Source organism: Pseudoalteromonas piscicida (assembly GCF_002744175.1).
Taxonomy (GTDB): domain Bacteria; phylum Pseudomonadota; class Gammaproteobacteria; order Enterobacterales; family Alteromonadaceae; genus Pseudoalteromonas; species Pseudoalteromonas piscicida_B.
In genome coordinates, this window is the sequence record NZ_NKHF01000023.1 from 1 (window position 1) to 57671 (window position 57671).

Consider the following 57671-nt stretch of genomic DNA (forward strand, 5'->3'; position numbering starts at 1 on the left):
TTAATTCTCAGGGGAGTAGCTCTGTTCAACGATCGATCATGCTACACAGGCTAGGTGTCGCATAAATACTAAAATATGATTTGTAAAATCAGTGAGGGAGCATGGAGCAAATACTAATAATAATCGGTGTATCACTATTCGGTGTGTTGGGCACTATTCACTTGGTGTATACGTTTTCCACTGAAAAATTTAATCCTTATGATGCTTCCGCAGCCGAAGCTATGAAGCGTACATCGCCACAGCTTACGAAAGAAACAACAATTTGGCGAGCTTGGATAGGCTTTAATGCTAGCCACAGCCTGGGAGCTATGTTGTTTGCAGCTATTTATATTCCTTTGGCTATCAACAATTTTGAAGTTATCGAAAACTCTCTTTGGTTTTCATTGCTACCCGTAGTTGTAAGTGCATCATATTTAATATTGGCAAAAAAATACTGGTTTAAAATTCCGTTTGTTGGCTTTCTTGTTTCTTTAGTTTGTTTCTTGTTCTCGGCATGGTTAATCCACACATAACAAACCGCTCAAATACGCTCAGGCACCAAAAATGTGGCCTACACAGACCCGATCCCACCTGCCGTTTACCTAGGTGACATTATATTCCGCCCAACTTTAAACCCGCTTCTCGTCGGCATGCGGCCAATAAACTTTCTATCGAATCTTGGCTCTGAAGTGTTCTAGCTATAGCGACTGCGCCAATCATCATTGCGGTTACCGAAAAAATATCTTGTTCGTCACAGTCGCAATAACTACTCGCATAATTCATAATTGCTGCATTCATCCCGTAATAAACATCGGCATAAGCTGCTTTTGTTGCCTTATCCTGCATATTGATATCTGTAGCCAGGAACGCTAACGGACAAGACAAAGCACGGTCTCCCTTTACATGCTCCAAGCTTAAATATGCATTTAGCAACAAAGACAACCACTGTTTGTTGGATATCCCCTCCGGCTTGAGGTTGGCGAGTTTAGTACTGCTCGCTCTAAATTTTAATGCTTCACTGTAAAGCTCGGCTTTACTTTTGAAATGCGCATAAAAAGCACCTCGGGTAAGCCCGCAATTGTTCATCAAACCGTCAATCGTAACACCTTCAAAACCTTTCATTGCAAATAGCCTGAAGGAACTCTCAAGGATTCTTTCGCGGGTAGAATTTTTGTGTTCCTTTGTATAGGGCATTGGTATTAGTTTTTATGCGTTTATATATGTTCTTTATCATATATAAAAAATACCCTAGGATGAAACCTCATCTTTGGCAGAAACTAAATAACCTGAGGTTTAGATAAGAAATGAGCTAACTTTTTTTAAAGCCACATTAAATTGTTTCTTCATCTAGTCAGAGAGTTTTGGGGATAACTAACTTGAAAAACACCGGCTTTCGCGTCCTGCTACCGCACTGGTACCTACATCCTTGTAGGCAAGGCGAGTTTACGCACCAATAGCTGGCTATTGGGAGGGAATTCAACGCAGTTAGCGCTAAAACTGGCTGCTAGGAAGGCTTTAATTATCCGAAGCTCAGGTTAAATATGAATATTTAACTTCTCATACTACGTTAGGCATCAATCAGTTCGGAGGTAACATGGAAAAACATATTGGAAATTGTAGTTGCGGTGACATTGAGTTTAGCTTTGTTAACAAACCAATAAATTCACTTTTTTGCTATTGTAAAGCGTGCCAAGCCCTTACAGGCTCAGACAAATGGTTTGGTCTTTGGGTGCCTAAAGATAATTTCAAATTTACAAAGGGGGCACCATTAGCTTACACACGTGTTGGTAATTCTGGTAAAGACGTAAATTATCAATTTTGTGGTACTTGCAGCACTGTTTTATGTGCAGAAATAACTGTAGGTAATTTTTATTCGGTATCTGCAACATCATTAAAAGACAACAAGTACATCCCCAAAATGTCAATCTACGTATCTTCAGCTCCAGCATGGGCAATATTCCCGAACGATGTACCAAAATTTGACATTCTCCCGCCAGGAATGAGGATCTAACAGCCTCATAAGGCTAATAAGCTCATGCAACTGCAGCACTGGACGGCCAACAAGTTGACCACCGTTTATAGCAGCGTTAGTTCCATCAACGGAAAGATAGAGTTGTGAACACAGCCTAATACAGACACCAATGCAAAATACAGCTCCTAACATCAGTAACCTTTCTTCAACTCAATCATGGCGGTGTTCATATGACTTTCCAGTAAATTTACCTTCACCACATAGAAATGCGCACCTTAGGCAACAGAAGGTGCAGGGGTAGCATTTAATGTCGGTTAAACTGATTTGTCTTTTACGGGCAGTTTCCATAGTGTGGTTTCCTCACTCCTTTAAATGCAGAATAACAGTAATGGACAAACGTTATGAACACCGTTCGCAATGGGAAAGTTACATTTGTTTAATCTAAACAACCATAGGGCTGGCTTTCTTGTCCCTGTTATATATAATTTCTTCCTCAGTCGAAAGTTTAGCTTTTCACTGAAATATCATAAATTTAAAGGATTTAATCATGTATAAAAAATATTTGGGTTCAGCTCTATTTTGCGTTGCTGTAATTTCCTCTTCAGCATATGCTGCCGCCCCAGCTATGCCTAGTAGCGTCTTTGCTACTGTCAATAATGGTAATGATGTTCATCTTCAGTGGTCAAGTGTGCCTGGCGCGCTTCGATATATTCGCCAAGTTAGAATTGATTCAGAACATTGGAGTAATCCAGACTTAGCTTGGAAAAATGGAAAATTATATGAAACAACTTCTGCTAATTATTACAATATCAGAGCAGATGGTTACCAATATAGAGTAAAAGCGTGCAATAATGATGGGTGTTCAAATTATACCTATTCTAACAAGATAGTAATTAATGGTGCTCCACAGGCTCCAGAAAACGTGACAGCTACCGTGCAAAATAGTAATGACATCAACATTTCTTGGTCGGCTGTTTCTGGTGCGAGTAGTTATGTCCGTGAGGCGAAAGTCAACGGTGGTGATTGGATTAACCCCAAAGCGTATATAGATACTTCAGTTAGTTTCAATAATGTGTCTACAAACAGATATCAATACAGAGTTAGAGCATGCAATTCTGTAGGGTGTTCTCTTTGGACATACTCAAATTCGGTTACCGTTTACTAATACGAAAACGCGAGTTTAGATGTTGGCCTCATTCGAGAGTAGGCCAACATCTTGCTAAAATCACTTAGAGCCGACTATTATTTGAGCAACAAATTACTCAAACCTTCGCAAATCAATAACCCCCATCACTATTTACATTCATGTTGAAAAATTTAGCTTGAAAGTATCAAAACGCTTAAACCACTGAGGACAAAAATGTTCATCGGTAGGCTGATTTTTAGCGCTCAAGCGTTTCTATAATTTTGGCTATAATAGGATTTAGGTCTACACATACTAGACAAACAGCCAGAACGGTCTCGTCCAGCAGCACTTGAGATTTGAATCGCCCTCCCCAAAGTCGGCTTCCCTCTTTATTTTACTCGCGGGTGATGACTTCGTTAAGTACGTACATAAACCAGCTAATATCTGCAAGCCTTTCTCTGTAATTATCGACCAGCTTCTTGAATATCAATTACTCCGACTCACTGAGTGACTCACTTTCAGTAAACTTTTTACCATAACAGTTCTTTCTTAATGGGTGGCCAAATTAACTCGACAAGTACACCCCCAAAATGTCAATCTACGTATCTTCAGCTCCAGCATGGGCAATATTCCCGAACGATGTACCAAAATTTGACATTCTGCCGCCAGGAGTGAGGGTCTAACAGCCTCATAAGGCTATCAAGCTCATGCAACTGCAGCACTGGACGGCCACCGTTTATAGCAGCGTTAGTTCCATCAACGGAAAAATAGATCTGTTGAACACAGACACCCACAACAATTCGCATCTATATTATGATGGGTGTCTGCTATTCGCTTTTAACCTGCCTAATTGCTCAGGCTAGCGGCCTCTGTGCGTCTAAAAAATATAATTGCTTATTAAGGCAAATTTAGGTGTAATGAATAAATAATAAGCGCTGAGCAATGCAGGGAAAGCTTACACAACACTAGCCAAACTGATTACCCTAGCTAGGAAAGTGAGAGCCTCCAAAAAGCCTATTTTTTCTAAGTAAGCCATAGCATAAACGACACCAGCTCTGACACACCGAGCAGGTGACGGCTCAGTCCGACCAGCGATTATGCAACACAAACTGCGTGTCGCATAAATACTTAAGTGCTAGCTTCAAATAGGAATTACGAGCATATGTGGCAATTTTGTGGAGATATTGAATACACATGTGAAAAATGTGGCGACAGTGATCTTATACCGATAAGCGATTTCGATAATGAATGTATCGGTGGCTCTGAAAGGGGGATGGGCGAAGAAAACATAATCGAATTATCGTATGAGTTTGATTGCTGCGAGTGCAACAGCCCTATTTCTCTAAAATTCGAGGTATCCGAATATCCTCTAGAGTTTTTAAACTTTGTTCTTAATAAATCTACTGGAGCAGAGACATCAGGAGAACCCGACATTGAATATCTTCGAGAGATTTATAGTGCTGAAGATCTTCTGTTGTTTTATGAAAATATTCAGGAACTCATCGCAGCACTGAGATCAAGTCCAGAGCTAATGAGAGAAATAACCCCTAGGGAGTTTGAGGAAGTGGTTTCAGAAATATTCCGATCTAAAGGATTCGAAGTTGATCTAACTCAGAGAACTGCCGATGGTGGAAAGGACATTATTGCAATTCACACGGATTCACTTGGGATACGAAATAAGTATTTCATTGAGTGTAAGCGTTACGCAGAAAATAAAAAAGTTGGAGTTGCCTTAGTAAGAGCGCTGCACGGTGTTAAAAACACGAAAGATGGTCCAAACAAAACAGTTTTGGTGACCAGCTCAACTTTCACAAAGGGTGCCAAAAACTTTGTTGAACACGAAGCATCAAGCGAATGGGACGTAACGCTGGCAGATTATAATGTATTGGTGGGTTGGTTGGGTGACTACAAACAAAGCTAACAATCACAAACAGAAAGAAAAACCTAACAAGAAAATTCAGCAGACGAAACAAGCTTTTCAGCTGATTTAAGGCTTATATTCAAGGAGGTACTTTGAAACTCGAGTTTTTACATTACTGGGTTATCGAGCCTATAGAGACTTCATTAATCCCCCTAGACATTGAAGACTTTTCCGTTTTAAAGAGGAAAGATGTTATCGCTGGATCGAGTTTGCTAGGTGAAGAAGGCAAGGTATTCTTTGAATTCCTCCAAAGGAACCATGGTTTGTATGACAATAGTCTTTGGATATTTCTGAATACGCCATTTTCATCCCAAGAAGATAGCTTTAACTATAGTGAGTGTTTTAGGCTAGTTGGTGAGGCTCTTTTTCATTTCAAAATTTCTAGCCCCGGTCTTATCGTTCGCAATAGTACAACAGGGGATATAACAACAAAGCAACCACCTAATCTTCATCAAAGTAGTGAAAGTTGCCGTATTGAAAGTGTTAGCGAGCCAGACCTCAAGAGGTTAATTAGACTAACCGCTGCTCTTCAAGACCTTAAACATGAACAACAACAGTATTTTAAATCAATTTTTGATTACTTGAGAGACATTAGAAATTCTCCGTTATTTGTTGCAGAGTTAGCTCTATGGTCGTTTCTAGAGCATCATTGGACACCCGATAAAAATGGAAAATCGGATATTAAAAAAAGCTTAAAGTGTCTTCTTGAGTTTGTATGTGTAGACCGAAGTGAGAAAAATAATTTTAATAAGCTAGTTACTAGTGTTGGTTCAGAGTTAGGTAGCTCATACAATGAGCATCTATTACGTAACATATTAGCTCACGGGAAGCATTTTACTCTTAAAGAAAAATGGTCAAATGAAAATTGGGCTAACTTTCATAAGGTACACGAGCAACTACTCGAACTTGTCACAAGGGGAATTGAAAAGCAGGTGTTTGATACATGAATATAACAAATAAGGATAGACCGCGCGAAGCCGTGATCTTATCCGAGAAAAGCTAACACAGACACTCACCACAATTCGCATCTATATGATGATGGGTGTCTGCTATTCGCTTATTGGCTCTATCTGCTACCAGCTTCGTTTATTTTAAAAACAACAACTTAAAAAGTATGTTGATATTTAAAAATACTTTACCCATCGCGCAGGTGTTTTCCGTTTATAACCTGCAAACCATTTACATAATGGGTATAAAAGCACGCTTAAAAACATTGCGAATAACCATATCTGCCAAACATGATAAAAGCCAAAATATGCAGTTTGATTGCTACCATAATGCTGATTCGCACCAAATAGCCATTGTGCCAATATACTAAGAACAAGTAGCGCGTATAGGTGCGTAATGTAGAAAAACATTGGCGCTGACCCTAATACCCGAACTGGCTCCAATACTCTGAGCGCATTAGTCTCTAAAAACGCTAACACGAATGCACCAACTCCCAAGGTAAGTAAAATAAAGTCGAGAGATGGTGGATATTTGGTAAAGTTAAAAAAGTCCATTGTGGTGAGAAGTATTGTTGCCTGTTGAGACCAATCAAGCGTTTCTCCGTATAGATTTAATCCTCTTAGGATCACTAAACCCGCTAACAGAGCTGTCCCACTTTGCAATAAAATGGTTTTACGTACTTGCGATGACACTGAGCCTGAAAATAAAGGCCCTACCGCATAGCCGCACAAGATAACGCCAATCCAAGGTAAAACCGGATAAGACGCTTTTACGTTAACAACAGCATCTGTTACTAAATAACCTCGGTCATGCAGAATCGTCCAAACGGTATAGCCTATTTCATTCGGTGCAAACTCGATGGGCGACAATAAATTATGACCAGCCACAATACTTACACCCAATATTGCTATCACACTACGAGGTAAAGCGACCATCAGTGCCAATACCACCATACTGACACCAATTGCCCAAATAACTTGCAAGTACAGTGTTTGATACGCGCCAAACCAAGAAAAATTAACCAGTGTCATTTCAAGTAAAATTAAAAATAGACCACGCTTTAAAAGAAATGATTGGGCCGACCGCTTCGCACCGCTTGCGGGGTTTTCATACAACCAAGCTGATAAACCTGTCAAAAAGACAAAAATGGGCGCACAAAAATGGGCACTTAACCGGGTAAAATACAGATCTGGACTCGTGGTATAAATGTCCATGGGATCAAGAACTGGTACATGCAAGAAAAAACGCTCTCTCACATGGTCAACCAGCATAAATAACATCACGATGCCACGCAGTATATCGATAGAAGACAACCGTGTTTTACTGTTTTGAAGATTATTCATTACACTCTTTCTCGTGTTAAAAACGAAAAAACAGTCCAAGTAAAATGACTCAGACTGTTACTCTCTCGACAAGCAGATGACTTAGAATATGCTAAGACTTTACGCTCGAATTAGGGATCAAAACTGATACTTCACACTTGCGCTGTATGTTGTAGGTGATCCCGGCATGGTCCATAGTTTGTGATAGGAGTTTTCAAAATAGGTCTTATCAAACAGGTTGTTGATGTCCAGTTTCACACTTACCTTGTCATTTAATTCAACCGAGGCCGATAAATTAACTAGCGTATAGGATGGCAAAATGAAGTTTGCGTCTGTTGTTTCGCCTAGACGATCACCCACATAATTCACAGTTGCCCCAAGATAAGATTCTTTTCCTAAAAAAGTGGTGTAATGCTTCAGTGAAACATGACCAATATGATCTGCAATATTGATCAAACGTGAGCCCTTGGGAATAGGCACACCCCAGTCTGCATTAATCACATCATTTGCTGTTCTTGCGTCGGTATAAGTATAAGCAAGCGCGAGTACAGTATCGTCGGTTAACTCAGTCGTTAATTGAAATTCAATACCTTGGCTTTCAACTTCGCCCAAGGTAGCCGATAAGCCTGTATCAGGTTCAGCGGTAAGCATATTGGTTTTTTGCGCATCAAAAAGTGCGATGCTACCCGAGAAACGATCCGCAATACCTTGCCATTTAGCGCCGATTTCAAAGGATTTAGTTTCCTCTGGTTCAAACGCATTTCGATTAGAATCTAAACCTGGGTTTGGTCTAAATCCTTCTGCGTAACTTGTATACAGATTAACTTTATCATTCGCGTTATAAATAAAACCCAAGCGTGGCGTAAACTCAGTTTGCTCTTGGCTTTGCACTTCATCACTACGAAGGTTAAGAATGTCTTGCTCAAATTTATCAACACGGACACCCACTAATACTTTCGAGTTTTCGGTCAGTTCGAACAAGTTTTGAGCATAAATACCTAGGCCTTTTTGGCTTTCTTCGGTCAAAGTTTTTAATACAGGCTCTGGTTGTGTTTGCGTGTAGTCAGGGTTCTTTGGGCTAATGCTATAGGTGGTATCACCCGACCCCCATGCCGTACGCCATACTTTATAGTCTGTATCAATATCAAAGTTATAGTGATCAGCGCCCACTAGAAGGTTGTGCTTTACACTGCCAAATTCAATTTCACCACTAAGTTCGATACGCGCAGAAACATCCAAAGCTTGATAGTCACGAGCACGTCTTTGACGAGAAAGTAGGCTCGCGTCGGTGTATATCAGCTGTCGACCATCTGACAATTCGGTATCTGAAGATACACCTTCAAATGAAGAATCTCGATAAGCAAACCCGGTGAGTATGTGCCAATCATCGCTTATCTTATGATTTAACACTAACTGATGACCTAAGGCTTCAACTTGGTGCGCTCCATCACGAATATCACCGTAAAAAGCGTCCGTGTTAACGTCATCAAAGTCATTATGTAGAATATACACACCTCTATCCAACGGCTTTTTCTGATTGAGTACTTCCATTTCATAGCTCAGACTCGTGTCATCAGAAATATTCCACAGTATTGACGGCGATAAGTGCAAGCTGTCGATTGAAATATGATCCCTGTGTGTGTCTGAGTTTTCATATGCGCCATTTAGTCGATAGGCAGCTTCTTTGGTCACTGAGTTTGTGTAATCAAATTCAAACTGTTTTTTACTGTAATTACCAAACGTTGCTTGAATATAACCCTGCTCTTCGAACTGAGGCTTTTTGGTAATGATATTGATAGTACCACCGGGCTCCCCTTGCCCATACAATGCAGAGCCGGGGCCTTTCATGACTTCAATACTTTCGATATTGGCTGTACTTCTATTGCCGTTGTAACCTCGAGAATTAAAGCCATTGACAAGATAACCTGATGGATTATTTTCATCCCCCGAGAAACCACGAATAGCAAAGCTATCAAACATGCCTCCAGAGTTATTTTGCCTAACAACACTCGGTGTGAGTTCTAACGCTTCCATAAAGCGAGTAATACTTTCACTTTCAAGCAGTTCTGAACTAATGGTATCGACTGCTTGAGGCGTTTGAACTAAAGGTACATTACCGCGATAGGGCTGCCAAAATTGTTTAATCTCTATACGTTCGATTTCACCGCTTAGGCTATGATTTGAAGCTGATTCTTGCGCAGTAGTGCCATTAGCCACCAAAATGAGGGAGAGTAGTAATTTTTTGTTCACTGGTATCTCAATTTTCTGGAATTTAAATTTTGATACACTATAACATACCACCACGTATTATTGTGAATTGATAAATTGTCAATTGACGCTTTTTTTGTGTATTTGGCCGAAAGCTCACTCTTGTTTTAGGTTGTTTGCTACTGAAGCTGAGCTGTTTTTATCTGAATTAGCTCTGATCGATGTGATTAACAAGGGATATTAACGGTATAAGTGCCTAGCAGTTTTGCACATTCATACTCGTAGTGAATATTTGTTCTTCAGTTATGCATGGGCTTTATACGTTAATTTAGTCGGATAGATTAAGGCGATTGAACTCTAGAGCATTAACAAAAAAAGTTAACAGAAAAGGTAACAGTGACACCCACCGTTATTTGTTCACGTTAAAACTATTCACGTAATGGCTTAACCAGTACCAATACTTTAATCCACCTCTTGGTTAAAACATTTTAAAAAAGCGAATTAAGATAGCTATTCCGGGTTTTTATCGGTTAGCGCTCGAAGCAGTTTTGGCAACCACTCTGGCTTAAATTGCGCTGGATTTGCCTGCGTCATTGCGTTAAGACTCCACCACTGCCATTGTTGAATTGTTTCTTTTTCTTCTTCAGTCCAACGTGCCGCAAAGACCTCGTCGTTACTTGAGCATCGAATCAAATAATACTTTTCTTGCCATACCGCAGGAACGGAGCGAGCAACCGCATAAATAGCTTCACGCTCTTCCACTAAGGGGCCAATCTCTTGCTGCAACCCTGTTTCTTCATAGAGCTCTCTGGCAGCGGCATCTAAGTAAGTTTCATTGTCTTGTAACTCACCCCCTGGCGTTGCCCAGAATGCTTCATGGTGATGTTCATCGTGATACTGAAATAGCAATAACTCTTGCTTTTCATTGACGATAATTAGTCTTGCACATTGCCTTTCTTTCATTATGTCTTCCTAGTACCTAGCGAGTAAAAATAAAAAAGCCCTGTGAGCAGGGCTTTGCTACTAACACGGTAAACCTATTACGCCGCAGCTTGTCCTTTGTGGATCAATCTCTCGCAGAGGGCTTGCCACTCATTGGTTTGCTTTTTGCCTTCAATTCGGCGGCCAAATAGCGTTAATACTGTTTCACGATTGGCATCAAAAAACTCAATAGAGGTGACCACGGTATTGCCGTTATCCGTGGGTTTTCTGACCACGAACGCGCGGGTTAGATCGTCTGCTTTTATATGTAAGTTAAACTCAGGATCTAGCACGTTAAACCAAGGGCCAACTTGCTTGAGGCTTTCAACCTGCCCAGAGAAGATCTGTACCGCACCGGGGTTGCCAACGAATACCATAATCTCTTGCTTAAACGTTTTTGCTTGTTGAAAAATATCAGCAAGGTCAAAGCTCTGTAGCTCAAAGCTCCATGGTGAGCCAACAAGCTCAAGGGCCTGCAAGCGTTCAAGGTTGTGTGTCTCTAAAAGCTTTGGAAAATGATGCACATCTTCAAGCTCACTCCACTGACTCCTAAAGTTATCTAGTTGCTCAGCGCTCGGCGAGGTAATTACAGGCTCCACAAGTTCAAATGGCTTAACACTAAACGAGCGCTGTGATGTTAGTTGATAGCGCGCTTTAATATTCACCAGTTCGTTAAAGTCCGACTCAGTCGTGGTGTAAACCTTATGTACCGCACGGCCATTTTCATCAAAAAACTGCAAGCTCGTATGACTTTCGGTTTCAACTAAAAATACGCTTTGCCAACGATACAAAAATAGCCGTAAGTCGATACCACCGGGATTAATTGCTATACCACTTAGCTTGCCATTATTGTCTGAAACATAGAGCTTTTCGTATAACCCTTTAATTTCATTGACCACGCTGCCGTTACGCGTCAACGCCATCACTTTACCGAGCTTTTTCAGGCTCTTGAGGATATCGGCAAGCTGCGTTTCGTCTAAGCGCGTTACCGTGGCTGTGACCCCTTCTTCCAGTTGAGCATGCAATAATTCGGCTTCACTCACCCCCAGTTGCATTGCTACGTCAACGGGACGCAGCCGTGGCTCGCCTGCTAACAAGGTTTTATAGTCTTGAATTAATTGCTTCATGATCTCTCCTTAAAAACGCCAGCTGATCTGAGTTTTAATGTTGCGACCAAAACCGTAATCGCCTATTCCACCACCAGTACCAGCCATCAGTTTGTACTCTTTGTTAAAGACATTATCGACGGCAACTCTTAGATTAAAGGCAGCATTGATATCCCAACTCGCGTATAAGTCGGTCAGGGTGTAGCTTTTTTGTGTTTGCGTTGAGTATTGCCTTGTTGCGCGGTCCATCACCTGTACATCGCGGTCACCACGCCTTACTATTTGCGCACCAACCTGAACAGCTTGGTCAAATAACGAGGCGCCTAAATCCAATGCCATTTTATCTGCAGGTAAATACCATAGCGGCTTGTTGTCTTGATCTTTGCCGTCTACGTCACTGTAAGAAAAGTTGCTGTAAAAACGTGGCGTTGCAAAGTTCACTTCTAGCTCAATGCCATCTCTATCGTTACTAGCGCGATTCGCATAACGCGGTGCTGGTACGGGATTGGTCACATTACTTGTGACTGACGTGATTTCATCGTCTACCGAGATATCAAAGTAGATAAAACGCGCAGTTAATGTGTCATTGTCAGTGAGTATGTTGTTTGCCTGATAAGTCACGCCAACTTCGGTGTTATTACTATATTCAACATCTAACGCTAACCCTGGTTGTCTGCCACCGTATTGATCGTATAGCTCGTCAATGAGTGGTGCACGGAAACCTTCTTGGCGATTTGCAAACACGGCCCACTGTGGCGTCAGTTGATAGTTCACACTCAAGGCACCCGCCCAATCACTGTGTGTCACTTTACTATCTAATGATGCAAACGCCTGTTGAAATTTGGCCGTTGGCGCAGTGCTATAGCGTTCATAGCGAACCCCTGCAATCACAGTGAGTTGCTGCCAAGTAAATTCATCTTGGATATACACACCGGAGCGCTTTTGTGTACCACCCGGTTGGGATGTCATCTCAGCGGTGGTTGGAGTCGAGCCGTATTGCTCACAAGCATAGGTCTCATAGTTAAGTTGTAAGCAAGGTAATGCTGTCTTTTCACCAATGCGCTCTTTGTCGGTATATTGCACACCGTAGGTCAAAGTATGTGAGTCCAATACGCTGGTATTCATTACATCCAGTGTCGTAATGTTGTACTCATAGTTAGATTCAATACCTATGTAATCCTCAAGCATACCGACACCGTCAGATTCGGTCACTTGGCTGCTGGTATAACCGGCCTTAGCGCTGAGGTTCAGATAGGGATTATTCGCAGGGTTGAGTTCATAACTCAGATTAGTAACGGACTGCTCCACTTCTCGATACACAGTACCCCATGCGCCAGGATCAGTTGTATTGAACTCAGTTCGCTGGTTATCTGTGGTTTCGGTGTAGCTTGCCCCCACAATGGCATCATCACTTAAAAAATATTCCCCTTTTAACAGAACAGAGCTGTTTTCGATTGCCGAATTGTCTAAAGTTTCATCGTTAGAAAGCTCCCAATCATCACTGTCACGCTTTACAACGCCCGCAAGCAAGTCGAGCGAATCATTCGGCCTTGCAAAAGCGATCACCGAGGCATTCTTCTGAGCATTGTTGCTGTCATAACCGAGTTTAATTTTAGCACCTGCGACTTCATCACCCTGTAAAAAGTCAGCGGCGTCTTTTAGCTCAAACTGAACAACACCACCAAGTGCACCACCGCCATGCAGTACGGTGCTCGTGCCTCGTTTAATGCTTATTGAACGATATAACTCGGGGTCGGTAAACAAGCTACCCATGCGATATTTTTCAAAGGTTTGTAGCATGCCATCAATTGTTACCATCACGTCTTCTGCATCACTAAAGCCGCGAATATTGAACTTATGTCCTGTCGATCTTGGCCCACCATTGGCAGAAACATTAGGAATGGTATCTAAGGTATCAAAAACACTGCTATCTAATTTGCGTTCAATTTGTTCAGCAGAAATAACATTCACTGCTTGTGATGATTGCAATGCGGTTTTTGCGGTACGCGTTGCCGTTACAGTCACTGCATCCAAGTCGGTTTTTACTACTGTCGACTGAGAGCCATCGTTATTTGAAGAAGAGGCGGCTTGTACCCAGGTGGCAGAAGTGGCAAGCGCGATAAAAAGAGTTAATTTAGATAAACGCATAAGAATACTCCGAGTGTCGTTATTTATACACGCACTTCAGCTTTGCCCCTGATCTTCCCTAGTGTTCTAACATAGTGCCGGCCTTTAGTAGACAGGCTCCCCAAGATGAAATGCGATTGTCGCTGGGCAATATAACACACACCAATCTAAATGGTAATTATTTTTATTCGCCTTTAACAATTAAATTTGCTACTTGAATATTGAGTGTACTGAGCTGTGCAAAAAGTGACACCAGTGCCTCGCTGGGTACTTGTTTATCCACAGCAATGTAGATCACATCTGAATTGTCTAAATGATCAAGCGCTTGTATCAGTGTATTTTCTGCACTAAACGGCTGCTCGTCCAAGGCATAGGCTATTTGACCATGATTGAACATAACACTCACGATCTTAGGTGTTTGCTCCAGCACAACCTCACCGTTTTTTCCCGCTGTTGGTAGGTTCACCTCCAAGACGTTTAGCTTTACGGCCACACTGAGAAGCAAAAAAACAAGAACGATAAAAAGTACGTCCAGTAATGCGGTTAAATCAGCACCAAGGTGCTGAGGTTTTGGTGCTGGTAGCTCAAGCATGCTCCGCCTCCACTGGGGCAAATTGGGTATTCATATAAAGCACAAGCTCGCTTTGAAAACGCTCGACCATCGCTTGCAAAACCCCATAAATAAGTAAACATGGCATAGCTATCGCCAGCCCCGCCATGGTTGAATACATGGCTTCCCATAATCCATCAGCTAATAACGCAGGTGTCACTGCTTGCTGAGTTTCTGCAATGGTTCTAAACATTAATACTAATCCCCACACTGTGCCAAAAAGCCCCATTAGTGGGCTTAACGTGCCGATGATGCTTAAGATCACTAACCGCTTGCGCCATTCAAAAACATACCGCTGTAACCGTAATGCGCCGCTTTCTTTGCTACTAAAAAAGCGAGATTTACGTTTTATTTCAAGAACGGTGAACCAAGCGCGGCTAAGCACCCAAAGACGCTCGATGATCACCGCAAGCGCAATAATCGACAAACATAAAAATGGCCATTGCATTGGGCCAAGTTGTGAAAACCAAGACTGCATCGTAGTAATACTCTCTATGATAAGGAAAACTTAATAGGCACGGTAAACAAGGCCTTTACAGCATTACCGTTTTGGATAACTGGATGAAACTGCCATTGCTCAAGGTTTTTGCGCGCAGCAATGTCCAAAGCACGGTGACCGCTGCTTCTAAGCAAAGTTAAGCTAACGATTTCACCTTTTTTATTCAGTTCAATCTCAAAAATGGTGACTCCTTCAAGCCCTCTTCGCTTGGCACGCAGTGGGTAACTAAGCGCAGGTCTTGGTGCTTTAAATAAAGGTAAAGCACCTAATTTAATAGGAGAGTCATCGGTACTATTTGCTTCACTGAGATGCCTCGCTGAGGCCATTTGTGTTGACTCTTGCTGCGAAACATCTTCTCGTTTTGGGGTTGGTTCTGACGCCTCTGGTTGCTTTTTATTCTCTGTCACTATAGCTTTGTTGAGTTTTTTAGGTGGTGGCCGTTCAGTGCTCTGTTGCTTAGGTTTAGGCGCGGGTTTGGTTTCCTGCTCTTGCTTTTGCTTTTGCAGTTTTTCAATCAAGTGCGTGGTGCCATTAAAATCAGATGGCGTTTGCTCTGCTACCACTTTTGGAGCCGGCTCCTGCTGGTAGGGTTGTGCCGCAAACGAAATCATGAGTGGTTTGGTGACTTTACTCACTTCATTTGCAACAACGCCTGAGTGCCAAACCAGCGCAGAGCTTGCAGGAAATAACCACCACAAGCCATGCAGCAAAGCAGAGATGATCATACAGATTATTAATTTCATATTGATAAAGACAAATGATAACTGTTATTATTCGCAATAAATACTAACAAGTTTGGATTTGTAATGAAAGCTCAAATTACTGCACTACTCACCTCTAGTTTGCTACTACTCGCTTCGGCCATAAAGCCCGCTTATGCAAATCAAGAAGCCAAAAATATCGTCGTTTCTGGTGGTTCTATTACCGAGATTATTTATGCGCTTGGTGAGGAGAAACGTATTGCTGGGGTCGACAGTACTAGTGTATTTCCAGTTGCCGCAACACATAAGCCACAAATAGGTTATGTTAGAAAAATCAACGTTGAAGGGATCCTTTCCTTGAATCCAGACTTGTTACTCGGCGAGGCCGACACCGGCCCAGACAAGGTATTAATACAACTTCAGGAGACCGGACTTCCCACCTATATTTTCAGTGACAACGACAATCTCGCTGGCGTCGAAGAAAAGATAGCTAAAGTTGCCCAATTACTAGCTGTTAAAGAAAAAGGCCAAGCGCTAATCAACCATATTCAAGCTGACCGAAAAGCCTTAATTCATGTCCTCAAACAAGTAAACGACAAACCTAAGGTATTATTTGTCTTGAGCCTTCGTAGTGGCCAACCAATTGTTGCGGGGGCTGGAAACTCTGCAGATGAGGTTATCAATGCAGCTGGCGGTATTAACGTTGCGGCACAGCACTTTGACGGCTGGAAGCCCCTCGCCACCGAGGCGGCCATCGCCATGAATCCTGATGTCATCATTAGTATGGGTCGCCATGGCGAACAAAAAGCCATGGACTTAAGCCAAGTTCCTCACTTTAAGTTCTCAAATGCCGTTAAAAGCAATCGGGTTTTACTCATCGATGGGACGTATCTGCTTGGCATGGGCCCACGCACACCGCAAGCCGTAGTTGAGCTGGCTACCTTACTCCACCCAGACGCCACACTGCCAAAGGGTTACCGATTCAGAGCAGCGCAGTCTGCATCAGAAAGTGAGCCGCTGTGATGCTAGCACTCGAGCAATCTTTAATTCCCGCAGAAGTTGCCAGAAAATGGATGTTGTTGGGACTGATTATTGGCTGCATCCTCGTTAGTTTTATTGGCCTTAGTATCGGCGGAGTGAGCATTAGCTACAGTCGTCTGATGGATATTCTCTTTGCAGGCCAATCGAGTAACTTAGAACATGCGGTGATCTGGCAAATTAGATTACCAAGATTAGTGCTGGCAATTGTGGTTGGTGCTGGACTTGGTGCATGTGGAGCCGCAATGCAGGCGATCTTTAGAAACCCACTGGCAGATCCTGGGTTAATAGGAATTTCAAGTGGTGCCGCTCTTGGGGCAATTAGCACCATCGTATTAGGCTCTACATTACTGAGTGGATTTGCTGATTATTATGGAATTTATGCGGTGCCAATCGGCGCTTTTCTGGGCTGTCTTGGTGTATGCAGTTTAATCTACCGTTTATCCAGCCATGGCAACCGCTTCACGATTGTCAGTTTATTGTTAGGGGGTATCGCAGTCAACGCCATTGTCGGAGCGGTCATCGGAATACTGACGTTAGTCAGCTCAGATCAACAGTTACGAGACTTAACTTTTTGGAGTATGGGGTCACTGGCAGGCAATAGTTTCACGGTTATTATCCCTTCACTGGGTTTAATGCTGGCATGCTGCTTTGGTTTCAGCCGTCTAGCGCAACCGCTCAACCTCTATTTACTAGGCGAGCAACAAGCTAAACATCTCGGGGTCGATGTCGTAGGTTTAAAAAAGAAGATATTTGTTTATACCGCATTATGCACCGGTGCAGCCGTTGCGCTGACTGGTATTATTGGTTTCGTTGGTTTTATTGTTCCCCATATAGTGCGCTTATTAATCGGTCCAGATCACCGCTATTTGTTACCTGCTTCAATGTTAGGTGGGGCAATTTTACTGTGTTTGGCAGACTTACTCGCTCGCACACTTATTCTCCCATCAGAATTACCGATAGGTCTTATTACTAGTGCATTAGGTGGCCCTTTTTTCCTGATCATGCTGGTGAAAACGTACCGTATAAAGGAGCTTTAGCATGCTAGAAGCGAATAATATTAGTGTTCAAGTGGGCCGAAAGTTGCTACTTAACGAAATAAACTTTTCAATTAGCACTGGAGAATTTGCCGTTGTCCTTGGCCCCAACGGCGCTGGAAAGTCTACGCTTCTCAAAGCGCTGTGTGGAGATATTTCGCTAACACAGGGCGATGTCACCTATCATCAACAACGAGTGCAAGACTTAAACGCTCTAGACCTTTCCCATATCCGCGCTGTACTCACGCAGCAATATGATTGTGAATTCCCGTTTAGCGTGCAAGAGATAGTGGATATGTCGCACTATGTACATCAACATAATTGTACGCCAGACTCGCTTCGCGCATATTCGCAGCAAGCGATGCGGACTTTATCGGTCGATCATTTGGCGGCGCGCTGCTTTACTCAGCTATCAGGAGGAGAAAAACAAAGGGTTCAGTTTGCACGGGTACTTTGCCAGCTGCTACCTACCTTAGATGCTAACAAGCCCTGTTACCTTATGATTGATGAGCCTACTGCAAGCTTGGATTTATATCATCAGTATCAGGTCATGAAGCTAGCTCAGCAGATAGCCAAACAGGGGGCGGGCGTAGTTGCGGTAGTTCATGATCTTGCCCTTGCCGCAAGTTTTGCCGATAAAGTATATCTACTGCAACAGGGCGAATTGGTTGCCACCGGATCCCCAGAGGAAGTACTTAGTCATACGCAGCTACATCGTACTTACGGAATTGAAGCTGAGATCACGCTTTCAGACACGTTTTTACCCATGCTTGGAGTAGCAAAGGCATTTGGACTTTCGGCAGAAAAATAACCAGCGCGAAAACAGGCTGGCATACACCAGCCTGTTTAATAAACCGATTAACTCAGTTCATTGCTTTGAAGCCAAAACTAAGTAGTTTTCCTAAATTGATGCGCCTTTTACGGGGCGCAAACACAAAATAGCAAGACTAAACAAAGTAATAGCAAGCAGCGTCATCGCAGTCACACCAAGGCTATAAGCAAAGCCTGCGACGGCAGACCAGCTCGCTACGCCCATGTGCATCATGCTCATAGCCAGTGAGATGAGCACACCGCGATGTGCAGGCGAAAGCGCTGAAATATATGCCTGTAATGCCGGTGAACCAACGCCGCCAGCCAATGCCCAAAGAGTCATCAAAAAGTACAAAGGTATGAGAGAGACACCTTGATACCAATAAATGCCACTACTAGCAATTAGACAAACTACCAACGAAGCACGCATGACCTGTCGCCCACTTTCAAAGTGGGTTGCAAGCTTTGGCATCATCAGGTTTCCGACAACACTCACTAAGCCTAATAAGGCATACAGTACACCAATAAACCACACTGACAGCGCTTGTGTATCTCTTAAGTGCTGACCAATCAAATTGAACAAGCCAATACCACCACCTAACCCAATAAACATGGTAAGTAGCGCACCAACAACACCTGGTATTTGCCACAGTTTGACTGGTATTTTGGTGCCTTCAACCACTTTGTCATTTGGGATGGCGCGATGGTTTACAGTCAGTAATAACGCAACAACCCAAGTGGCGATCCCCAGTGCAACAAAAGCGGCTCGCCACGACATTAAATGCGTTAAAAACGCGCCAAACGCAGGGCTTGAGATCATGCCAAGAGTTAAACCAGCTTGCACCCAACCGATCCGTTTGAGCGCATCTCCACCAGAGGTCGCCGCGATGGCGAACGCAATAGGTAACATGCCAGCACTGGCAATACCTGTGATCACACGAGCAACTAAGCCCCATTCAAATGAAGTGACAAGCCCTGTCGCGATGGAAGCCCCACCAAAAACCACGATTGCAGGCAAGATGATAGCTCGGCGCCCCGCTTTATCTGAGAGCGCCCCAAATAAGGGAGCCACAATCGCTAGGGCTACGCTGTAAGTGGTAATAAACAGTGTAACTCGCTCAGGCTTTACACCTAATTCGAGTCCAATAGGCTCAAGAATAGGCCCAAGCATCAGCTCATCGGCCCCGACTAAAAACGCAATAAAGGCGAGTAATAAAGTCAATAACATCTCTTTACCCCTTTTCTGCGCAGCAAACGCTTACCTTGCTAATAATGAGCAAAGCAAAAGAAGTAAAGCCAATATTAAGTTGGTCTTTGTTTAGGTTACTGCCTGACATTATCAGGCCTTTTAAAATCAAGTTCATTAAATTACATCCATAAAAAACGGGAGTTCGGCTGTGATGCCGACCTCCCGTTTCAAAAAATTTGAAAACTTGTGCCCCTGTATTTCAGGCACAAAAAAGCCGGCGATGAAGTATCATCGCGGCTTCGTCTTTCCAATCATCAGATACACTAACGCTGCCCACCTTTATTCAGGTAGTCGCCAATGTCTCTGATGAAGGTTTAGAAAGTAAGCTCCGAGCAACACTTCATCGTGTTAATGCGCGGAGCTAAGCCTTCTGACAAAATTCTTATATAGGATGTAAAACATCGTGGAAAGATCCAAATTAAAATCGCGCGCCAATTTATACGATGTCGATTAAGTAGTCAATAATCCAAACCAAGATATATCAACACAACCACTTACTATCTCCTGTCCCTAAGCGCAAAGCGGTAAACACCTGCAATCAGCAAACAGATGGTTATGGGCAACCACAGCGCCTGAAAGTAAAACTTATTATAAAGCCAAGCGCCCAACACACCACCAGCCACAAACCCCGAGATGATCAACACAAACAGTTTTGCTTTTCTGGTATCCAAAGGCTCGCCTCTAAACAAAGCCCCAATCATTAGTCCCAAGTCGGTAACAATTCCAGTTACATGGGTTGTCCTCACGACAGCCCCACTATAGGTAGTAGCCAATGCGTTTTGTAGTCCACAAGCTGCGGAAGCAAAAAAGTGGCCGTAAAATGAGCCTTGTATCAGTAATACGAGAGATACAGTAAGCAAAATAGCTTCAAGTATCAGCGCGGTATCGTAATGCTTGCCAAGGGTTAATGTGGTGCCATGCAGCAAAAAGCCAGCAAGTGCAGAGCCAAGCAAGAACGCAATTAACACACCAAATAAGTGCAGGGTTTCTTTGAGGTTGCCACCTAAAAAGCTGGTTCCAAACATAGTCGCAGTGCCGGATAAATGAGAAACAGATTGGTGCTCGAAGCTAAGTAGGCCAATTGCATTCACAAACCCTGCGACGAGCGCCAATATAAAGGCGCCGACCTCAACCCATTTTGGTAACTTTGAGATCATCTCTTTGCCAAGGGATGATCTGGGTTTAGTTGCAGTAAGTCCCAGCGGTTGCCATAGAGATCTTCAAATACAGCAACCGTGCCATAATCTTGCTCTTGCGGCTCGCGGACAAACTGAATGCCAATAGACTTCATACGCTCATAATCACGCCAGAAGTCAGCGGTATTTAAAAATAAAAATACCCGCCCCCCAGCTTGATCACCAATAAACTTCTGCTGCTCTGGTGTAGAAGCTCTGGCAAGTAGTAACGCCGTACCATGTGAATTAGGCGGTGCCACCACCACCCAGCGTTTATCTTGCTCGGGTTGATAGGTATCCTCGATTAGATCAAAACCTAGTTTATTGACGTAGAAGTCGATGGCTTCATCGTAGTCTTTAACGACGAGCGCAATATTGACGATATTTTGTTTCATGATGACGACAATCCATAGCCTCTTGCAATGAGCGTAGCAAGTAGCGGTAAAACTAAAAGCAACAGCATTTCTACTCTTTTAATAACGATAATACGCTGGGGCACAGACAAATTAGCTGCGGTTGTATTACGGTGCTTCAGTAAAAACACAGTAGGTATGATAGACAATAAACCCACTAACAAAAACAGTCCAACTTTGGCATGGAAAATCGGATTTTTAGTATAAAATTCACTGGGTTTACCAACTACAAGCCACAACGTTAACCCCGCGCCAAGTGTTACAAGCGCACTGACACCATACAAGCCATCGATTACTGCTAATCGCTTAATCCCCTGATTACTCATTGATTTGGAGAGTAGCACGTTTTCAATCGCGAGCGTCGATGCCAAAAATAAAATACCGATAAAATGAATATACCTAACGACTATCTCTTCCATGCTGTGTCCCTATTGCTATTTTAGTTTTGATAAAATGTGCTGTTTTCTTCTAAAAAGTTCACCAAAGGCAAAAACAGAGGCTGCGGCAATTCATCCTGCGAAAACCACTGCCATTGTTTGCATTTATTTGGCTCTTTAACTTGTGCATCATGATTATCGCACGTTGGCATGACAAACAAAGTGACATAATGTTTCTGTTCATCGGCAAAATAATCATTAGTAAAACCAAGCTTTTCAACGTTTACAACATGAAGTCCTGTTTCTTCACGCACTTCTCTTATTGCGCATGCTTCAATCTCTTCTCCATACTCTAAATGGCCACCTGGGGTTGCCCAAGTATGTGCGCCATGAGCGCCAATGCGTTCGCCAAGTAGAATTTTATTTTGGTGCATTATGACCACGCCAACCCCGACGCGTACGACTTGCTCCATCACTTTTCCTTACCATTACTTATTGACTACTAGGTAATCATAACTTAAAGAATCAATGTAGTTCAGCTTACAAAGTTACAACTCCCGGCTAAAACAATTTAGTTACATAAAAACCACAAAACTCAAAAGTTTGACATCATTACAAAAACATGAAAATTTGGTTCGACCCAATTGGATAAGATGGGTAAATAAATTTTATAATAACATACTGATAACTAAGGAATAAGTAATGAAATTAAAAATAAAAAAGTCAAGTTTGAAATCGCTTTCATCTCAGTCGCTTCAGCTTAACCTTGCTCAAACACCAAATATCGCGGGAGGGAAGCAAGAGTACCAAGATCGTCCTCAAGCTGTCGGAACACGTGTAGATTGCGTATCTGTTGCGGTTCACCTTCCTTGTGTGATTATGTAAAGTACGATTTTTGTACTTTTTGTATAGAGACTGACAAGGCCACTTCCGTGGCCTATCTATAATCTTTTTTGAAATCTGCGGTGTAACCCGAGTAGCTTGCTTAGGGACGACTAAAGCTATGCTAAGCTCGCTAATATCTCAAGCGCATGTTTTCTATCGTTTAACTCGTATAAGTCATTGGTAAAAATAAACTCATCGACCGCTAACTCACGTTTAATCATGCTGAGTTTATGATTGACCGTTGCAGGGCCTCCAACCACAGATAGGCCTAAAAAGCTTTCGACTTGCATTTGTTCTTGGGCACTCCATAGACCCTCCATCGAGTCAACAGGTGGTTTTAGCCACAACGCCTGACCTCGCATCAATGCAAGGATACGCTGTTTTGACGTGGTAGCTAAATACTGCGCTTGCTCGTCGGTATCGGCTGCAACTACGGGTAAACCAAGCATCACATAAGGTTTATCTAATACCTCTGATGGTTGAAAATCGCGACGGTAGAGTGCGATCGCATCATGCACAAATCGTGGCGCAAAATGACCAGCAAATGCATAAGGTAAACCTCGCTTTGCGGCAAGCTGAGCACTATACAGACTCGAACCAAGCAACCAAATCGGTACCTTGGTATTTTCGCCCGGAATAGCACGCACCGAGGAGTTACCATCATAAGGACCGAGCAAGGCTTGTAATTCAGCAACTTCGTCGTCAAATTGCTCTGCCCGTTTCTCGTCGCGACGCAGTGCTCGGCTGGTAATAGGATCGCTGCCTGGCGCGCGCCCTAACCCCAAATCAATGCGCCCGGGATAGAGGCTTTCTAACGTGCCAAACTGCTCTGCGACAACTAACGGTGGATAGTTTGGCAGCATCACACCACCCGCCCCCACCCGAATATGTCGGGTGTGCCCGGCTATATGCCCTATCAATACAGAGGTTGCTGCACAGACAATTCCACGCATATTATGATGCTCAGCCATCCAAAAACGCTTAAAGCCAAGTTCATCCGCTTTTTGCGCATAAGCCACATTGTTTGCGAGGGTTTGTGAAACGGTATCTTGCTCTTTCATCGGGCTTAATTCGAGCAGAGAAAATGGCGTGTTAGCGAGTGAAGTCATAACAATCCTTAACGGTTTGAATTAAACCTTAGAATAAGGATTGCGGCGCCCATTTCAATCGGAGATCTCGCACCACATTGTTGCCGATTTTCGACTCTGGGCATGGTGGTGATAACAAGCCAGCTTAACCTGTGACTTTATAACTCTGTAATAAACCTGAACTTGGCATAATAAGGCTTTTAGATCCTGTTCACTTTAATCGGCCAACCATTTGTACATAACATAGCTATCTACCAAGCCGAGGATGCTTGTAAGCCTTGGGAATAGTGCCCACAATCGTAAAACCAAGCTTTTGCCATAGTTTAATCGCCAGTTCATTGGTCGAAACCACGCTATTAAATTGCATGGCTTTGAATCCTAATGTGAGTGCTTGCTGTTGAGAATGTTCACACATAAGCCGCGCAATTCCCTTACCACGTGCCAAACTCGACACCATGTAACCACAGTTACATATGTGGCTACTCGGACCCATCGCATTTTGTCGCAAATAATAGGTGCCAAGTACTTGCCCACTTTCAACATAGGCAAAAGCCTTAAGTGGCGTTTCACACCAAAGTAAAAATGCCTGCTCTATACTCATGTTTGCGTCAAATGCATACGTTTCTTGCGCTTGGATCACTTCTGAAAATGTTGGCCAAAACGACTCAAAATCATCCCGAGTTATTTCTCTTATCATATTGTGCCCTCAGATTTTCTCGTCTTGTTAAGTTCTGAAAACCAAACAAAGAGTAGCATTGAATTATACCTCATCGAAAAATATTGCAAAAATGCAGCGAAGTTTGGCTTTGCCTACTTTTATTATTATTTTTTGAATATTTAATCGACTCGCACCACCACAGTCTTACCTATGTAATCGTGAAGCGCTCGAGACTTGTGATTTGATAATACGCTGACAAGTTCCGCTAAGAACCAAAACAACAGTACCGCCTCAATGCCTGATAAAAGATACAACACGATAGTTGGAACAGTATCGTTTATAAATAATTCGATACTCAAAACCATAAAGAGTGCCCACAGCAACATATAAAGCACCAGACCAACGGACTCGCGACGAAGCGACTGCTTAATATTGATCTTTTGTTCTGTATCATGGTCAACCACCTTGATTCTGGTAACCACCTTACCAAACGTTTGCCCATAACGCCCGTGCATAAATAGGTTATAAAGCGACATTTGAATCCAAGCAAGCGTCGAGAGTAACAAGTTACCGCCGTGATAATTAAAACCAAAAATTAAACTCTCAATAGAAAAGACAGCAGAAAGAATGAGCGCATCAATAAATATTGCTCCAACTCTTCGCCAAAATGTCGCATATTTACACGGTTCGATATGCACTTCAGTGCTTGTCTCACTTTGTCTGTCGTAACTATTAAACTTGTTGTTAAGTAGCGTTACCACCGTTTCGTAACGCTCAGGGTACCTGTCCCTATCGATATGTTTTTTTGCTTCTAGTAGTTCTTCGTATGAATATTCTGAAAATGGGGGCACTTCAAACACTTTTTATTTTTCCTAAATAACCTGAGGTTTGGATAAGGAGTGAGCTAACTCATTGTTTTTAAAATTACACTAAATTATTTCCTTATCTAGCCAAAGCATTTTGGGGTAACACCGCTTCCGCGTCCTACTCTCGCTAAAGTATCTACATCCTGTAGGCAAGGCGAATTTACGCAACAATAATTGGAAGTGAATTCAACGCAGTTAGCGCAAAAGCTGGTTGCTAGACAGGCATTAAGTATCCGAATAAATAGTGTTAATGCCGCAAACAAAAATGCAGACTAAACAAAGCTTGTAAAACGTGCCTACAGCCTTTACCTAGCTGTGGCCAGTCGTTTAAATTCGAGTTATTTATACCAAATAACGGTACAAACTTAAAGTGTATAGGGTAAAAACTAGCAACTAAGCGCCATTTGCGCATTTACTATATTGTAGAAGGATGACACTGCGCAGTTAGGAAATAGGCGTCGGCTCTGAGCCATGAAAGTCGAGATACAAGGCTTTTAAATTCGTTGGGATCAGAGGCCAGCCAAAATCAATACCTTGCTGCGTTGCACACCAAAAAAGGTGCTCTACGTAATATACATCAATGAACTCACGTATTGCAGGACTTGCATCAACAAGTTGATTACTGATAAATCCCAAATAAGCTTTTGAACACTCCTGCTTTTTGTGATTAAAAGCCTGTGTCGTTAAATCGGCAAATGCTTCCATTTGATAGGTTGTTGCCCACGGTTCATGCTTGTCCATTAACGGCCTCACTTCTGGAAACAAGCATTTGATTTGATCGAGTAATCCCTTTATTTCTTTTTTAGCCACGAATTAATTGCCCTCATTACAACAAACTCATTAAATTACCTAAAATAACCACAATATACCAGTGCCTGTCCTCTTTATTTCCCTTTATTTGTGCTACTTCGTTGGGACACATTTTCCCGTAATATGCCGTAACTTGCTGTAATGTATTTAGTCGTTATCAAGTACTAGTATGAACAAGCGGATTGATGAGTTACCACTCATCAAAAGGACATTTCTCTTTGTTGTGAGGTTGTTATGTGTACTAGAGTTTTTAATAATTGGGATAGCGCCTATTTGGCGACTGCCAGAAATATGGATTGGATGTTTATCTTGCCCACCAGCCTATTTGTATTCGAAAAAGGGCTGAAAAAATCGGGGCTTGAGCCAGTTTCGGAACTAGGGGCAATAGCAAGCGAGAAAACTCGCAACCCTCTTACATGGACATCATCTTATGACAGTGTTGTTGCGATGGTTGGGGATGACAGCAGTGGTTGGGCAGCCTCCGATGGCATGAATGCTATGGGGCTGGTAGCAAATGTATTGTACGACTCAGGCGCGACGTACGGTAAGTCAGTATGCAAAAATAAAAAACAACTAAGCGTATTGCGTTGGTTGCAGTATGTGTTAGACAAGTTTGTCCTTGTTAAAGAAGTCGTTGACGTTTTTAGTAAACAAGAAATTCAGATCCTCGGAGCAGAAGTTCCCAACAGTGAAGGAAAAACTGCGGCGCTACATTTAATGGTGTCGGATATCAGCGGGGACTCAGCCATTATAGAAGTTAATAATGGTACTTTTCGCATCTACCATAGCGCAGATTATCGCGTTGTCACTAATGAGCCGAGCTATGAAGAACAGCTAAAAATTAATGATTATTGGCTGTGGCAATGGAGCGACAAAAACAGTCATCCAAGCCATACGATCCCAGGTGGCCCATATTCAACCGACAGATTCGAGCGCGCTGCGTTTTATCTTAATCACTTAGACTTACCAAACGATGAGCATGACGCCCTTGCACAGGCTCGCTCGGTTGCGGCAAGTGCATCTGTACCTCTTGGCTATAATTTTATAAGCAGTGCCAGCCCAAATATATCTAATACCTTGTGGACAACCGTTGCTGCGCATAGGAGCCAAACCTATTACTTTTGCAATGCTCGCACGCCCCATGTTGCTTGGGTGGAGCTGGCAAACTTTAAGTTTGAATCGCCAGTCAGTGCCTTCACATTGATAAGCGAAAATCCTTCTGGTGAGTACATCAATAGCACCAGAAACGGCAAATTAAACAAGCATTTTGAACCCACAGAAGATCCGTTCAAAAAGTAAGGTTTGCTGCGCTTTTGAGCCAAACACGCCATAGCTCGTTTTGGCTCAAAAGCCTTTAATTTACCACCATATTCACAGCCATCACTAACAACAGCACCGCAAATACCTTTTTAATCGTGGCAACGGGCAAGTGATGCGTGGCTTTAGCCCCCATTGGTGCAGTAAACCAAGAGGTACATACAATTCCCAACAGGGCTGGCAAATAAACAAATCCGGCAAAACCATCTGTGAGTGCAAGTTGCGCACTACCCGAGCTAATGTATCCAACAGAGCCAAACAGTGCGATAACAATGCCACATGCAGAAGCGCACCCAATTGCCTTTTTCATATCAACAGAGAAAAACGTCAACAGCGGCACCAAAAGCGCTCCACCGCCAATGCCTATCATGGCAGATAAACCACCGGTGAGCGTCGTTAATACCGTGAGTATACCTTTATTCGGTAACTGTCTTTGAATTGTAGGCTCGTTTTTGCTGCTATAAAACATTTTTATTGCTATCAATACCACGCTTACTGCAAATACAATACGCACTGCGTTTTCGGGCAATAGTGCAGCCAAAAAACCACTGATAAGTGCACCTAGTGCAACGCCTGTCATTATCCACGGCGCCAAATCCCACGGTACATTACCATTTTTATGATGGGCGATTGCCGATGAGGTAGAAGTAAATAAAATGGATGCCAGCGATGTCGCTACAGCGGCTATGACCACTTGCTCCGGCGGTAACACGTTAAAGTACAATAAAATACTACTCAGCACCGGAACAATAACCAGCCCACCGCCAATACCTAACAATCCGGCTAAAAAGCCGACAACACTACCGAGTAGTGCACAATACACAAACAACAATATCAACTCACTCATTCTACTTTTCTCTTCTTTTAGTTGAGGCGCAATCACCTAAGTGAACAATACGGGCGTTGCTTTTAGCCTTTCCTGCCACCTAAGCGCTGGCGAGTATAACAACATAAGGCCTTGGTATTGGTGCTTTTGACTTAGATAAGCCTTGAATATTCCTCACGTTTTACTTGAAACAAATGCAACTTAGACATTTAGCAGTCTAGACTTTCAGAAATCCAGTTGGATTTATTCCAAGATTGCCCAAAATTTCTGCATATGCAACTGGATAAAGTGCATCACTCTACGTAACTCATGAATCAGGTTCATGTTTTATGTGAAATAAAACCGTTTTTCTTCATCTGGTGATCCACGTATAAATCTCACATCACTTAATGTTCGGCACACCCACAGCGTAACTGTGTATCTCTGTTTAACGCAGTGAAACGTCATCGCCGAGCACGTCAGCATTAGAATTGGATACCAAAAGATCATGAATAACGAGTTTACTTTCACTATTAAGCGCATTCGTCTTGACGAGAATTATCACCCGTCAAACAGCACACGGATCACCACCAACTTTGCTAATTTAGCAAGAGGCGAGAGCCGCCAACAAAACTTACGCAATGCTTTGCAGATGATTGATAATCGCTTTAACGCATTGGCTAACTGGGATAACCCAAAAGGCGACCGCTACTCAGTTGAACTTGAGATTGTCTCTGTTGATATGGACATTGCGGGTAGCGGTCAAACTTTCCCGTCAATAGAAGTGTTAAAAACCAATATCATTGATCATAAAACTAATGAACGTATCGAAGGGATTGTCGGCAATAACTTCTCATCTTACGTCCGTGACTATGACTTTAGCGTACTACTACTTGACCATAATAAAGATAAACCTAAATTCAGCATTCCAGCTAATTTTGGCGACTTACACGGTAAGCTGTTTAAATATTTCGTAGACTCTGAGACTTACAAAAGTCACTTTAGTAAACCACCTGTGATTTGTTTGAGTGTATCGGATAACAAGACTTATCATCGCACCGAAAACCAACACCCAGTGCTTGGCTTTGAGTATCAACCAAATGAATCATCGTTAACTGAACAGTATTTCAAAAAGATGGGCCTACAGGTGCGCTACTTTATGCCACCAAATAGCGTTGCACCGCTGGCTTTTTACTTCTTTGGAGACTTGCTAAATGACTACACCAACCTTGAGTTGATCAGTACCATCAGCACCATGGAAACATTCCAAAAGATCTACCGCCCAGAGATTTACAATGCCAATGCGGTGGCCGGCAAGTGCTATCAACCAAACTTGAAAAACTCTGATCACTCGCTAACACAAATTGTTTATGACCGTGAAGAGCGAAGCAAGCTGGCGATTGCGCAAGGCCGATTTGCCGAAGAGCATTTTATCAAGCCTTACCAAACCGTGCTTGAACAGTGGTCTGCGAATTACGCTTTATAATCAACGGGAATATGGAACAGTATTTATTATGAAAACACTCTTACCAACCTCGACCGCTGGCAGTTTACCTAAGCCTGCATGGCTTGCTCAGCCAGAGACCCTGTGGTCACCTTGGAAACTAGAGGGCGACGAGCTTATTGATGGCAAAAACGATGCGCTACGTATTGCTTTGCAAGAGCAACGACTTGCCGGAATTGATATCGTGAGTGACGGTGAGCAAACCCGTCAGCACTTTGTAACCACTTTTATTGAACACCTAAGCGGTGTGGATTTTGAGAAGCGTCAAACCGTTAAAATTCGCGACCGCTATGATGCCAGCGTACCTACTGTGGTTGGCCCAGTATCTCGCCAAAAGTCGGTTTTTGTTGAAGATGCCAAATTTTTACGCAGCCAAACAGACAAACCTATCAAATGGGCATTACCAGGTCCTATGACGATGATAGATACGCTGTATGATGACCACTACAAAAGCCGTGAAAAGCTAGCATGGGAATTTGCGAAGATCCTTAACCAAGAAGCCAAAGAGCTGGAAGCCGCTGGAGTCGACATTATTCAATTCGACGAACCTGCGTTTAACGTGTTTTTTGATGAGGTCAACGACTGGGGCATTGCAGCGCTTGAGCGTGCTATCGAAGGACTAAAATGCGAAACCGCTGTGCATATTTGCTACGGCTACGGTATTAAAGCCAACACCGACTGGAAAAAAACCTTAGGCTCAGAATGGCGTCAATATGAAGAGGCGTTTCCTAAGCTACAAAAATCCAATATCGATATCATCTCTTTAGAGTGTCATAACTCTCACGTGCCCATCGACTTGTTAGCGTTGATCCGTGGTAAAAAAGTGATGGTTGGTGCGATTGATGTTGCAACCAACACTATCGAAACGCCAGAAGAAGTTGCCAACACGCTACGTAAAGCCCTTGAGTTTGTTGACGCCGACAAACTCTACCCATGCACTAACTGCGGCATGGCGCCACTTTCTCGTGAAGTGGCAAGAGGTAAACTAGCCGCATTGAGCGCAGGGGCAAAACTTGTGCGCCAAGAGCTATTAGCCAAAAAATCAGCTTAATAAGCGTTGTGCTAGTAAACGCGCTAACAGCCAGATAAAGTTTAAACTATGTGCCGCCTTCAAGGAACGATAGTGGCGCAGCTTTACAAGCTTGTTCATCGTCCAGCTTTATCGAATCACAAAGGTGCACGCTAAGTTCTCAATCCTACATAGCTTTGTAAATCAAGATTCAACACCCTAAATACTATTCACTTCCATGCCAACTAACCAAGCGTAGATTACTGTTACACGGTGAATGAAGGGTGATTAATGCACCACACATCTGGTTCACATTTACATTAAAAATTTACATGTGATTATTTTATGTTAGAGTAAATCGCTCCCAAATTGAGAACACACTAACAGATCTTTTTGGACTTTTAGGTATGAGTCGGTTGGTGGTGAAAGTTGCTACTATGGAAGCACCAAAAACTACATCAGCCACTTTAAAGTTGTCTTACGTCGAAAACAGCGCACCATCTAGAGATAACAACATTTGAGGTGCTGGTAGGTTGTTTGAAGCGACCTCCCAATTTGAATCCTCAGAGTCTATGAATGAATTCATAACTAATGCTGCTGAGCATGGTATAGAAATATCTTTTAATGGTAGTTGGTCCTGTCCTCACTGTAGTGTTGTTATTAGTGACTCAGCTGAATAGAAATTGAGAAAGAGGTAATAAAATGGATATTTTAAATATGATGAGAGACGGTACTATTGGTGTCTTACCAGGCATGATTATAATCCAAACAATTCCGATAGCAATCGTCAGCTATTTGCTAGCTAGAGCCAAGTATAGAAATACTTTTGCTGCCGCTCTTTTAGGATTAATCCCCGTACTAAATTACCTTGTGCTGGTATATTACGTTGGCATACCAAAGCAGGAACAAGTACCAAATAAAAAAGTGTGAATGTGAATGACAAGTTAACTCTTCCATATAAACTGTGTGCAGGAGTTAACTATAAGCACCTTCAAGTATCTTGCGAATAAGATAGATCATTATAGATAATGGACAGCCACCTCAAACCTACCCATGTACTAGCTAACCTGAACATCGGATAATTAATGCTTTTCTAGCAGCCAGTTTTACCGCTAACTGCGTTGAAAACTTCGTTTTTAAACTACTAAATGGCAAATTTTTAGCCTTGTGAAACATGCTACCAACTTAAAATAAACCCGATAACAAATGTGAGAGCAAATGAGATTGACTCCAAGCTTTGGATTCCCTAAGTTGCTTTAGCTTTACTTTATCTAATTTCATATCCATTACTACTTTCTCCGATAATAATCATGCTAAATATTATCTTTAAAAATCATCACGTTAGGTGTGTCACTCATACGGCAGTTTTACGTTATTGTTGTGTCATGACCAGAGCGCCACGTAGATCATACCAAAATCAAGTTAATGAGCTACGGATAGTACGCATTGTATCCAGCAGAACTATTCTTTGTCTCTCGTAAACAACCTTCTTACACTCCCCTTCATTTGATACATCGAGTTTTTATTTCGTTCTATCGCGTATTGGGTGACATTGAATTGCACCTGAATAACTATGTAGCTCTCAATAAAAACGATATTAAAGGTGGCGATATGCCTTTTGGATTGAAACGGACGCTCATTTGCACTTTACTGGCTTGCACTGCATTGCCAACACTCGCACAGACTGAGGTGGGATTACAGGCTAAAGACATTTTTGAGCTGGAATATGCAAACGACCCACAAATATCACCAGATGGTACTCAAGTTGTTTATGTGCGTAACAGTAATGATGTAATGAAGGATGCTAAGCGACAAAACCTCTGGCTCGTCAATACCAAGTCGGGCGCACAATCGCCACTTTTTTCTGATGAGCACAATTACAGTCAACCTCGTTGGTCACCAGATGGCAGCAAAATCGCTTTTGTGAGCAATGTATCTGGCAGCACTCAAATCCATGTCCATTACGTTCCGCAAAACCGCACAGCACTGCTAACGCAGCTGCAATCGGGAATAAGTGGGTTAACTTGGTCACCAGATGGCAAATGGCTGGCTTTTAGCCAAAAGGTTGCTGAAAAACCAGCGGTGATCGCCAAAATGCCAGAAAAGCCAAAAGGCGCGAAGTGGTCTGACTCTGCCATCGTTATTGACAAAGCCTATTATCAAGCCGACGGCAGAGGCCTTATCAAACCAGGCTATCGCCAGATCTTCGTGTTACCGAGTGAAGGGGGCACGCCACGCCAATTAACCTCTGGTAATTATCACCATAGTGGTAAACTCGCGTGGCGAGCTGACGCAAAGGCCATTGTATTTTCAGCAAACCGCATTGCAGACTGGGAATACAAGCGCCTAGAAGGCGACTTATTCGAAGTTGATTTTAACCGTAATATCACGCAGCTTACGTCTGCTCCTGGTCGTGAGTACGCACCTAGTTTTTCTGAAAATGGTAAACAGCTGGCTTACCTTAGTGCATCGAACGCGCTAAACCCTTACCGTAATAGCAAACTGAATATTATGGATTGGCAGGACAAAACCTCCCACATGATTGCCAAAGACTTCGACCGCTCAATCCAAGACCCAACTTGGATTGGCAGTGATAGATTGGCGATGACTTACGATGACCATGGCAAGCGAAAGCTCGCGAGCATCACCACAAAAGGTAAAATTACCGACATCACAGATACGCTCTCAGGTACAACCCTTGGTCGCCCTTATCTAAGCGGTGAGTTCAGCGCTAACTTTGATGGAGAAATTGCCTTTACGCAAGGGTCGAGTGAGCGCCCAGCAGACGTCGCCATTACAACAAGAAAAGGCAAAGTAACGCAATTAACCAATCTAAACGAAGACCTACTTGCACATAAAACCCTTGGTAAAGTGCATGAGATCACATATAGCTCGTCGTTTGACGGAGAGAAAATTCAGGGCTGGTACATTACACCACCAAACTTTGACCCGAAAAAACAATATCCATTACTACTAGAAATTCACGGCGGCCCACACTTAGCCTATGGTCCGCATTTCTCGGCAGAGTTACAGCGCTATGCCGCTGAAGGTTACGTGGTGTTTTACGACAATCACAGAGGCAGCAGCTCTTACGGCGAGCGCTTTGCGATGTTGCTGAAGTACAAATACAGCTCAAAAGAAGACTTTGCCGACCATAACTCAGGGGTAGATGCGATGCTTGAGCAAGGCTTTATCGACAAAGATAACTTGTTTATTGCTGGCGGTTCTGCCGGTGGTATCGCAACGGCTTACGCGATTGGCCTAACGAACCGTTTTAACGCCGCGGTTGTAGTTAAACCTGTGATCAACTGGCTGAGTAAAGTGCTGACCGCCGACAGTGGTCTTGGCCAAATTCCAACGCAATTTCCAGGTATGCCTTGGGAACATGTGGACCACTATTGGCAGCGCTCACCGCTTTCGCTCGTTGGCAACGTAACTACACCTACCATGCTAATGACGGGTGAAGAAGATTTACGTACACCAATGGCCGAAACCGAACAGTTCTATCAAGCACTTAAGCTACGTAAAATTGACTCTGTACTGGTAAAAATTCCCGGAGCACCACATGGGATAGCTGGCCGCCCTTCTCGGATGATCAGCAAAATCGAGCATACGCTTGCTTGGTTTGAGAAATACAAAAAATAGCCATAGAAGCCGCGCATGCGGCTTTTTTCAGCAAAAATATTACCGCGCTCTTCTATCAGTGCGGTTTTAATTTACGCGTATCACTCCTTCGAAAAAAGCACTTTATCTGCATTGGCACTGCTCCTCCTTAGGCTTTCAGCAAGAGAAAGAGTGAATCTCACCCAACCAGATTCTCACGTCAGTTTAATCTAGTTCTACCCTCATGACGGGCTCAACCTCATCGAAAATCACGCCCCAGCTAATGCATTTGTGAAAATACACACTTATCAGACCACTTCCACCGAATTGCATTAACTAATTGATATTTAGGAATAATGCATTCGCTATGAATAATTTTTCCTCGAAGAAGGATTTTTTAATTATATTTTTCACTTTTCTCTATATTTTAGCTTTGGTAAGCTACGCGCTTTAGCTAATTTGTACCTATCTAGTTACAATCTTTAACAGGGTAACCTATGAAAAGAACTCTTGCGGCCACGCTTATCGCTGGCGTGACCACAATTCCAACCGTGCAGGCAATTGAGCTGTATAAAGATGAGCAAAACAGTGTCACTGTTGGTGGCTTTATCGATGCTAGGGTGATCCATACTCAGGGCGAAAGCGAGTTGGTCAATGGCGCATCGCGTATTAACTTTGATTTCAAACGTCAGTTAAAAAACAACTGGCAAGCTTTTGCGCTGCTAGAATGGGGCGTCAACCCGGTAGGGAGTAGCGATATTGTTTATAATAATCGCTTTGAATCAATCCAAGACGAGTTCTTATACAATAGGTTAGGCTATGTTGGTATAACACATGAAGACTACGGCCAAATTACCCTGGGTAAGCAATGGGGCGCTTGGTATGACGTAGTGTATAGCACAAACTATAGCTTAGTTTGGGATGGTAACGCTGCCGGTGTTTATACCTACAACAAAGACGATGGCGCTATCAATGGTACGGGCCGCGGCGACAAGATACTTCAATACCGTAATAACTATGGTAAGTTTAGCTTTGCCGTACAAGCGCAATTAAAGTCCGACGACTTTTATACATGCGATATCGTAGATATTTCACTTAGCTCATGCGAAGCCCTATTTAATCAAGGCAATAATGCAGCGCAAAAAGTAGAGTTTAATTCAACCTATGGCGCTGCACTCACCTACTCAGCGACAGAAAACTTAACCCTAACTGCGGGCATTAACCGAGGTGAGTTCGATATTGTGTACGCAGGGGGCAGAAACCAATCTGTTGAAGATTTAATTTATGGTGTGGGTGTGACCTATGGCGACTTTTCTCAGCCTGGCTGGTACGGCGCAGCCAACATCAACAAAAATGAAAATCATGATACCGACAATTTAGGACGCTTAATCAAAGATGCTGTTGGAGTGGAGTCTTTACTCAGCTACCGCTTTGATAATGACATTCGTACTTTTATCGCTTATAACGTATTTGATGCTGGCGATGACTATGTCATTCAACCTAATTTTAATGCAGATCCAAACGACGTCTTCAAGCGTCAATTTGCAGTGCTCGGTATGCATTACTTCATGAGCGAAGACACCATTTTGTACATTGAAGCGCGTAAAGACTTTAGTGACTTTTCAAGTGCTAATGCAGCGCAGGAAGCGCAAATGTCGCAAACTGAAGACGATGGCATCGCTATAGGCTTTCATTACAGCCTGTAGCCTAACCTCAAACGAGTTAATAAAAAAGCAGAGTCGTTTGTTACTATGACTCTGCTTTTTTTTGTGTGTAGCCATCCAACTCAATATTCCAGCATAATAAAAATTCGGAAGCCATTAACACAATCAACTAGCTAAGCTTGCTCAAAATCCAGCCACACTATTGTTTATCGAGAACAAGGTATTCAATTTTACATCTACTACTGCCTTCGGCTATGCGAATCGATACTTTTTTTCCAGCTAATTGAGCTGCCAATAGTGTAGAGTATTGCGCCTTACCACCTGGCTCTGCTACCGAAAGACTCAAATACACCCCAACTACCGGCGAGCAACTAAGTTTCTTCTCATCATCATATGTTCCAATAAGTACTTCACCATCTTGTTTAATGTAAAGACGTTTAACTTCAACACTCTCACATCGCACTCCACTGCAGGTCGCCCACGATACATTTGAAACAATCGCTAAAGCCATAATAAATAAATATCTCAAAATAACACCTTTGAATTTGAAATTAATTTCCACTGTTTTTTTAGAATAAAGGACGAAACCCAAGTGACTTATACTCTACCAAGACCAGTAAAAATTAAAATGAAATATAAAAACAACAAAATTTACAATAAAACAACAAAGAGATGTGAGTATATCAATCAGGTACAACGTGTCAAGCAGCGGTGCTTTATGAACTGATTTAATTGAACAAGAGGCTCTAAGAGTTCATTTTTTGGTATATTTACTATGTTTTATATGCACCTTTTTTTTGGGCAAATCAGAGGCAAACTTCGTTAAATTGAGCAGGTATTAATGCGGATTGGTATTATATTTCGACCTTTGAAACCTAACCAAAATAGTTAAACCCTACCGCATTCCAAACCCAAAAGGCGTAAACAAAACTTAAGCAGCTCAGTGTAAACACCATCAAGTGTACTTTATAAAACCAATGCAAATCTCTCATGCGTAACATAAATGGAATGCTTAGCACATTAACACCTGTCGCTAGTACGATTACCAACACCAAATACACAAGTGCCTTTACTTCTATAGTGGGAAAGCTGGCGTGGAACTTATATTCATCAAGCACAACACCTGTGTTCATCAACATAAAACCCAACGCTGCAACCAATATCATACCTGCGGTATAACATGCGGACTTTTCGACTACGCTGAGTATTTTACTGCGACGAGAGCGAACAAAACATAACAACAAAATGGATATCGATAACAACGAAGATATCGCTAACGCCAAGTTGAAGAAAAGTGGGCTTTGTAAAAAGCTTACTCGTTCATAATCACCAGACCACATACTCGCCGAGAAACGATTTACCTTCCCTGTACCATCTCGATAAAAGTAAAAAATTGGTGCGCCTCGAGATCCGGCTTGAAAGACATCCGCTTCAAGGTGCTTTAGTTTTACTTTATCCCCAGCAATCATCATGACTAGCCTATTTTGGTCATCAATGGCTACCTCAGCCGCCGAATCTAATGCGGCCAGTTTTTCTAGTTGGGTATATGAACGGCGAGTACTTAGAAATGTTCCCGTATAATCCTCAAGGTTTGGTTGGCTAACTTGGTGTTTTAAAACCTGTGTGTAGATATTTACTTGAGAGGCTTGGCTTAACTGCGGCGGTGTAGTTTGGCTCAAAGGCTTATTTCGATAATATTTATTAAATATCGCAGTTGGTAGCGTCTCAACAAAGTGCGCCCCGCTTCCCGACATGTTAGTTGAAACAAAAATGCCTAGTTGAGCTTCAGGGAACATCATCATATTGGCGGAAAAGGTATGTGTGGCACCAGAGTGAGCGCGTAGCTCATATCCCTTTAGCCAACCATCAAACATGCCATGAGCAATCCCTGTTGCCAGCGTTCTATCGTCGTATAGTCGACGCGTCATTGTTTTTTGGGTAACTGGCTGTACTAACTGATTATTCTCACTCAGTAGAGCTGACATATAAAGCGCCATATCATGGGCGGTTGCAGAAATGGCCCCAGCGCCGCCTACATGTCCAATAAATTCAAAAGGTTTAGGGATATTATTCCCCTTTCTATCCCTAAAGTATCCCGTTGCCAGCTGCTGTTGTAGCTTGGGTTTCATTGCTATTGAGGTGGCATTGGCGTTTACTGGCTCTCGTAATGTCGTATTTTGCATACCCAGTACAGAAAAAAGATGTTGCTCCATATAAGTCGCTAAATCCATACCCGACTGCAACTCAACCAGATAACCTAACAAAGCAAAACCATAGTTGGAATAAGATACATTAACGCCTGGCGGCCATATTCTTTTGGGCATATGAGTTGCGAGATATCGCTCTGTACTGAGCATTTCTAAGGCATTTTCAACGAACAGGTTACCGGCATCCGCTTCTTCAAAACCCGCCCGATGACTTAACAGGGCACGGATTGTAATAGGCGCTTCAAAGGTGTTAGGTATTTTAAATTCGCTCAGATATTCATTTATATCAGTATCTATAGATAGCTTACCCTGCTCCACCAGCTGCATCACTGCAAGTGCTGTCATTGTCTTGGTGATAGAGCCTATGCGAAACAGTGTTTTATTAGGGTTTACCTTAACCTGGTTTTGTACGTCAGCAAATCCATAGCCTTTGAGCAATACAACCTCACCGTCTTTGACGATAGTAACCGCGACTCCTGGCAAATTGTATTGCACCCTTGCCTTTTTGACCCAGTCATCAACATAAGTCCGTAGTCCTTTTAAGTTCAGCTCTTGTTTAGGTTCTTCCAGCTTAATGGTTTCGTTATCACTAAACACTTGTGAAGTGTTACTTGCCAAAGCTTCTGCAATAAAAAATATGCCAGTCGCGACAATTAACATAAAGACTTTTAAAGCATATGCACAATCAAAAAATCTCATTTTCATATTGTTTCTTAACTTTCCCTAGTAGAGGCCAAAAATACAACGTAAAAACCCAAACCTCAGGTTAATTACCCAATGCGATACTATTATCAAAAACCTAGATGAACACTGTTCCATTAAGCGTAATAAAATCCTATTCGTAATGATTATAACGTCTCGCTATTATTACATGGTGCTTTGTAGCGTCTCTTTGGGTGGTGCGCTATTCGATAGCTCCTCAAGCTTGTCGTTAATTTCCTTGATTTGATGTTCATCGCTTACTGACTTTTTAACTTCATTAAGCGCTATTTTATACGCTACATCTAAGGCGTTAGCCTGTGATGTTTCAATATGAGGTTTAACGCCAATCGATTCCCAATTTGTTTTCGTCTTCGGGTTAATAGCTTTCGCTATAGGAATACCAGCTCTAAAACCACTTCCTAGATCATAAAACTGCCAGGGATTTGCTCCACCTTTCGTTGTTTCCCCCACTAAAGTGGCCCGTTCAAGGTGCTTTAAGTTATAAGCAAACTCTTCTGCCGCAGAGAACGTATCATTGCTCGTGAGTATGTACATGGGAGTGTCTAGATGAATTGAACCGCTAACATTATCAAAAGTACGAAATTCACGAATAGAGTCAGTCGCTCGCCAATAAATGCTGTTTAAATGGGTGTTTGGCTTTAAAAAATAACTACTAATAAACTGCACCATTTCAGCACTGCCGCCCCCGTTATTACGAAGGTCAAATATAAGGGCATCTACATTAGATACAAATCCCATTACACTTTCAGCTATGTTTTTTGAGTTTTTCGATAATTCATCAAACCCCCAAAAGTCAACATAACCTATATTGCCATCGAGTACTTCAACACGATTAAATCCTGAATTTTTCCGACTTAATTTGGTAAACCAAGATTCACGTTTTGTTTTATTATTCTGGCTTTCATTTGGGTTTCGCCATTGCACAGTAAAGTGCTTGTCAAACTTTTGCAATTCTGCGGTTAGTAGCGAGGCAAATTGTTCTTGTGACTGACTATGAGTAAATTCAGAACTTGCTTTGAGCTCTGTGAGGGCGTCTGAAATTTTATCTATCTTTTTTACTTCAACATATTGTTGCTCAATGTTATTTGTAAGCGTATTCAATATATGAGTTTTATCAATATAACTGATGTCAGCATGTGCCAACGGGGAAAAAATAACAAAGCCCCACGTTATAATGCCATTCCTAAGTTTCATTTTTCTTCCTTTATTTACATGGTGATGTAAGCTTGCCTTAGCAGACTAAAGTTAACGACAAGAAACACAAGTCTATTTATACCAATTGAATTAATTCTCTAATCAATATACCTGTTGATAACACAAGGCAGGTACGGTACTCAACTCCCACCCCGCTCTACGCTAAAACCAACTTTTGCGCCGCCGCTTGGGTTATTGCCAAGTTTGAGTTGTCCACCATGGTTTTCAATAATGATGCGTGAGAGCATGAGGCCTATGCCGTTGCCATCAGCTTTGGTGGTGTAAAATGCTTCCGCGGCTTCGTTTAGGTTAGAGAAACCGGGGCCTGTATCTGTGACCGAAAACACTAATTTGTCAGCATCTGGGGTGATACTGAGTGTGACTTCTGGCGAAGGCGTGGACGCTTCTTGAGCATTATTAATGAGGTGGCAAAGCACCTGTTTGATTTGGCTCGTATCAAAAAAACCGAGCAGATCGGCTGTGCTTTCTATCTTTAGTTGCGGGTAGATACTGTGTAGCTGAGCGCAAAACTCATTGAGCGCGACAATTTGCTTGTGCGCAGGAGGCAGTTTGGCAAGGGAGGCATAGTTGCCCATAAAAGATTTAAGATAATTGGCGCGCTCGTTGATGAGTGACAGTCCACTGTTAAACCTTTCTATATCTAACTCACCGTTTAGGCGCTTGGTAAGGCTGCGCGCTACCGTGCCGATCGGCGCTAAAGTGTTATTGATTTCGTGACTTAAAATGCGAACAAAACGCTGTAAGGCGTCTTTTTCTTGTTGATATAAAATGCTATCGAGCTGTTTTAAAACCAGTAGAGTGTGAGGTTTATTGGCAATGTAGCAGCTGTCGTGTTCAAGCAAAAAAGCATGCTCAGTCCCCTCTAGCATCAGCGAAACCTTTCCTTGTTTTTGCTGAGATTGTAATGACTGAAACCAGTGCCAAGCATCGTCTCTGTAACAGTCAAAAAAGGTGCGTTCAGCGTAGCTGTTGGCAAATGCAACGCTTTGGCTGTCAAACACGATAAGTGCACAATCAAGCTTTTCAATGATTTGTTTTAGCAGGTCACTTTGCTCTGCCAGCGCACGCTGGTCGGCTTGCATGGTTTGCGCAAGCGCATTTAAGTGCTCCACCGTTGAACGTAATTGTGCGTCTTTGCCGTGTACCGCTCTTAGAGCATAATCGCCTTGGCGAAGCGATATCAACAAGGTATCAATGAGGTTTATGGTGTTTTGTCTAGTCGAACCATATTTATAAGCGAGCAAAGCAAAACATAGTGCAAATACTAAGTCTATCAACATAATAAGTGTTGCCGGATAGTCGTGCACAAGCAGTAAAACATTAGTAATTACAAGTAGTAATGCACTTAGCAGCCAGTGTCCAAATCGATAAAACAAGTTTGCTTATCTCCTACTCATATTTGTCCATTTTGCGATACCACGCACTGCGCGATAGTCCCAAGCTCTTCGCCGCTTTTGATACGTTACCACCGTGAAATTCCAGTCTTTTAAAGAGTGCTTGCTCAATAATTTCATCCAGCGTTAAATCATGATTTTCTGATGCGCTCGCAGTAGCAATATTCGTCGGTTGCAAGGCTGAGTGCAATGTAGAGTGGAGCGCTAAATCACTGGCAAATACCTGAGCATTTGAACAAGTAAACACCGCGCGTTCCATCATATGTTTAAGCTCTCTGACATTACCCGGAAAGTCATATGCATTCAGCGCTTTAACAGCACAAGGCATAATGCTCGGTGTTGGCTTTTTGTAATCTTGACTAAAGCGCATTAAAAAGCGCTCTGCTAATGGCAAGATATCCTCTGGACACGCTCTTAATGGCGGGATTTCTACTTCTATAGTATTTAATCGATAATATAAGTCTTGGCGAAATTGATTATTGGCAATCGCTTCATTGAGTTGGCAGTTAGTAGCAGAAATAATCCTCGCTGTATTGTCCAAGACTTTGTGACTGCCAACCGCCGCGTACTTTCGCTCTTCTAGCACTTGAAGCAGTTTTGCTTGAGACTGCAAAGATAAATTGGCAATTTCATCTAAAAATAACGAGCCGTTACTGGCGAGTGTAAATGCCCCCACTCGATCTGCTTTCGCATCAGTAAATGCCCCCTTTTTATGGCCAAATAACTCAGAGTTAAATAGCTCGTCGCTCACCGCTCCCATGTTAATTGAGACAAAACTGCCACCAGCACGGCTAGAGTGCTCGTGTACATACTGCGCGTAATAGCTCTTTCCCGTACCATTTTCACCGGTCAGCAAGATGTTCATATCGCTTTGTGCCAACTGGGTGAGCTGTTTTAGCACACGCTGCTTTTTCTCGCTTTGCGTAACAAAATCTACCGTTTGATGGGGCTTTTTGAGGCGTTCGTTTTCAGCAGATAGTCGCGCTAAATGCTGTCTATCTGCTCGTTTCTCAATTTGTACTTTGATGCTATGAGCAAGGCGCTCATCATCCCATGGCTTTTCAATGAAATCGGCCGCTCCTTGCTTGAGTGCAGCAACGGCAAGGTCTAACGTCGCCCAACCAGTCATTACCACTATGGGTAAAAGCGGATCGATTTGCGTGAGCTTAGTGATCGCAGCCAACCCTTCCTTGCCACTGGTGGTATCTTGGGTAAAGTTCATATCCAACAATACCAAGTCCACTTCCTGTGTACTGACATAATCAAATGCCGCCTCTGGTGTCACCACACCATGACAAGTGTAGCCTTCATCCTCAAGTAAAAACTTCAGACTCGCTTGAATATCAAGCGAGTCGTCTACTATTAGCACCTTTTTCAAATTATTATTCCATTCTTAAGCTAACCGCAGGTTGGACTTTTATGCTGCGTTTCACTGGGATATAAAGCGCAAGGCATACCGCAGCAAATACCAGTAGTAAAGTGATACTACCCGCACCAAACATACCACCAAACGGCACAACGCCGCGGAAAAAGTCTACAGCAAGATAACACAAGATATAAAAAATTAATGCAGAAATGGTCAGCCCTGTAACGGTATGGGTTAGATTTTTCTTGATAAATAACAACATGATCTGACGATCTTTGGAGCCAAGCGCACGGCGAATGCCTATTTCATAGCTAGATTTGTTGATATTACTCAGGCCCATGGCATAAATGCCAATTAAAGAAAGCGTCAAAGCAAACCCACCCACAATCAAAAACACATAAATGATGCTGGTGAAAGCCCCTATCATAGAGCGATGGTTGTCGTAGTGATCAAAAATATAGCTGGTTTCGAGCTTGCTTGAGAGCCTACCTAATACGCCATAGAAAGCTTCATAACTTTGGCTTGGCGGCAGCTCAGTAATAAATTTAACCGCCATTGTGTTTTCCTTTGGCGCATATTGACGCAAACTAAAATAGACTTCATGACGACGGTCACTGGCGGCAACGCTCATTTCATCCACTGCAATACCCACTATTTTAGCACTTGGCCATTTTGCATCACGTAACATCAGTGAACGCCCCAATGCATCCTTACTGCCAAACAGAGCCTCTGCGAGAGACTGGCTAATGATCACTACGGGCACAGCTTCTGTGTTGTCTTGTGCCGTGAAGTTCCTGCCGCTTAGTAGTTCGCGCTTAAAAAGATGAGATACCGCTTCAATATTTATGATTTTATCGGTATAAACTTCACCTTCGCTTGTTAGCACATCAAGCTCTATCTCACGTTGATACACGCGTCCTGCTTTAAAGGCCGGATCCAATGTCATTCCCACGACCAATGCACTTGCCATTTCGACCGCTTTATCACTCGAAAACTCGCTTTCAGTTTGAAATTGCAGTTCAGTTGAGTACACCCCTTTGAGGGTCTCGCCGTCAATATTTCCCGCCATAGAATACATCACATAGCCTATGGTGCTCGACGCCATCAGCATAAAGCTCACTAAGGCCACCTGCAAAGACAGTAGACGTTTTGACATCAATCCCGCTTGTTTTCCGGTTGCTCCTCGAGTGCCGTCTCGCAATACATCATTGATGTTAAAGTTAGCTGTTTTCACCGCAGGTAACAGCACAGCAATAGCAAATACCAAGCTTATCAGTAATAATGACACCAAGATGGTGACTGTATTTAGCTGCCAATACCACCAGTACGGCATTTTGCCACCAAACATCATATTCATAAAAAAGTTCAGCGCTCGCAAACCAAGATCCGTTAGCAATAGCGCCACGACCCAACTGCTAACGCAGTAGAGCAAGCCCTCGCAAGCATGCTGCTGGACCACCCTTAATTTTTTCGCACCAATCGCGGCGCGAATAGCCGACTCTTTTTGTCTCTCAATGATTTTGGCAAAAAGTAAGTTACCTATGTTGATTGAAGAAATTAGCAAAATAAGTACGATCCCGGCCATAAACAGGGAAAATATAAATACCGCTTCACCGTCGGTGTTGTATTCCACCAAAGTCATGGATTCAACCCGAACGGCTTTATCTACCTCAAGCGCTGACTGACTAACGCGCTGCTTTGCATAATCAGTGAAGAATAAACTTAAACGCTGCTCAAGCTTTGCCTCTACCGTCTTATTTGGCATCTTATAAATAATATCAATAGCATCAGCTGGTGCTGTGTTATTGCCTTTAAGAGGCAGCCAAAGTTTAGAAAATATCGGGAAATTATTGTGTTTGGGCATCACACCGATTATCTCGTAAGGCTTTTGGTCAACAACCATTGTGCGCCCTATGACGTCTTTGCTACCTTGAAATAGATGCAACCAGAGATAGTCTGAAATCACGACCACATTTTGGGCCGCTCCCACAAAGTCCTCAGCAGTATAAAATCGCCCAAGTGCAGGTTTAATGTCCAGAAACTGAAAAAAGCGTTCATCAACATAGGAGCCTCGATAATGATTGCCTCGTTCAGCGTCACTTACCCAAACACTCGCCGGCGCAATATAAAGCCACTCCTCAAGTTGTTTAACTTCGTCAAGTTCTCGTAGTTGTGGCAGCATGCCGTATTCAAACCGATTTTGCATGCTAATAGGGTTACGAACCTTGAAGATCCTGATTTCTGGGCTGCCACTACCCACTTGGCTATGTGAGAATGCCACCGTATAAATATAGTTAAAGCCAATCAAAGATATGGTCAAACTGCCAACCATGATAAACATCATCAATAACGTAAACCGCATTGATTTTGCGATATTTCTCAGTGCATAACGAAAGTCTAGAAGTAACCCCATACTAAGCTCCAACGACTTTGCTTGCGTGCTCAAGCTGCTTTTTGTCTCTTAAAATTGTGCCATCTAGCATAGAGATAACACGGCTAGCATAAGTCGTAGATTCAATATCATGCGTTACCATACAAATCGTTTTACCAGCAGCATGAAGCTCGCTTAATAACCCTAGCACTTGCTGCGCATTATTTGAGTCCAAGTTACCGGTCGGCTCGTCGGCGAGGATGAGATCTGGGGAGTTAATCAAGGCTCTTGCCACTGCAGCGCGCTGCTGCTGACCACCTGAAAGCTGAGAAGGAAAATGATTGATGCGATTTTCTAATCCCACCATCGCCAATGCGTCTTTGGCTTTTTGCTCCATTTCTTTTTGGCTAATGCCGCCGATATAAGTCAGCGGTAGCATGACATTTTCCAGCACGTTTAAATCACTGATAAGATTAAAAGCCTGAAAAATAAAACCGATATGATTAGCGCGAATATGAGCACGCTCGTCCGAGTTTAAATTAAATGCTGGGTTACCACTAATAAAGTACTCGCCGTTACTTGGCTCATCAATCAAGCCCAAAATTGACAGTAACGTTGACTTGCCGCACCCTGAAGGTCCCGTGATAGCCACAAACTCGCCGGGCTCTACTAGGAGATTGATGCCGTCTAGCGCTTGAGTTGCAATTTCGTCCGTCTGAAACCGCTTTTCGATATTATTAAGTTGAATGACTGAGTTCATAATGATGTCCTGTTAACGCACTAGCACTTGGCTATCTTGAGTATACTTTTCCATATCGGAAATAATGATAGTTTGATTTTTATTAAGTCCTTCAAGCACTTCGATGTAGTTTACCGAACGCTGACCAAATTTAACCGTTTTTTTCGTGGCGAGATGTTCATCAACAACAAACACGCTCGCTTGATTATTTGCAACAGCATTGGCTGGTATTGCGACGAATATCGCCTCGGGCTTATGGCTCGTTACAATAACCCCTTCAATGTTGAGTTTATCTCTGGCTTCTCTTGGCAAAGTGCCTTCAATGCTCAGCTCTACTTCGACTTGGCTATTGGTGACTTTTGGGGAAACGCGTTTTACGATGGCGTTAAAACGCGAAGTGTAAGTATCGATAGTCGCCGACTGCCCAACTTGTACATGGGGCGCATCTAGTTCTGCGATGTTGATCTTAGCAACCAGCAAACGCGGATCTGCCACCTCTGCAACCGAGCTAGTATTAGACAATTGCATGCCCACTTCAATCAGCATATCCTGAATTTGTCCAGTGATTGGCGAGCGCACATCAAGCGCTGCGATATTCTCTTGAAGTAGCTTAATTTCAGATTGCAGACTTGCTTGTTCAGCCAGCTGCGCCTTGGCTTTAGCCTGTTGCACTTCTTGCTGAGTGGCAACCCTAGCTTGCTGTAACTCCACTTGCTTTTTACTACGCTGCATCGCAAATTCGCTGCGCTGATGATCAAGCATAGAGATAGTGCTATTGCCCTTTTCTATTAAGGTTTTTTGCGCCTGCCACTGAATTTTGTCGGCTTTATAAGCGAGCAAAGCATCATGATGAGCAGTCTTGGCCTCTTGCACTTTGGCCTTTAACTCTGCAAGTTCGGCTTCATGTTGTGCTGAAGTTTTGGTAAGTTGGCTATGTTTTTGAATGAGCGCTTCGCGCAGTGATGGGTTTTCAAGCTGGGCAAGTAGCGTACCTTGAGTGACCATTTCACCCGGTTTAACCAACACTTCAACTACTTTTCCGCCACTACTACTGGTAACCAAATGGCGTTTTTCCAATGCAAGACTGCCAAGCCCCTTAACACTGAGCTCGAACTCGCCCTGTTGGACGTTAGCAACTATTAACTCTTCTTGGAAAACCACGTTTGATGCACTTTGGGTATATGCTTTGGCAAAAAACACCAAACCAATCACCAATAGCACAATAACAAGCAATGCGAGCTTCTTAAGCGGCATGCGCTTTGTTTTCGCCAGTTTTATATCCATACTCTGTACTCCACTTTGAGAATACAGATAATGAATCAAATTTCAGGCCAAATATTTTTTATATTAAAATCAATGGAATATCATAAAATTATAAAGGTAATCGATAAAGTTTGTATCGAAATTGAGACACTAACAACTTCATCACTGTTTCGAAAGCGAAACAAAAGCTATGTGATTTCTACTTGGTTATGAGTGAAACGTCAGTTCCTATTATATTTCTGAGCATGTTGCTGTTTGCGCCTCGTGCAGTACGCCAAGACTTCAAGCTTTTCATCTTCGCTGTAACTTGTCCAACTGGTGATTTCGTCCAACGTTCTAAAGCAACCTAAGCACACATCTTTATCGTCCAAACAACACTTTCTGATGCAAGGGGATTGGACTAAGTTACAACTTGAGTGTGACATCGTAGCTCCTTTAAATGGATTTACTCAAAATAACTTGCCGGAAAACAGGACTCTCTCTTTTTGCCCTCAAAATGATGGCAAACCTCTCCTGTCTCTGTATTAATCAAAAAGGAATGGTCAATATCCTTAAAATAAAACCAAATAAATTCCATGCCTTCCTCTAAAAAGTGTTTTTCAAAAGTAGGCTCATCAAAATACGCCGCCAGCGCATCAATATCTGTTATTTCGTCGTAGCTAACGGCGTGCACAGCTAAGCTCGTGAACGTGGCTAAAACAAAAAATAGCTTAACTAGGCCAATATACATCTTAATACCTATAGTCATTTTATTGGACGAAACACACCATCTTCATCAATCTATATACAAACTGGGTGGGGCTATCCCCACCACATACGTACGACCTGTTGCGCGTCGTTTAATTCAATATTGAGTCGCTTAGGTTGATGATCTTGGGTAAGCATATCTCCAGATTGGTACACTCTAACCACTTTACCAACAATTGTTTGTAGGGGTTTTGAATAATCAATGTTTTGCACCGTTTTATCCTCATTTATGCTGGAAGTTTAAAGCCAACGACGCACTCTACCTCGATAGCGTAAATAGGCATCTCCAAAAGTTTGTTCCATCATCTTTTCTTCAAACCGAATGTACCATCTGTCGGCAATAAGTAAAAAAGTAATCACAAACAAAAATGATACGAGTGCACCACCGACTAATACAGCATAGCCTAGTAATGCAATGACAAAGCCTAGGTACATAGGGTTTCGGGTATATCGAAATACTCCATCGTCCACTAATTTATCAGGCTTATTGAAAGTCATAATATTGGTTTCTTCCTTTGCGAATAACTTGCTACCCGACTTGGCCAGTGCAAGCCCCAAAGCAATCGGTACTAGCCCTAACAGATTGAAAGGGTAATAAATAAAATGTGATGCAGCAGTCAACCAACACACCACTGGCATCAATATGACAAATAAAAACAATAAAATAGGAGGCAGTAGCTTTTGCATGATGTTATTCCTTATCTTTAGGACAAAAGTGTAGAGATAAGGTAGTTCGAATTTTGTTGCCCCGCCTTAACCTATGTTAAGCCAAGCTCCTTTCTAATTCTCGACAGCGATACATCGGTGATCCCGAGGTACATCGCGATATGACGCAAAGCAACCGAGCGGCTTAACGCTTGATTTTCTTGGATAAAGCGTAAGTACCTTTCCTTCGCACTTAACTGTAGTAACGCCGCTTCCCGTTTCTCTTTTTTAAGCACCAGTTGTTCATAAATTTTGCGTATAAACCGCCCCCAGTTGAGGTTCTGCTCAGATACAGTGATTAAGTCAGCATAGCGAATTTCGGCAACAACACAGTCTGTCAGCGCTTGCGTTGAAAATGGACTTGGCTGATCTTCAAGGTAACAAGATAAACACGAGAATGCCCCGCCCTTTTGTAGCAGAGATTTATTCCGTTCATTACCCTGTTCATCTAGATAGAAATAGCGTCCATATCCCGCTAATAAGAAGTACACACCGGAGATTTTCTCACCTTGCGCGAATAGTATGGTATCGGCTGTGATATGACGGATTTCTATATACGGAGCCACAAGTAGCCAATCCTCAAGTGAGAAGTCAACTAACCGCCCATATACGCTTAACCATTTTTGATAATTTTTGTTACTTGACTTGGACATGAGTGTAAGTGCTTTTCAATTTAAATTTTCGCTTCGCTTTAGGCTGTAGCTTGAGCATATAGATCTTTATGCATCTTACAATATCCCTGTATTAGGAAGTTTCGCAAGCGTCGTTTCAATTTAGCTCGCAGTAACACGTTTTAAAAACACCTTTAAAATTAACAAACTAAAAACAAAAGCCATAAAAGTTTCATTTTTGACAACAAAACTATTGGAAATATAAAAACAATAACACTATATTTGATTAAATCCGTTCATTAGTTAAGCAAAAAAATAAACATAAATATAACAATCAACATGAGGAAGATCGATGTTAACCTTGAGAAAGTCAGCACTTACAATTGCCATATATTCAGCAATTTCGGCAACTGGCGCTTCCGCCGCCACATACGAACAATACAATTTTGAAAACAAACCTTCTATCAATAATGAATACTCTGATTTAAAAAACAAAAAGAACAAAAAAGCCACAACAGATGTAACTACATGGTTGATTAAGTTAACAACCCCATCGATTGTAGAGCAAAACTTAGCTGGTATTTCCCCTCAAAAAGCCCAAGCGAGCATCCTCCAAACTCAGCAAACTGTCGAAGCGGCAATCGCTTCCTCACACAATCAGTTGGAGGTCCTAGCAAAAACCTCTAAGTTAGCAAATGCGCTCGTGGTTAAAGGTGCCGAATCAGAGGTTAATAAGCTATTAAGCAATTCGCAGGTTCATTCCGTACTCCCAGTATTTGATTACAAGCCACATGTTGCTGATAGCGCAGACTATATCAAAGCAACACCTTTGGTTACGTCAGGTGAAGCAACAGGTGAAGGTGTTCGCGTTGCGGTATTAGACACAGGCATTGACTATACCCATAAAGCTTTTGGTGGCACCGGAACGGTTGAAGCTTATGAAGCGGCTGCAAGTAATCCAGCCGATACACCAGCTTGGCCACAAGGCGCAGTTCTCGGGGGATATGACTTCATCAATAATGATCCCGATCCGATTGATGCTGGTACTAACCATGGTACACACGTTTCTCATTCAGTAACGGGGATCGCACCAAATGTAGAGTTATTTGTTTATTCAGTCTGTGATAATGATAGCTGCCCAGGTTTAGCTCAATTACAAGCACTAGAGTCAGCGATGGACCCGAATGGTGATGATGATATTTCGGACCGTGTAGACGTTGTTAACATGTCTTTAGGCGGGGTATTTGGTGACAACCGTGCAGGTGCCGTGCAAGAACTGATAGATAAAGCAGTTAGTATAGGCACAAATGTTGTTATTTCCGCTGGTAATGATGGCCCAACTCCGTTCATTGTTGGTGGTCCAAGTACCACTGACAACGCGCTTTCCGTTGGGGCAATGGAGCACTCGGTTTTAAAAGGTCAGCATATAGTCGCGACCATGCTGGGTGAAACGACCGAACTGGGATCAGCGAGTTTTAATCCTGACGGTTTTGAAGAGTTTGAGTTCAGTAGTGACACCACCCCATTGGTCTTTGTAGAAACCGAAAAAAATGGCAATGGAGAAGCAACATCTGTTGCCTGTGAAGCATTTGCTGATGAAGTCGATTTTACTGGAAAAGCGGTAATAGTAGACCGTGGCGGGTGTAATTTTACCGACAAAGTGCTAAATGCTCAGGCTCGTGGAGCAAAATTGGTAATGATCGCTAACAACGTTGAAGGCGGCGGTCCAACTGAGCCAGGCGGCAGTGCCCCAGGTATTGAAATCCCAACTGTCGGGATAAGTTACGAGCAAGGTAAGGCGCTAAAAGAGCAATTGTTAGCAGGGAATACTGTGGCTTACAGTGTTAGCTCTACAGTTATTCTCAAAGAAGGCATGATAGCGTCGTTCACTTCCCGTGGCCCATCTATGAGTGGCCGATTAAAGCCAGAAATCACGGCACCGGGCGTTAGTATTATGACTGCTCACCCAGGTCTTGGTGATGGCTTAACTCCAGCAAGTGGTACCTCATTCTCGGGGCCTATCACCGCTGGCGCAATGAGTATGCTAAAAGAGGCACTACCAAACCGCAACGGCTTCGAGCTAAAAGCAACACTCATGAACACCGCAAACCTAGATGTCACCGTTGAGCCTCGTTCACAGAACCCCGATGCCGCACTAGCACCAATTAGCTATATTGGCTCAGGGCTAGTTGACGTTGAAAAAGCGGCAAACCTTCCAGTCGCCGCTTGGGCGGAAGATACGATGCAAGCTGCATTATCTTTTGGCTTAGTGTCGCTTTCAGAAACTTCAACGCTCACTAAAAAAGTGAAAGTTAAGAACTTCTCAAATCAAGCCCAAACTTACACCTTATCCTACACACAGCGCTTTGCTGATGATATCGAACGCGGTGCGCTTTCAATGACTTTCCCAGAGTCTATTACTGTACCTGCAGGGCAAACTATCTCATTTGATGTGACTGCAACCATTGACCCATCCAAATTACCTGAGTGGACACTAACTGCTGCTAATATGGCATTTTTGAATGCCACGGATGACCTGACTACATTAGAGCTTGATGGCTCGCTCAACTTTATGTCGGGCGGAGATAAGGCGTTCCACCTTGTATATCATGTATTACCTAAAGCTGCGGCAAGCGCAGAGGTGACGCCAGTAGTTGACGAAAAAGGCGCCAGACAGATACTTACAAATACTGGTGCTGCTACCCTAGAGCCTTTCTTTACGCCAACCGTTGCAAAAGATGAAGCTGGAGACAGTGAGCGATTAGATCTAATTGGCACCTCAATTGAGACCATCTCAGTTCCAACTACCGTCTGTGAAACAGGTTATATGCTCTTCACTACTATGGTAACCAGTTCACCAATTATTCACACCTATCAAGGTGGCTTTATGGCTGACTTTGATTTACCAGCCGAAGGTGGCACGATGCCGGATGGTAACTACGACATCACGGTACAAAACGGTAAATTAGAGTGGTTTGGTAACTACTTATCAGGAAGTGCCATTTCATTTACCCATGGGTATGGCTCTGGAAGCGGCTTCATTACAAACATTAACTTCGCTTCGGGTAACAACTTTGTCACCATGACGAGTTGTGCTGCAGCCATGGGCTTGACCGCCGAGCAGGTTGCTATGGGTGTAGAAGCCAGAGTTCGCTTCCGTACCGAAGAAGAAACTTGGACACCAATTCCTTCAAATTCACTTGATGAAGTAATGGTAGATAGCTTTATGATTAAAGCACCTGCAATGGAAGTAATGAAAACTCAAGCCGAAGGTTTAGCTATCCTAGTCGATGATGCTGGCAATGAGGTTACTAAGCTGGAACCAGGTGAGTCGGCGATACTGCAATACTCCGGCGATGACTTTATGATGTTGTCAAGCAATGGTGCTAAGCCGCTTGTAGCTTCCCCAGAACAAGATGCAGACACACCTCCAATGATCCCCGCTGATCAAACTTTTAGTGTAGAGGAAAATACGGCTTCAGGGACAGTTCTCGGACAAGTTGCTGTTGAATATGCTTCAACACTTGCAAGCCCTGTATCTGAATTCATCGTGTTAAGCTCATCAAGTAGCGCAGTTACGGTCGACTCTTCAGGTCAAGTGAAGGTCGCGATGAGCGAGCAACTAGACTTTGACTCGGGACTTGAAAGCGTAACAATTGAGGTTGTCGCGGTTGATACTTCAAGTAACATTTCTGAGGCTTCAGAGATTGTTGTCACGGTGACTAACTTAATGGATGAGCCAATTGAACAACCAGTGCCTGTTATCGCGGCTGAGCAAACATTCAGTGTCGATGAAAACACGGCAAATGATACTGTCATTGGTAAAATTGAGGCTACATTCTCAAATCCTGCTGGCGCATTTAGCGTGGTAGAGTCTTCTTCAGAAGCCGTATCGGTCACGGCAGAAGGTAATATTGTTGTTGCTGATAGTAGCCTACTTGACTATGAGTCAGGGCTAACATCAATTGAACTTACGGTTAAAGCAACTGACAACGCGGGACTGGAGTCTGAACCGGCCAAGGTTATGGTATCTGTCAATAATGTCGATGACACTACAACCCCAGAGCCAGAACCAGAACCAGAACCAGAACCAGAACCATCAAAATCATCTAGTGGTTCTCTATTTTGGTTACTATTGGCAGCGCCTTTGGCCCTGTTACGTAGAAGAAAGTAACCACTCACTTTTGAAAATTAAGTAATGTAATGGCGGGCGTGTGCTCGCCATTTTTTTACTCCCACCATATTGTTTGTTCCCGATCAAATTGCATTTAACTCGAACTGCTAAGCTACTATCAACCCAATCAAGGAGCAAAAAGATGAAAGCAGCGTTAGTGCATAAATTTAAGCAACCACTAGAAATTCAAGAAATTGAACAACCTAAGCTATCTCAAGGTGCAATAATCGTTGAAATAGCCGCCTGTGGCGTATGCCATACTGATTTACACGCGTGTCACGGTGACTGGCCTGTAAAACCTAAACTACCACTGGTGCCTGGACATGAAGGCGTCGGTACGGTTATCGCAAAAGCTGATGATATTAAACATCTGGCAGTTGGTGACAGAGTTGGTGTACCTTGGCTACATAGCGCCTGCGGCCATTGTGAACACTGTTTAAAAGGTGACGAAAATCTATGCCCAGAGCAATTAAATAGCGGCTATTCAGTTGATGGTGGTTATGCGCAGTACTGTAAAGCGGATGCTAACTATGTGGTAAAAATTCCAGAAGGGTTATCCTTTGTCGATGCAGCTCCCCTATTTTGCGCTGGCGTCACCACCTATAAAGCATTAAAAGTCTCAAAAGCCAAACCTGGCGAGTGGGTTGCTATTATCGGTGTGGGCGGACTGGGCCATTTAGCTGTTCAATACGCCAAAGCCATGGGGCTGAATGTGGTTGCGGTTGACACTGGCGAATCAAAATTAGCGTTAGCAAAAGATCTTGGCGCCGATTTATGTATCGACTTTAAACACCACGATCCCGCAGAGTTGATGCAAAATAAGCTAGGGGGCGTCCAAGCCGTGGTTTGCACCGCGGTCTCAAAACCTGCCTTTACCACTTCGTTTAACAGTGTGAAGCGTGGCGGTACTTGCGTACTAGTTGGTTTACCACCAGAAGAAATGCCCATTCCTATTTTTGATACCGTGCTCAAAGGGATTAGCGTTGTAGGGAGTATTGTTGGTACCCGTCAGGATCTCACCGAATGCTTGCAGTTTGCAGCAGAGGGAAAGGTAAAGGCCATCATTGAAACCAAGCCTCTTGAGCAAATCAACGATATATTTGACGATATGCTCAATAACGAAATTAACGGCAGAATTGTACTCACATTCGACTAGGCTTTACGCCATTAGCAGCCAAAAGTTTTACCTTATTCTCAACTTTTGGCTGCCCTCTAACTTATTGGAAAATTAGAAAAGATAAAATCATACACTATACTTTGAGTATCAAAACTCAGCCCTTGCACAATTGATGACAGACCGTGATAAATACATACTTCATCCAAGCCACTCTTTCAGCTTCAGGTACTTTTATCACATCTCAGCGCTATCGATGTTGCTGTTTTTTTCTCCGTCTTGTTTACCTTTTTGGCATTCATTAATAAAGAAGCACAGGAACAGGAAATAGAGAAAAACTTTAATCTTATTCGCTTATCTCAAGAACTAAGACTCAGTTCAGATCAACTTACCATGATGGCACGGGCCTACGCCGCAACCGGTAACTATAAATTCAAGCAGTTTTTCGATGAAATCTTAACGATCCGAAATGGCACTTCCCCTCGCCCTAAACATTTACACCGCGTGTATTGGGACATGTTGCTGGTCAAAGAAGGTAAGGCCCCTTTTGAAAAGGAAGCAGCAAAAGCATTACTCACGCTACTGCTAGAAAACGGCATATCCGAATCTGAACTCACTATGCTAAAAAATGCAGAGAATAAAAGTGAAAAACTGGTTTTGCTTGAGCGTGAAGCATTTGCGCTTGTCGCAGCAGGGAAAAATAGACAGGCACTCGACATTTTATACAGCGAAGCTTATCTGCAAAGTAAAGTACAAATCATGACGCATATTAATGCGTTTTTAGCCCATAGAGAAAAACACTTTAGTGAGCGCCTCGCGGTAAGTAACAAGAAAGTAAAATATTATTACCTTGCAGCATTTGTCTGCTTTATCTTGCTATTGCTTAGCCTAATCGCGCTGTATAACGCTCGCTCGGCTATCCGTAAAAGCATCATTGATTACCTAAATACAGAAGTTAAAAGCCAAACCGAAGCATTAATAGATAAAAACAAAGCGCTCAATGATGCAATTAATGAGCTCAGCGAAACCCAAAAGCACCTCATCAATGCTGAAAAATCAGCAACGCTGGTTCGATTGATCCCAGGGCTTGCCCATGAGATTAACACGCCAATTGGCGTCGCCATGACCGCTTCCAGTAACCAACTATTGCTTGTCGAAGGAGTAAGACAAAAGGTAAATAAAAATGAAATCGCCAAGTCCGCTTTATTGCATTCGATAGAAAATATTGAAAGCTGTGCCAAGCTTGTCGTTAATAGTACCGAGCGGATCACCGGTATTATCGACCAGCTCAAAATTATCACCAATACTGGGTTTGAAGGAGAAGTGAAGCCTATTTACTTACAACCGCTGATCGCACACTGTGTGCGTGAACTTGCCGATCAACACCCACATATTGATATCACCTTAGCTATTCCCGAAGCACTTGCTATTACGGCACCCGAAAGGTTGTTGCAGCAGGTTTTACAGCCTGTAATAGAAAACGCGTTTTATCATGCCTTTGCAGATAACTCAGTGCAAAGTCCGTGCGTAATTATATCGGCTCAAGCTACAACATCTGGATATACCATAACCGTTACCGACAACGGCGGCGGTATTCCATATGAAATCAAAGATAAAGTATTTGACCCCTTCGTGGTCGGTAATCGCACACAAAAAGGCTTAGGTTTGGGACTAAGCGTTGCGCTCGCTATCGTCACGCAGTATTTTAATGGTGTAATTGAGTGTGAAACCGAGCCAAGTTCAGGAACATCTATCATTATTAAGTTACCAAGCTAGTCGCGCTAACGGACCCAGCCAATACTTAACAACACTCGAGTACCAGCTTCTACTTTAGAAACGGAATGCTCTGATTTATCAAAACCTGAACACGAGATAACAACTTGTTCTCTAGCAGCTGTTATTCCTTACTACTGCGTTAAATTTGCTTGCAATAGGCCAGCTATTGACGCACAAATTTGCCTTGTATTAAGAAATAACTTCTGGCTAGAGTGATATTACGCTTTTGAACTTAGGTATTTTAGTGAATTAACTAACTTCTTATCCCGAGTTCAGGTTCAAAAGTTTGATGCGACTGCTGCTATAAAGCGGATCTTTACACTTAAATTCACCGCCTGACTTCGCCCGCTTTAAAACAATATTTAACCTGAAATGTTTCCCTGAAGCGACTTTATCGGTGTGTGGTGGTACTTCGCATCCCGTCGGAAACTTCAGTAAATACATATCAAACTTAACTGGCCACATCGCGGTTGCTAGTAACATTTTTTGATAACCCGACTGTTGCCTGCCAAGTTGCCAGCGAAAATACTTTAGTTTACTTTCCATAAATGCACACTTTGAGCTTCATTATTATTGCGGTAATGCTTTGTAAATAGAATACAGAGGAACAACACACTGCCACTCTTCTTGAGAGATAGAGTAAACAGCAAGGTTAAAGCACTCGTTCCGATAAACACCTTGACGACGTAATATACCATCAAAGTGCGCACCAAGTTGCTCAACCAACCGGCGTACTAACTCATTACGTTCGTCGACTCTAAACTCAATCAAAGCGAATCCTAGCGTATTCAAGTACTCTGTCACGAATAAACAAAACACCTTGTCGAACAGGGTATCGTGAATAAACCAACTCTCTTCTACCAGCACTTTTTTGGCCGCTGAGTCATCGACAGTAACTAAGATCATACCAAGCATTTCGCGTGTTTGAGTTTGTCGCACACAAATGCAGTCCTTTGATTTATCTTCAGCTGCTTGTAAAAAAGGTCCTAGCACTCTTTGTTGTCGCAACTTCAATAATTCTTGAGCATCATACTCATCACCATACCTGAGCGAAAACAGACGCTCTAACCGGTTATATTCTCCTGCTCTTAACGTTCTCAGAGCAAACGCCGAGTCCGAAAATTCAACACGAATATCACTTATCGGGACGTTATCTTCATCTGGTGGGGCAATCATTGTCTTTTCTGAATGACTAACGGGTAACTCAGATTATTACACCTATTCAAGTCTAAAAGCTATGTCAGTGAGCACTCATAATATTTAAACGACAAATAAACCGTAAAGAACAAGCATAACTAAAGTCAACGCAAAACCAATTCGGATCCGTTTAAGTATGGTCTCATCTTTAAGCGTTTTAAATATCACACCACCTAATGCTAGCCACATAGTGTCGACCACTATCGCCACCACATGGCACACACTGGCGGCAAGCAAGGTAGCAACTAGATTTGAGCCTGC

51 protein-coding genes and 4 pseudogenes (1 of these 55 running past the window's edge) are annotated in these 57671 nt (G+C 42.8%); 18 read left to right on the forward strand and 37 right to left on the reverse strand.

Annotation, left to right across the window (positions count from 1 at the left end; all coding sequences use genetic code 11):
- Nucleotides 1–101 precede the first annotated feature (101 nt).
- Nucleotides 102–512, forward strand: coding sequence for an LIC_13387 family protein (locus CEX98_RS23040; protein ID WP_197707193.1), 411 nt, complete (start codon nt 102–104; stop codon nt 510–512).
- Between the two features lie 79 nt (nt 513–591).
- Here CEX98_RS23040 and CEX98_RS04365 read toward each other — a convergent pair whose 3' ends face one another.
- Complete coding sequence (locus tag CEX98_RS04365; RefSeq protein ID WP_099640899.1) at nt 592–1173, reverse strand: TetR/AcrR family transcriptional regulator; 582 nt, start codon at nt 1171–1173, stop codon at nt 592–594.
- A 400-nt stretch (nt 1174–1573) separates the two neighbouring features.
- On the opposite strand from CEX98_RS04365, the gene CEX98_RS04370 reads away from it, so the two are divergent.
- Entirely contained in the window at nt 1574–1990 is a 417-nt protein-coding gene (locus CEX98_RS04370) for a GFA family protein (RefSeq protein WP_099640900.1), read from the forward strand.
- A gap of 174 nt (nt 1991–2164) precedes the next feature.
- Here CEX98_RS04370 and CEX98_RS23200 read toward each other — a convergent pair.
- Nucleotides 2165–2299: pseudogene (locus CEX98_RS23200) on the reverse strand (transposase); the annotation flags it as partial.
- A gap of 199 nt (nt 2300–2498) precedes the next feature.
- Between CEX98_RS23200 and CEX98_RS04380 the strand changes: the two are divergent.
- On the forward strand, nt 2499–3116 hold the full coding sequence (locus CEX98_RS04380; RefSeq protein ID WP_099640901.1) for a chitinase N-terminal domain-containing protein: 618 nt from the start codon (nt 2499–2501) through the stop codon (nt 3114–3116).
- A gap of 223 nt (nt 3117–3339) precedes the next feature.
- On the opposite strand, the pseudogene CEX98_RS23205 reads toward CEX98_RS04380, so the two are convergent.
- Nucleotides 3340–3636, reverse strand: a pseudogene (locus CEX98_RS23205) (transposase); the annotation flags it as partial.
- 603 nt (nt 3637–4239) lie between these two features.
- Between CEX98_RS23205 and CEX98_RS04385 the strand changes: the two are divergent.
- Entirely contained in the window at nt 4240–4998 is a 759-nt protein-coding gene (locus CEX98_RS04385; protein WP_099640902.1) for a restriction endonuclease, read from the forward strand.
- A gap of 92 nt (nt 4999–5090) precedes the next feature.
- Nucleotides 5091–5945 carry a hypothetical protein gene (locus CEX98_RS04390; RefSeq protein WP_099640903.1) on the forward strand — a complete coding sequence of 285 codons (855 nt, stop codon included), beginning with the start codon at nt 5091–5093 and terminating at the stop codon, nt 5943–5945.
- Nucleotides 5946–6122: 177 nt separating this feature from the next.
- Here CEX98_RS04390 and CEX98_RS04395 read toward each other — a convergent pair whose 3' ends face one another.
- The 8 genes from CEX98_RS04395 to CEX98_RS04430 form a co-directional block, all read right to left on the reverse strand.
- Complete coding sequence (locus CEX98_RS04395) at nt 6123–7289, reverse strand: DUF1624 domain-containing protein (RefSeq protein ID WP_099640904.1); 1167 nt, start codon at nt 7287–7289, stop codon at nt 6123–6125.
- A 117-nt stretch (nt 7290–7406) separates the two neighbouring features.
- Entirely contained in the window at nt 7407–9518 is a 2112-nt protein-coding gene (locus CEX98_RS04400) for a TonB-dependent siderophore receptor (protein WP_099640905.1), read from the reverse strand.
- 468 nt (nt 9519–9986) lie between these two features.
- Nucleotides 9987–10439 (reverse strand): NUDIX hydrolase, encoded by a 453-nt coding sequence (locus tag CEX98_RS04405; RefSeq protein ID WP_099640906.1) that lies wholly within the window; start codon nt 10437–10439, stop codon nt 9987–9989.
- Between the two features lie 77 nt (nt 10440–10516).
- On the reverse strand, nt 10517–11584 hold the full coding sequence (locus tag CEX98_RS04410) for a ChuX/HutX family heme-like substrate-binding protein (protein ID WP_099640907.1): 1068 nt from the start codon (nt 11582–11584) through the stop codon (nt 10517–10519).
- A 9-nt stretch (nt 11585–11593) separates the two neighbouring features.
- On the reverse strand, nt 11594–13711 hold the full coding sequence (locus tag CEX98_RS04415) for a TonB-dependent receptor domain-containing protein (protein ID WP_099640908.1): 2118 nt from the start codon (nt 13709–13711) through the stop codon (nt 11594–11596).
- Nucleotides 13712–13874: 163 nt separating this feature from the next.
- On the reverse strand, nt 13875–14282 hold the full coding sequence (locus CEX98_RS04420; RefSeq protein WP_099640909.1) for a biopolymer transporter ExbD: 408 nt from the start codon (nt 14280–14282) through the stop codon (nt 13875–13877).
- On the reverse strand, nt 14275–14778 hold the full coding sequence (locus CEX98_RS04425) for a MotA/TolQ/ExbB proton channel family protein (protein ID WP_099640910.1): 504 nt from the start codon (nt 14776–14778) through the stop codon (nt 14275–14277). The genes CEX98_RS04420 and CEX98_RS04425 overlap by 8 nt, the downstream gene beginning before the upstream one ends.
- 14 nt (nt 14779–14792) lie before the next feature.
- Nucleotides 14793–15524, reverse strand: a complete 732-nt coding sequence (locus tag CEX98_RS04430; RefSeq protein WP_242441622.1) for an energy transducer TonB — start codon at nt 15522–15524, stop codon at nt 14793–14795.
- Nucleotides 15525–15605: 81 nt separating this feature from the next.
- Here CEX98_RS04430 and CEX98_RS04435 point away from each other — a divergent pair, with 81 nt between their 5' ends.
- Genes CEX98_RS04435 through CEX98_RS04445 form a run of 3 tightly spaced genes read left to right on the forward strand, consistent with a single transcriptional unit; the run spans nt 15606 to nt 18386 of the window.
- Nucleotides 15606–16523 carry a heme/hemin ABC transporter substrate-binding protein gene (locus CEX98_RS04435; RefSeq protein ID WP_099640912.1) on the forward strand — a complete coding sequence of 306 codons (918 nt, stop codon included), beginning with the start codon at nt 15606–15608 and terminating at the stop codon, nt 16521–16523.
- Nucleotides 16523–17578, forward strand: coding sequence for a FecCD family ABC transporter permease (locus CEX98_RS04440; RefSeq protein WP_099640913.1), 1056 nt, complete (start codon nt 16523–16525; stop codon nt 17576–17578). The genes CEX98_RS04435 and CEX98_RS04440 overlap by 1 nt, the downstream gene beginning before the upstream one ends.
- Nucleotide 17579: 1 nt before the next feature.
- Nucleotides 17580–18386, forward strand: a complete 807-nt coding sequence (locus tag CEX98_RS04445; RefSeq protein WP_099640914.1) for a heme ABC transporter ATP-binding protein — start codon at nt 17580–17582, stop codon at nt 18384–18386.
- 90 nt (nt 18387–18476) lie between these two features.
- On the opposite strand, the gene CEX98_RS04450 is transcribed toward CEX98_RS04445, so the two are convergent.
- The 5 genes from CEX98_RS04450 to CEX98_RS04470 form a co-directional block, all read right to left on the reverse strand.
- Complete coding sequence (locus CEX98_RS04450; RefSeq protein WP_099640915.1) at nt 18477–19613, reverse strand: MFS transporter; 1137 nt, start codon at nt 19611–19613, stop codon at nt 18477–18479.
- A 518-nt stretch (nt 19614–20131) separates the two neighbouring features.
- Nucleotides 20132–20791 (reverse strand): YoaK family protein, encoded by a 660-nt coding sequence (locus CEX98_RS04455; protein ID WP_099640916.1) that lies wholly within the window; start codon nt 20789–20791, stop codon nt 20132–20134.
- Entirely contained in the window at nt 20788–21204 is a 417-nt protein-coding gene (locus CEX98_RS04460) for a VOC family protein (protein WP_099640917.1), read from the reverse strand. The genes CEX98_RS04455 and CEX98_RS04460 overlap by 4 nt, the downstream gene beginning before the upstream one ends.
- Nucleotides 21201–21641 carry a DUF2214 family protein gene (locus tag CEX98_RS04465; protein ID WP_099640918.1) on the reverse strand — a complete coding sequence of 147 codons (441 nt, stop codon included), beginning with the start codon at nt 21639–21641 and terminating at the stop codon, nt 21201–21203. Before CEX98_RS04465 ends, CEX98_RS04460 begins: the two co-directional genes overlap by 4 nt.
- Before the next feature lie 20 nt (nt 21642–21661).
- Nucleotides 21662–22072: a nucleotide triphosphate diphosphatase NUDT15 gene (locus CEX98_RS04470; RefSeq protein ID WP_099640919.1), complete on the reverse strand. Its 411-nt coding sequence runs from the start codon at nt 22070–22072 to the stop codon at nt 21662–21664.
- Nucleotides 22073–22301: 229 nt separating this feature from the next.
- Here CEX98_RS04470 and CEX98_RS04475 point away from each other — a divergent pair, with 229 nt between their 5' ends.
- The gene (locus tag CEX98_RS04475; RefSeq protein ID WP_039496443.1) at nt 22302–22484 is read left to right on the forward strand and encodes a hypothetical protein; all 183 of its coding nucleotides are present in this window, start codon (nt 22302–22304) and stop codon (nt 22482–22484) included.
- A gap of 116 nt (nt 22485–22600) precedes the next feature.
- Here CEX98_RS04475 and CEX98_RS04480 read toward each other — a convergent pair whose 3' ends face one another.
- From CEX98_RS04480 to CEX98_RS04495, 4 genes and pseudogenes are all read right to left on the reverse strand, one after another.
- On the reverse strand, nt 22601–23593 hold the full coding sequence (locus CEX98_RS04480) for an LLM class flavin-dependent oxidoreductase (protein ID WP_099640920.1): 993 nt from the start codon (nt 23591–23593) through the stop codon (nt 22601–22603).
- A gap of 195 nt (nt 23594–23788) precedes the next feature.
- A pseudogene (locus CEX98_RS04485) lies at nt 23789–24269 on the reverse strand (N-acetyltransferase family protein).
- A 140-nt stretch (nt 24270–24409) separates the two neighbouring features.
- Complete coding sequence (locus CEX98_RS04490) at nt 24410–25090, reverse strand: RDD family protein (RefSeq protein WP_099640922.1); 681 nt, start codon at nt 25088–25090, stop codon at nt 24410–24412.
- A gap of 450 nt (nt 25091–25540) precedes the next feature.
- On the reverse strand, nt 25541–25906 hold the full coding sequence (locus CEX98_RS04495) for a DUF7674 family protein (protein ID WP_099640923.1): 366 nt from the start codon (nt 25904–25906) through the stop codon (nt 25541–25543).
- A 234-nt stretch (nt 25907–26140) separates the two neighbouring features.
- On the opposite strand from CEX98_RS04495, the gene CEX98_RS04500 reads away from it, so the two are divergent.
- Nucleotides 26141–27205 carry a linear amide C-N hydrolase gene (locus CEX98_RS04500; protein ID WP_099640924.1) on the forward strand — a complete coding sequence of 355 codons (1065 nt, stop codon included), beginning with the start codon at nt 26141–26143 and terminating at the stop codon, nt 27203–27205.
- Between the two features lie 55 nt (nt 27206–27260).
- On the opposite strand, the gene CEX98_RS04505 is transcribed toward CEX98_RS04500, so the two are convergent.
- Complete coding sequence (locus CEX98_RS04505) at nt 27261–28070, reverse strand: sulfite exporter TauE/SafE family protein (protein ID WP_099641022.1); 810 nt, start codon at nt 28068–28070, stop codon at nt 27261–27263.
- A gap of 466 nt (nt 28071–28536) precedes the next feature.
- On the opposite strand from CEX98_RS04505, the gene CEX98_RS04510 reads away from it, so the two are divergent.
- The 5 genes from CEX98_RS04510 (at nt 28537) to CEX98_RS04535 (ending at nt 35850) form a co-directional block, all read left to right on the forward strand.
- Nucleotides 28537–29514: a DUF1852 domain-containing protein gene (locus tag CEX98_RS04510; RefSeq protein ID WP_099640925.1), complete on the forward strand. Its 978-nt coding sequence runs from the start codon at nt 28537–28539 to the stop codon at nt 29512–29514.
- A gap of 28 nt (nt 29515–29542) precedes the next feature.
- Nucleotides 29543–30583, forward strand: coding sequence for a methionine synthase (locus tag CEX98_RS04515; RefSeq protein WP_099640926.1), 1041 nt, complete (start codon nt 29543–29545; stop codon nt 30581–30583).
- A gap of 660 nt (nt 30584–31243) precedes the next feature.
- On the forward strand, nt 31244–31471 hold the full coding sequence (locus CEX98_RS04520; protein ID WP_172439719.1) for a hypothetical protein: 228 nt from the start codon (nt 31244–31246) through the stop codon (nt 31469–31471).
- Between the two features lie 681 nt (nt 31472–32152).
- Nucleotides 32153–34186 carry a S9 family peptidase gene (locus tag CEX98_RS04530; protein WP_099640927.1) on the forward strand — a complete coding sequence of 678 codons (2034 nt, stop codon included), beginning with the start codon at nt 32153–32155 and terminating at the stop codon, nt 34184–34186.
- Nucleotides 34187–34641: 455 nt separating this feature from the next.
- Entirely contained in the window at nt 34642–35850 is a 1209-nt protein-coding gene (locus CEX98_RS04535; RefSeq protein WP_099640928.1) for a porin, read from the forward strand.
- Nucleotides 35851–36007: 157 nt separating this feature from the next.
- Here the strand turns inward: CEX98_RS04535 and CEX98_RS04540 are convergent, their stop codons facing one another.
- From CEX98_RS04540 to CEX98_RS04600, 13 genes are all read right to left on the reverse strand, one after another.
- Nucleotides 36008–36400 (reverse strand): hypothetical protein, encoded by a 393-nt coding sequence (locus CEX98_RS04540; protein WP_143484319.1) that lies wholly within the window; start codon nt 36398–36400, stop codon nt 36008–36010.
- Between the two features lie 283 nt (nt 36401–36683).
- A complete protein-coding gene (locus CEX98_RS04545) occupies nt 36684–38720 on the reverse strand; it encodes a serine hydrolase domain-containing protein (RefSeq protein WP_099640930.1) in 2037 nt (678 codons plus the stop codon).
- Nucleotides 38721–38882: 162 nt separating this feature from the next.
- A complete protein-coding gene (locus CEX98_RS04550) occupies nt 38883–39932 on the reverse strand; it encodes a S41 family peptidase (protein WP_099640931.1) in 1050 nt (349 codons plus the stop codon).
- A 140-nt stretch (nt 39933–40072) separates the two neighbouring features.
- The gene (locus tag CEX98_RS04555) at nt 40073–41329 is read right to left on the reverse strand and encodes a sensor histidine kinase (RefSeq protein WP_099640932.1); all 1257 of its coding nucleotides are present in this window, start codon (nt 41327–41329) and stop codon (nt 40073–40075) included.
- 13 nt (nt 41330–41342) lie between these two features.
- The gene (locus tag CEX98_RS04560) at nt 41343–42725 is read right to left on the reverse strand and encodes a sigma-54-dependent transcriptional regulator (RefSeq protein WP_099640933.1); all 1383 of its coding nucleotides are present in this window, start codon (nt 42723–42725) and stop codon (nt 41343–41345) included.
- A 4-nt stretch (nt 42726–42729) separates the two neighbouring features.
- A complete protein-coding gene (locus CEX98_RS04565) occupies nt 42730–45126 on the reverse strand; it encodes an ABC transporter permease (protein WP_099640934.1) in 2397 nt (798 codons plus the stop codon).
- 1 nt (nt 45127) lies between these two features.
- Nucleotides 45128–45844 carry an ABC transporter ATP-binding protein gene (locus tag CEX98_RS04570; RefSeq protein WP_099640935.1) on the reverse strand — a complete coding sequence of 239 codons (717 nt, stop codon included), beginning with the start codon at nt 45842–45844 and terminating at the stop codon, nt 45128–45130.
- A gap of 12 nt (nt 45845–45856) precedes the next feature.
- The gene (locus CEX98_RS04575) at nt 45857–47107 is read right to left on the reverse strand and encodes an efflux RND transporter periplasmic adaptor subunit (protein WP_099640936.1); all 1251 of its coding nucleotides are present in this window, start codon (nt 47105–47107) and stop codon (nt 45857–45859) included.
- Nucleotides 47108–47307: 200 nt separating this feature from the next.
- Complete coding sequence (locus tag CEX98_RS04580) at nt 47308–47511, reverse strand: DUF1289 domain-containing protein (protein WP_099640937.1); 204 nt, start codon at nt 47509–47511, stop codon at nt 47308–47310.
- A gap of 20 nt (nt 47512–47531) precedes the next feature.
- On the reverse strand, nt 47532–47759 hold the full coding sequence (locus CEX98_RS04585) for a hypothetical protein (protein WP_242441623.1): 228 nt from the start codon (nt 47757–47759) through the stop codon (nt 47532–47534).
- Nucleotides 47760–47887: 128 nt separating this feature from the next.
- Nucleotides 47888–48046: an I78 family peptidase inhibitor gene (locus tag CEX98_RS04590; RefSeq protein ID WP_099640939.1), complete on the reverse strand. Its 159-nt coding sequence runs from the start codon at nt 48044–48046 to the stop codon at nt 47888–47890.
- Nucleotides 48047–48073: 27 nt separating this feature from the next.
- Nucleotides 48074–48520: a methyltransferase family protein gene (locus CEX98_RS04595; RefSeq protein WP_099640940.1), complete on the reverse strand. Its 447-nt coding sequence runs from the start codon at nt 48518–48520 to the stop codon at nt 48074–48076.
- Nucleotides 48521–48591: 71 nt separating this feature from the next.
- Nucleotides 48592–49191 (reverse strand): Crp/Fnr family transcriptional regulator, encoded by a 600-nt coding sequence (locus CEX98_RS04600; protein ID WP_099640941.1) that lies wholly within the window; start codon nt 49189–49191, stop codon nt 48592–48594.
- A 310-nt stretch (nt 49192–49501) separates the two neighbouring features.
- Between CEX98_RS04600 and CEX98_RS04605 the strand changes: the two genes are divergently transcribed.
- From CEX98_RS04605 to CEX98_RS04615, 3 genes are all read left to right on the forward strand, one after another.
- Nucleotides 49502–53323 (forward strand): S8 family serine peptidase, encoded by a 3822-nt coding sequence (locus CEX98_RS04605; protein ID WP_099640942.1) that lies wholly within the window; start codon nt 49502–49504, stop codon nt 53321–53323.
- 142 nt (nt 53324–53465) lie between these two features.
- Nucleotides 53466–54479 carry an alcohol dehydrogenase AdhP gene (gene adhP, locus CEX98_RS04610; protein ID WP_099640943.1) on the forward strand — a complete coding sequence of 338 codons (1014 nt, stop codon included), beginning with the start codon at nt 53466–53468 and terminating at the stop codon, nt 54477–54479.
- A gap of 249 nt (nt 54480–54728) precedes the next feature.
- Nucleotides 54729–56213 carry a sensor histidine kinase gene (locus CEX98_RS04615; RefSeq protein ID WP_242441624.1) on the forward strand — a complete coding sequence of 495 codons (1485 nt, stop codon included), beginning with the start codon at nt 54729–54731 and terminating at the stop codon, nt 56211–56213.
- A gap of 282 nt (nt 56214–56495) precedes the next feature.
- Here CEX98_RS04615 and CEX98_RS04620 read toward each other — a convergent pair.
- The 3 genes and pseudogenes from CEX98_RS04620 to CEX98_RS04630 all read right to left on the reverse strand — a co-directional run.
- Nucleotides 56496–56759, reverse strand: a pseudogene (locus tag CEX98_RS04620) (2OG-Fe(II) oxygenase); the annotation flags it as partial.
- 24 nt (nt 56760–56783) lie between these two features.
- Nucleotides 56784–57389, reverse strand: coding sequence for a GNAT family N-acetyltransferase (locus tag CEX98_RS04625; RefSeq protein WP_172439720.1), 606 nt, complete (start codon nt 57387–57389; stop codon nt 56784–56786).
- 84 nt (nt 57390–57473) lie between these two features.
- Nucleotides 57474–57671, reverse strand: partial view of a LysE family translocator gene (locus tag CEX98_RS04630; protein ID WP_242441625.1) — the end only. 402 nt of this gene lie beyond the right edge of the window; 198 of the gene's 600 nt are visible here — the last part of the coding sequence; the start codon falls outside the window, past its right edge; the stop codon is at nt 57474–57476.

Bases quoted from the DNA above. Each gene is read 5' to 3' on its own strand.
- CEX98_RS04415 (WP_099640908.1), bottom strand. From the start codon at position 13,711: ATGCGTTTATCTAAATTAACTCTTTTTATCGCGCTTGCCACTTCTGCC.
- CEX98_RS04450 (WP_099640915.1), bottom strand. From the start codon at position 19,613: ATGTTATTGACTTTATTACTCGCCTTTATTGCGTTTTTAGTCGGGGCC.
- CEX98_RS04455 (WP_099640916.1), bottom strand. From the start codon at position 20,791: ATGATCTCAAAGTTACCAAAATGGGTTGAGGTCGGCGCCTTTATATTG.
- CEX98_RS04505 (WP_099641022.1), bottom strand. From the start codon at position 28,070: ATGAGTGAGTTGATATTGTTGTTTGTGTATTGTGCACTACTCGGTAGT.
- CEX98_RS04465 (WP_099640918.1), bottom strand. From the start codon at position 21,641: ATGGAAGAGATAGTCGTTAGGTATATTCATTTTATCGGTATTTTATTT.
- CEX98_RS04385 (WP_099640902.1), top strand. From the start codon at position 4,240: ATGTGGCAATTTTGTGGAGATATTGAATACACATGTGAAAAATGTGGC.
- CEX98_RS04515 (WP_099640926.1), top strand. From the start codon at position 29,543: ATGAAAACACTCTTACCAACCTCGACCGCTGGCAGTTTACCTAAGCCT.
- CEX98_RS04550 (WP_099640931.1), bottom strand. From the start codon at position 39,932: ATGAAACTTAGGAATGGCATTATAACGTGGGGCTTTGTTATTTTTTCC.
- CEX98_RS04570 (WP_099640935.1), bottom strand. From the start codon at position 45,844: ATGAACTCAGTCATTCAACTTAATAATATCGAAAAGCGGTTTCAGACG.
- CEX98_RS04520 (WP_172439719.1), top strand. From the start codon at position 31,244: ATGGATATTTTAAATATGATGAGAGACGGTACTATTGGTGTCTTACCA.
- CEX98_RS04530 (WP_099640927.1), top strand. From the start codon at position 32,153: ATGCCTTTTGGATTGAAACGGACGCTCATTTGCACTTTACTGGCTTGC.
- CEX98_RS04595 (WP_099640940.1), bottom strand. From the start codon at position 48,520: ATGCAAAAGCTACTGCCTCCTATTTTATTGTTTTTATTTGTCATATTG.
- CEX98_RS04410 (WP_099640907.1), bottom strand. From the start codon at position 11,584: ATGAAGCAATTAATTCAAGACTATAAAACCTTGTTAGCAGGCGAGCCA.
- CEX98_RS04395 (WP_099640904.1), bottom strand. From the start codon at position 7,289: ATGAATAATCTTCAAAACAGTAAAACACGGTTGTCTTCTATCGATATA.
- adhP (WP_099640943.1), top strand. From the start codon at position 53,466: ATGAAAGCAGCGTTAGTGCATAAATTTAAGCAACCACTAGAAATTCAA.
- CEX98_RS23040 (WP_197707193.1), top strand. From the start codon at position 102: ATGGAGCAAATACTAATAATAATCGGTGTATCACTATTCGGTGTGTTG.
- CEX98_RS04600 (WP_099640941.1), bottom strand. From the start codon at position 49,191: ATGTCCAAGTCAAGTAACAAAAATTATCAAAAATGGTTAAGCGTATAT.
- CEX98_RS04535 (WP_099640928.1), top strand. From the start codon at position 34,642: ATGAAAAGAACTCTTGCGGCCACGCTTATCGCTGGCGTGACCACAATT.
- CEX98_RS04605 (WP_099640942.1), top strand. From the start codon at position 49,502: ATGTTAACCTTGAGAAAGTCAGCACTTACAATTGCCATATATTCAGCA.
- CEX98_RS04435 (WP_099640912.1), top strand. From the start codon at position 15,606: ATGAAAGCTCAAATTACTGCACTACTCACCTCTAGTTTGCTACTACTC.
- CEX98_RS04545 (WP_099640930.1), bottom strand. From the start codon at position 38,720: ATGAAAATGAGATTTTTTGATTGTGCATATGCTTTAAAAGTCTTTATG.
- CEX98_RS04575 (WP_099640936.1), bottom strand. From the start codon at position 47,107: ATGGATATAAAACTGGCGAAAACAAAGCGCATGCCGCTTAAGAAGCTC.
- CEX98_RS04430 (WP_242441622.1), bottom strand. From the start codon at position 15,524: ATGATCATCTCTGCTTTGCTGCATGGCTTGTGGTGGTTATTTCCTGCA.
- CEX98_RS04475 (WP_039496443.1), top strand. From the start codon at position 22,302: ATGAAATTAAAAATAAAAAAGTCAAGTTTGAAATCGCTTTCATCTCAG.
- CEX98_RS04460 (WP_099640917.1), bottom strand. From the start codon at position 21,204: ATGAAACAAAATATCGTCAATATTGCGCTCGTCGTTAAAGACTACGAT.
- CEX98_RS04445 (WP_099640914.1), top strand. From the start codon at position 17,580: ATGCTAGAAGCGAATAATATTAGTGTTCAAGTGGGCCGAAAGTTGCTA.
- CEX98_RS04420 (WP_099640909.1), bottom strand. From the start codon at position 14,282: ATGCTTGAGCTACCAGCACCAAAACCTCAGCACCTTGGTGCTGATTTA.
- CEX98_RS04625 (WP_172439720.1), bottom strand. From the start codon at position 57,389: ATGATTGCCCCACCAGATGAAGATAACGTCCCGATAAGTGATATTCGT.
- CEX98_RS04510 (WP_099640925.1), top strand. From the start codon at position 28,537: ATGAATAACGAGTTTACTTTCACTATTAAGCGCATTCGTCTTGACGAG.
- CEX98_RS04370 (WP_099640900.1), top strand. From the start codon at position 1,574: ATGGAAAAACATATTGGAAATTGTAGTTGCGGTGACATTGAGTTTAGC.
- CEX98_RS04440 (WP_099640913.1), top strand. From the start codon at position 16,523: ATGCTAGCACTCGAGCAATCTTTAATTCCCGCAGAAGTTGCCAGAAAA.
- CEX98_RS04580 (WP_099640937.1), bottom strand. From the start codon at position 47,511: ATGTCACACTCAAGTTGTAACTTAGTCCAATCCCCTTGCATCAGAAAG.
- CEX98_RS04565 (WP_099640934.1), bottom strand. From the start codon at position 45,126: ATGGGGTTACTTCTAGACTTTCGTTATGCACTGAGAAATATCGCAAAA.
- CEX98_RS04425 (WP_099640910.1), bottom strand. From the start codon at position 14,778: ATGCAGTCTTGGTTTTCACAACTTGGCCCAATGCAATGGCCATTTTTA.
- CEX98_RS04480 (WP_099640920.1), bottom strand. From the start codon at position 23,593: ATGACTTCACTCGCTAACACGCCATTTTCTCTGCTCGAATTAAGCCCG.
- CEX98_RS04365 (WP_099640899.1), bottom strand. From the start codon at position 1,173: ATGCCCTATACAAAGGAACACAAAAATTCTACCCGCGAAAGAATCCTT.
- CEX98_RS04500 (WP_099640924.1), top strand. From the start codon at position 26,141: ATGTGTACTAGAGTTTTTAATAATTGGGATAGCGCCTATTTGGCGACT.
- CEX98_RS04405 (WP_099640906.1), bottom strand. From the start codon at position 10,439: ATGAAAGAAAGGCAATGTGCAAGACTAATTATCGTCAATGAAAAGCAA.
- CEX98_RS04380 (WP_099640901.1), top strand. From the start codon at position 2,499: ATGTATAAAAAATATTTGGGTTCAGCTCTATTTTGCGTTGCTGTAATT.
- CEX98_RS04470 (WP_099640919.1), bottom strand. From the start codon at position 22,072: ATGGAGCAAGTCGTACGCGTCGGGGTTGGCGTGGTCATAATGCACCAA.